The sequence below is a fragment of the Nonomuraea sp. NPDC059007 genome (assembly GCF_042740555.1).
In the GTDB taxonomy this organism is placed as follows: domain Bacteria; phylum Actinomycetota; class Actinomycetes; order Streptosporangiales; family Streptosporangiaceae; genus Nonomuraea.
Window position 1 is genome coordinate 279,306 of record NZ_JBHYJD010000006.1, and the last position, 53,444, is coordinate 332,749.

Here is a 53,444-nt window from a genome sequence, read left to right on the forward strand (position 1 = left end):
ATCCGTAGTATCCTTCTTGTCGGAATTTGTTGGCCGGTTTGCTACCACTCGCAGTTCGCGTTTGCGCATCCGTCAAACCCCGCCTCGACCTCCCTGTATGCGCCTATGCAGTTCCGAGATGCGCACATCAACCATCAATTGTTGAGATGGGCTGGTCAAGGCTGTCAAAGATGAAATCTTGGAGCGCGGGAATTGCGCCGAATATTCGGGCCATAGCGCCATTTATCCCTTTTAGGGAGGCGCCCTGGATCGCGAAGTTGCTGGGCACCAGGCCCTCTCGGAGGCCGAGGGATCGAGTCGGCCGCCCCGGAGCGCGTCCCCGACACCGTTGCGGTCCCGCCGGCCTCGTTCCCCGAGATTGCTTGAAATGCTGTGTGCAGTACTGGCTTTGCTGCGTATGCTCTGCGCAGAGAGGAGAGCCTGATGGCGCTCATCGAGGTATCGCAGGACACCAAGGACAAGGTGGCGTTCGCCGCGCGTATGGCGGGCACCACCGAAGGGGAGATCGTGCGGCGCTTGATCCTCGACCCCTCGGCGGGTGGGGATGCCGTCTCCCCCAAGACGACAGGAGACGGCATCCCCATCTATGCCGACTACGCAGGACATCGAACCCGTGCGCAGTTCATTGCTCCGGCCCGGGTCGAGATCGTTGACGGGCCGCTGGCAGGGACGTCCTACAAGTCCCCCACGGGGGCGGCTCGGGCTGTCGTCGGGCACTACCAGCCGGAGGTGAACGACAACCGCAACGGCTGGATGTTCTGGGCGATCGAGAACGGTGGCGGGCCTCGCGTCTGGCTCCAGACGATTCGTCCGGAGTAGGCACCTCAAGCAGGTGGTTCGTCGCGGCACCGCACTGCGGTTCGCTCTGCATCCCCGAAGGGCACGAGTGCCCCTCGCGACACGTCCGAGCAGGGGAGCGATGAAAGTGCTGCTCAACCCCCAAATGTTTCCGACATCGTCCACTGCGCCACGCTGTACGGCGGAGCGGAAAGTCAAGACGACCTCAGCGGGTTTCTGCGGTATCGCACGCGGGATCCGCACTTCATCCGCGTCGAGATCCCCGGCGGCCCTGAGCACCTCGATATCGCCAGATCCGTAGTGTCAGACGGGCTGAATCGGTCCATGAAGTCGCGGGATGTCCGGGTGGCCCGTTCGGGGACTCTGTCCGCTTGTCCATCGAGATGCCCGCAGACTCGGATCTGACGTTCCTGATCGCCCGCGAGTCGCTCGGCGCGTTCCTGGCGGAGCACGACCTTCTGACCGAGCGGACCGAGTCGTCCTGAGGGTGTCAGAAGCCGCCGGTGGTGCCGTCGTTGTAGAAGTCCGCGCCGCGGATCACGTCTCCCGTATCGTTCTGGCCGCCGGTCGGGGAGGACGGGGTGTTGAGGTCCTGCCGGCGCGCCCTCCGGCGGCGGAATCGTCGCTTGGCGAGGATCTGGCGGATGCGGCGGCGTAACCATCTCATGGACCGCAAGGCTAGGGGCAATGCGTCCAGGCGCGGCCGCGTCCCCAGGAGCAGGTGTCGATCTTCTTGAGGTCGGATGACCGGTGGATGCTCGCGGTGTCGCCGTCGTTGTTCCATACGTACTGGCCGCGGTTCCAGTACACGGTGGAGGTGCCGTCGTCGCCGGTGCCGGTGCGGACCGTCACCGTCTTGCCGGGCTTGAGGACTAACGCGAGGAAGCGGTACTTGTAGCCGGTCTTGTCGCGCAGGATCCACTTCTCCATCTGGATCGGCTTGCGGGTGGTGTTCTTGAGGACGACGTACTCGGCGTTCAGGCTGGTGCTGGAGCGGGTGTCCTTGCCCGGGCTGTCGTAGTACACCTTGATGATCTGTACGGCGGGCGCCGCGGCCTGGGCGGGCATGCCGGTGAGGGCGGCGGCGGTCAGGGTGGCGGCGGCTGTCCGAAGGAGGAGGCGCATCGTCGGATCCTCTGCGTCCGAAGGGAACGGGAACGCTCCATGGGACGGGTGGTCCATGACGGTGGTTGTCGGCCTGGCCGCATCCGGTCAGCAGGGGTCGGGTACGGAAGCGGGCTCCCCGACGGACAGAGCCCGCACACCGAGAATGCCCGGCCTACAGGTGGCGGGCGGCTATGTAGCCGAAGGTCATCGCCGGGCCCAAGGTTGAGCCGGCTCCGGCGTAGCTGCGGCCCATGACCGGGGAGGAGGCGTTGCCCGCCGCGTACAGGCCGGGGATGACGGTGCCGGTGGTGGTCAGGACTCGGGCGTGGACGTCGGTCTTCAGGCCGCCCTTGGTGCCCAGGTCGCCGGGGACGATTTTGAGGGCGTAGAACGGCGGGAGGAGCAGGGGCGCCAGGCAGGAGTTGGGGATGACGGCGGGGTCGGTGAAGTAGTGGTCGTAGACGCTGTCTCCGCGGCGGAAGTCCAGGTCGCGGCCGGTCCACGCGAAGCCGTTGAAGCGGGTCAGCGTCGAACTCAGGGCGGAGGCGGGGACGCCCATCTTGGCGGCCAGGCCGTTCCATGACCATGACTTCACGACCGCGCCCGCGCTGTACCAGGAGCTGGGGAAGTCCAGCGTCGGGGCGATGTCCTTGAACAGGTAGCGGTTGCGGTAGTTCTGGTCGATGACCAGCCACGCCGGGATCGCGTCCCGTTCGTACATGACGTGCACGACGTCGCTGTACGGCGCCGCCTCGTTGACGAACCGCCGCCCGGCCCGGTTGACGATCAGGCTGCCGGGCAGGGTGCGTTCGGCCAGGCAGAAGTACGGCTCGCCGGGCAGCGGGATGGACGGTCCCCACCAGGCGTCGTCCATGAACTCGACGGCGGCGCCCACCTGGAGTCCCGCCCGGTGACCGTCGCCGGTGTTGGCCGCGGCGCCGACGGTCCAGTCGGTGCCGATGGGCTGTTCCTGGTACTGGTCGCGCATGGCGTCGTTGTGCTCGAAGCCGCCGGAGGCCAGGATGACCGCGCGGCGGGCGCGTACCAGCGTCTGGGTTCCGTCGCGCGTGACGAGGACGCCGGCCACGCGGCCGTTCTCCACACGCAGGTCGGTCAGGGGCGTGTTGAGCCAGACGGGGACCCCGGCCTGGGCCAGCCCGGCGCGTAGCGCGCCGGCCAGCGCCTGTCCCATGGTCAGGGGTTCGATGCCGCGGGCCTTGGCGGCCAGCCAGCGGGCCGCGCCCTCCAGTGCGACGGCGGCGCCGCGGGCGTTGACGAGGGCGAGGTTGAGCCACTTGTAGTCGGCGCTGAAGATGACCTCGCCGGCGGGGACGGGGATGTAGGCGGGGTTCAGGTTGGCCAGTTCGGCGCCGAGGAGGTTGCCGTCGAACAGGTCCGGCTCGATGGAGCGTCCGTTGGGCTGGCCGCCGGGGAGTTCGGGGTAGTAGTCGGAGTAGCCCTCCATCCAGCGGAAGCGCAGCGGGCTGTTGCGGGTGACGAACGAGATCATCGCCGGCCCGTTGGCGAGGAACGCCGCCTGCTTGTCCGCCGGCACCCCGCTGGGCCCGACCACGGCTCCCAGGTACGCCGCCGCCTTGGCCGGTGTGTCCGGTACGCCAGCCGCCAGGATCGTCTCGTTGTTGGGAACCCAGATCCCCGCCCCCGACCTGGCCGCCGAGCCGCCGAACGTCGCGGCCTTCTCCACGACGAGCGTGCTCAGCCCGCGCTTGGCGGCCGTGAGCGCGGCCGTCATCCCGGCGGCTCCCGCTCCGACCACGACGACGTCGAACTCCTCGGTGACGGCGGCGTCGGCGTGGGCGGCGTTGGCCCCGAGGATCAGCAGCCCGGCTCCGGCCGCGGTGCCGCGTAAGACGGTCCGGCGGGTGGGGTGGGGGTGTGCAGGCATGGCGGAACCCTTCGCAACGGAGTGAAGTACGGCCTCGCGCCAAGGGCCACAGCCACCCAAGCATGCGTTTGGTTCGATCACCTGTCAACCGTCAGCGGTACCTCCAGCCGGGCGGGAAGATGAGGGCCCGCATGCCGTGGCCCTCCAGCTTGCCGATCCATTCGTCGCCCGTCGGCAGGATGGTGCCGTCGCCGTCCAGCGCGCTCTTCACGGGCGTGTAGCCGAACCCGGAACCGAACAACCGGGCGGCCAGCTCGCCACCGCGCGTCGCCGGGCCGGGCAGGGCGAGCTTGGCGGCGTCGTAGCCCAGGATGTAGCCGGTGTTGGCGGTCACGATCTTGCCGAACTCGGTGGCCGACGGGTTCACGTCCCTGCCGTGGGCCACGTCCACGGCGGCGTCGGCGGCCATCGAGCCCGCGGCATAGGCCGCGCCGTCCACCGCGGCGTAGTTCAGGGTGGTCAGCACGTACTTCGGGAAGGTCAGCCGCAGAATCCTGGCCACGTTGTGGAGGAAGACGGACTTCAGGACCTGGGCCAGCTTGACCAGGCGGGCGAGCTGGACGGCGGCCATCGCCTGGGCCACGCCGTACAGGGCGGTGGTGAGGGGTTGGAAGGCGACCAGCCACAGCAGCTGCATGATGGCCTTCTCCAGCTCGACGAACCGCTCGCGCACGTCCTCCACCATGCGCGCGTACGCCTCGCAGCCCACCGCGATCACCCGGCAGTCGTTGGCGAAGGCGTAGGGGAAGAACCTGAGGTTGGTCAGGTAGAGCTTCGAGAAGGCGTCCACGCCGTCGCCGGAGTTGTTGAGCCAGACCGTGGAGGCGGCGGCGTTCGCCCTGGTGGCGATGGCCCCGTCGCCGCGGTCCAGGTCGTCGGCCAGCTCGCGGAAGGCCTTGGCGGCCTTGCGCAGCTCGCCGGGCGGGATCTCCGGCGCGGTCACTCCCGCGTAGACGCGCAGGGCGACCATCGAGCCCGTGCCACCGGCCATGAGGGCCAGCAGCAGCGCGTTCACGGCCATCGGTACACCGGGACGTCGGCGATGCGCAGGTCGTCGGCGACGCCCCAGTCGACGGTGGCGACGTTGCGCCGCATCATCAGCAGGCCCTCGGCGAGGTCGCGGTAGGCCTCGGCGAAGTCCTCGATCATCTCCGGCATCTCCCGCCGTTTGGGGCCGTACCAGGCGACGAACGCCTCGTCCGCCTCCTCGCCCACGGGCCAGGAGCCCAGGCGTCCCAGGATGTCCTCGGCTCTGCGCACCGATCTGGCCAGGTCGTCGGCCAGGTCCGTGAAGGCGGGCGCGGCCTGCTTCGTGAGCTGGTCGTGCGCGATCGACGTGTCTCGCATGCCGGACATGCTGCGGGCCGGATGTTACGGCTACCGCCTCACGTACGTAACGATCACGTGTGCGGGCGTAGACAGAGCTCGAAGACGGCGGTGATCCGGTCGACGTCGGCCGGGGTGGGCACCTCGGGGCCGAGCAGGCGGCGCATGGTCCCGATTCCCAGGAAGACCGCGATCGCCAGCCGCGCCCGCGCCTGCGCGTCCTGCCCTTCGAGCCCGGCGGTCATCGGGGCGATGATCGCGTTGCGGAGCCGTTCGCGGACGAGTTCCTGGATCTCGGGGTCGCCGGCCGAGCGTTCCAGGGAGCGCAGGATCGGGCTTTCCGGGTCGGAGTACATACGTTCCGCCGCGTACTCCCCCAGCCGTCTGGCCAGGCCCTCCCGGTCGCCTTCGATGACCCGGGCGACCGTGGGCTCGCCGGCCAGCACCTCGCCGAACAGTCCCGCCTTGGAACCGAAGTAGCGCCCCACCAGCGCGATGTTGGCGTCGGCCGCCGCCGCGATCATGCGGACGGTCACCTGCTCGTAGCCGTGCTCGGCGAACAGTGTGCGCGCGGCGCGCAGCAGGCGCTGCCGGGTGGCCTCGCGATCACGCGGCTTGGTCTCCGTGGCCGCCTCGGCGTTCATGCCCGAACTCTACCCGCGCGGGGGCCACTTGCCGCGCGGCTAGTAAACGGGCGTATACTCGCGTGGTATTCGAATGTCAAAGGGGGTGGGGCGCTTGGTGGCCCAGGCCGAACGGCGGCAGTATTCGCATCGCGAGATCCTCGAGGTGATGGCCGGGCTCATGCTCGCGATGCTCACCTCGATGATCTCGACCTCCGTCGTGGGCACCGCCCTGCCGACGATCGTCGGCGAGCTCGGCGGCCAGGACCAGTACTCGTGGGTGGCCTCGGCCACCATGCTCACGATGACGGTCTCGACCCCGCTCTGGGGCAAGCTGTCCGACCTGTTCGGCAGGAAGCTGCTCTTCCAGACGTCGCTGGCGTTGTTCGTCGCCGCGTCGCTGGCCGCCGGGCTCTCCCAGGACATGGGCCAGCTCATCGCGGCGCGAGCCGTACAGGGGCTCGGTGTGGGTGGTCTTTCGGCGCTGTCGCAGGTGATCCTCGGCGACATCGTCTCCCCGCGCGAGCGCGGGCGCTACTCCGGCTACATGGGCGCGGTCTTCGGGCTGTCCACGGTGGCGGGGCCGCTGCTCGGCGGCTTCATCGTCGACACCGACTGGCTCGGCTGGCGCTGGTGCTTCTACGTCGTGGTGCCGTTCGCCGCCGTCGCGTTCTTCGTGATCCAGAAGTTCCTGAAGATCGAGCACGTCCGGCGTGACACCACAGTCGACATCTGGGGCGCCTTCACGATCACCGCGAGCGCGAGCGCGCTCATGCTGCTGCTGACGCTGGGCGGCCAGGAGTTCGAGTGGAACTCCTTCTGGACCTACGCGCTGGCCGCGATCAGCCTGCTGATGCTGGCGCTGGCCGTACTGGCCGAGCAGAAGTCGCGCGACCCGATCCTGCCGCCACGGCTCTTCCGCAACCCCACGTTCGTCCTCACCAGCATCGCCTCACTGCTGGTCGGCATGGCGATGTTCGGGGCGATGATCTACCTGCCGCAGTACCTGCAGATCGTGAAGGGACTCAGCCCGACCAACTCGGGGCTGATGACGCTGCCCATGGTGGTCGCGCTGTTCCTGGCCGGCGTGATCTCCGGGAAGATCGTCACCAAGACCGGCAAGTGGAAGATCTTCCCGGTCTCGGGACTGCTGATCGTGGCGATCGGGCTGTTCCTGCTGTCCCGGCTGCACGTCGACTCCAGCGAGTGGCTGATCGGCTTCGACGTGGCGGTGCTGGGCATCGGGCTGGGCCTGTCCATGCAGATGCTCATCCTCGCCGCGCAGAACGCCTCCGAACCGCGCGACATGGCCTCGACGACCTCGGGCGTCTCGTTCTTCCGCTCGCTCGGCGGCGCCGTGGGCGTGGCCGCGTTCGGCGCGATCCTCACCAACCGCCTCAAGGACGAGATGGCGGGGATGCTCCAGGCGGCCGGGATCAACCTGCCCGCCGGTGGCACGCCGAAGCTGGGCAGCCCCGAGGCCATCCAGCACCTGGCAGAGCCGGTCAAGGGCATCGTGCTGGAGTCGTTCACGCGCGGGCTGGAGACCGTGTTCCTGGTCGGCGTGCCGATCGCGGTGCTCGGCTTCGTGGCCACGCTGTTCCTCAAGGAACTTCCGCTGCGCACCAACCAGCCCGTCGCCGCGCCCCAGACGCTCACCAAGGACGACATGGTCCTGGCCGGCCTCCTGCTCGAACTCATCGCCCAGCGCGTCGAGAACACCAACGGCCACCCCTCCGCCCTGCTGAGCGCCGTCGCCAGAATGGCGCCGCCGGACGAGCGCCCGGAACGCGAGCGCGCCAGATCCGTGGCCCACGACGTGCTCCGCCCGACCTCGCGGGCGCTCATCGCACAGGCGGCGCCACCCGAGAAAGAGAGAGTCACCCTATGATCCGCAAGTTCGTGGGCGCGGTCACGGCCGCCCTGGCGCTGCTCGCCGGGCTGTGGCTGATGATCGCCCCGTTCGCCCTGGGCACCCAGCCCGAGGGCGCCGACTGGACAGCCGCCACCAACTCGGAGTTCTTCACCGGCCTCGGCGTGGCCGTCGTCGCGCTCGCCGGCGCGGGCGCGTTCATCGCCGCGATCCATGAGGAGCTCGTCGCGCGCGGTCTGGTGACGGTACGGCAGCGCCCCGCCGAACCCGAGCCCGCCCCCGCCGCCCCGGCCGGCACGTCCTCCGCGGAACTGGCCACCATGCTGGCCCCGCTGGTCGAGGCGCTGCGCGAGGACATGAGAACCCGGCAGAACGGCTCCCTGGTGGAGGATAAGCGATGAAGGCGAAGCTGGGCGTGAGCGCCCTGGTGTTGTTGTTCCTCGGTGGCCTCTGGCTGGTCGCCGCCCCGTTCGCGGTCGGTTACCAGCCGCGCGGCGCCGCGTACACCGACGCGACCGTCAACGACCTGTGGCTCGGCGGCATCCTGGCCGGCCTGTCGTTCGCCGCGCTGGTGGCCTACGCGGCCGACGCCCTGCGCGAACTGGCCCGCCGCGGCCGCCACGTGGCCGAGAAGCGCTGACCAGGGACGTGCCGTGTATCCCCAAGGGGAGCCGCTGGCCGACCCCGGGTTCGAGATCGGCAAGGACGGAGCCGGCCTGATCGTGGTCGGCTACGACGGCTCGGGCCCGAGCCGCAACGCGCTCGCGTACGCGGCCGGGCTCGCCCGCCGGGACAACGCCGGGCTGCTGGTGGCGTTCGTGGAGTCGCTGAACAGCGCCACGCTCTGGTTCTTCGCCGGTGCGCCGATCGTCCCCGATCCGGCCGGCGACCTGGCCGAGGACCTGCGGGACGAGATGCGCGGCGTCGGCGTGCCCTGGCAGTTCATCGCCATGCGCGGCGACGCCACCCGCGCGCTGGAGTCGCTGGCCGACGCGAGCATGGCCGACGCGATCGTGGTCGGCCGTTCCCGCTCGGTCTGGCGCGGCTTCACCGGCTCCGTCTCGGTGGGACTCGCCCGGCGCTCCCGGCGCACCGTCCTCATCGTGCCATAGCCGAAAGCACGTATCGTGGCTGGATGAAGCGTGTATCAGCCCTGGTCATGGTGCTTGCGGCGGCAGCGTGCGCCGGGCAGCAGAAACCGGTCGCCTCAGCCGCGCAGGCCCCGGCTCCGCCTACGACCGCACCGCCGACGGAGACCCCCAGCACGCCGGCCGGCCCGCCGGAGTTCACCGCCAAGATCTCCAAGGTCTCCCGCGACCGGGTCCCGTACTCGTGGCGGCCCGGCTGCCCGGTGCCGCTCGGCGACCTGCGGCTGATCACGATGACCTACTGGGGCTTCGACGACAGGGCGCACACCGGCGAGCTGATCGTGCGGGAGACGGTCACCGACGACATCGTCACGGTCTTCAGGAAGTTGTACGCCGAGCGCTGGCCGATCAAGAAGATGGAGCTGGTCGACGCCTACAAGGGCGACGACTACGACTCGATCGACGCCGACAACACCTCGGCCTTCAACTGCCGTCCTGCCACCGGGTCCAGCAACTGGTCGAAACACGCCTATGGCCAAGCAATCGACATCAATCCCCGCGAAAACCCGTACGTCACTGCAGACGGCGGCACAGCCCACCAAAACGCGAAGAAATTCACCGAGCGGCCAATGGACGGTAAAGGCGTCATAAATCCCCGCGACAAGGTGGTGAAGGCTTTCGCCGCCGTCGGATGGGAGTGGGGCGGCTACTGGTCGGGCACGAAGGACTACCAGCATTTCAGCAAGGGCGGGGGCTGACAGACTATTCGCATGGCGGCGAAAGACGGTGACGGATGGGCCCAATGCGCGCGTGGACACCGGCATTGGGGGGTGCACGGGGCATCGGGGCTGCTGGCCGTACACCATGACGAACAGGGCACCCCGCACGTCCTCATGCAGAAACGCGCCTGGTGGAGCCATCACGGCGGGACGTGGGGCCTGCCCGGCGGCGCCCGCGACAGCCACGAGGACGCGATCGTCAGCGCGCTGCGCGAGGCTCACGAGGAGGCGGCGCTCGGCGCCGACGGCCTGCGGGTGCGCGGCGTCTACCTCGACGACCACGGCGGATGGACGTTCGAGACGGTGATCGCCGAGGCCGGCGCCCTGCTGGACGCGGCGCCCGCGAACTCCGAGAGCTCGGAACTCCTCTGGCTGCCCCTGCCCGAGATCGCCGCCAGGAAGCTGCACCCGGGCTTCGCCGAGACGTGGGACGAGGTCCAGGGCGTGCTCGTCCCCGAGACCGTCGTGCTGGATGTGGCCAACATCGTCGGCGCCCGCGCAGAGCACGGCTGGTGGAACGACCGCCTCGGCGCCGCCACCCGCCTGGTGCGCGACGTGGCCGCCCGCAGCGGCCTCACGCACCCGCTGCTCGCGCAGTGGTACCCGAGGATCGTGGCGGTCGTGGAGGGCGCGGCCAGGCAGACGCCGCCCGCGGGCGAGGTCGAGGTCGTCGCGGCCGCGGGCAGCGGCGACGACACCATCGTCGAGCTGGTACGGCAGGCCAGGCCGTGGGAACGCTACCGCGTGGTCACCGCCGACCGGGGCCTCAAGGAACGGGTGGCCGGACTGGGCGCCGAAACGTCGGGACCCCGATGGCTGCTCTCACAGCTGCGCTCCTAGCTGGACGGCCCCACGCTCCTCCTCCCGTACGGCGGAGGCCACCAGCTCACCGATGCGCGGGTAGGACTCCCCGGCCCGCGCCGCACTCACCACATCCGCCCAAATTTCCCCCGAAGCCCGATAAATCCGGGAAGCGGGGTCCTCCCCCGCCTCGGCCAGGAACTCCGCGAACAGCGGCCGCGACGCCGCCGGAGCCGTGTACTCCACGTCCAGGCACGTCGCCAGCCGCTCAAGCGCGACCCCGGCATCGGTGAACCGGCGCGTCCACCCCTGCTTGGTCGAGGTGTCGCCGAGCTGCTCGGCCAGCTTGCGCATTCCCGACAGCCCGAAGTTGACGTCGAAGTTGTTGCCCAGCACCGGCCCGGTCAGCCTGGCCGCGGTCTCCTTGATCGCTCCCGCGACGTCCGGCCGCCCGCCGCCGGTCCCGGTGATCTCGATGAGCTGGTGGCGCTCCTTCTTGGCCGCCGACCACGCGCCGAGGAACGCTTCCAGCGACATCTCGCCGTCGCCGAGCCGTACCCGATCGCCGTCGAGGTCGAGCACGTCCACGTCGACGGGTTCGGGGAAAGGAAAGTCTGGCCGCCAGGGCAGCCGATGCCGGTCCACCCGGCAGACCACCCGGTGCCCCGCGCCGAGCGCGGCGCGCAGGTTCCGCTCCGCCACCTTGGCCGAGCCGGTGTGGCGGATCTCATGCCGGACTCCCGCCCGGTCCAGGGCCCGCGCGACCATCGGCTCCGGGTGCGCCTGGGCGATGATCGACAGGTGCGGCGGCTCACCGGAGTACTCGAAGACGAAGTACATGAAGCCGATCCCGCCGCCCAGGCCGAACCACATGGCCTCGGACAGTTCCTCGCCGAGCACGCGGCGCAGCAGCGCCGACTCGTAGTGGGTCATGGCGCCCTCACCGGGTAGAAGACGGCCCTGAGGCCGGTGATGTCGAGAACGCGCTGCAGGATGCCGTGCACGCCGCTCAGCCGCATGGTCCCGCCGAGCGCGGTCAGGCGCCGGTGATGCTCGACCAGCACCCACAGCCCGCTGGAGTCGCAGAAGTCGAGCAGCGCCGCGTCCAGCACGATCGTGTGGCAGCCGTCCTCGGACAGCTCCACCAGCCGCTGCTTCAGCCGGGGAGCCGACAGCTTGTCGAGATCCCCCTCAAGACGCACGAGGGCGTCCCCACCGGCGCGTTCGACCTCGACCCTGAGATCCACCCACCGAACTTACCGCGAGCGTCAGGAGCGGAACAGCCGCTAAGGTGGTGTGCGCACTGGAGGGTTCGCATAGTGGACGAGTGCAGCCGCCTTGAAAGCGGCCAGGCCAGCGATGGTCTCGTGGGTTCGAATCCCACACCCTCCGCTCACTCCCGGCCGGCGAAGCCGTCCCCCACGCTGGCGGCGAGCTGGAGGTAGGACTCTCTGGTCGCCTCCTGCAGCCGGTCCAGGTCGATCTCCGCGCCCTCCTCCAGATGCGGGTCGTACGGCACGCGGACCACCGCCCGGCACCGCGCCGCGAAGTGGGCCTCCAGCTTCTTGATGTCCACGGCCGACTTCGAGCGCGGCCGTACGCTGCAGAGCACCACGGTGGCGTCCCTGACCAGGTCGCCGTAGTGGTGCGCCTCCAGCCAGTCGAGCGTCGCCGAGGCGGCCCTGGCGCCGTCCACGGAGGGCGAGCTGACCAGCACGATCTGGTCGGCCAGGCCCAGGACGCCGCCCATGGCCGAGTGGAGCAGGCCGGTGCCGCAGTCGGTGATGCAGATCGAGTAGAAGTTCTCCAGCACCTGCGCGGCGGCCTGGTAGTCGGCGCCGCTGAACGCCTCGGAGACCGACGGGTCGCGGTCGGAGGCGAGCACCTCCAGCCGGGAGGGCGCCTGCGAGGTGAAGGCCCTGATGTCCACGTAGCGCTTGACCTGGTCGCGCTCGTTCAGCAGGTCCCGCACGGTCGCGGAGGTCTCCAGCTCCAGCTTGTCCGACAGGGTGCCGCGGTCGGGGTTGGCGTCCACGGCGATCACCCGGTCGCCGCGCACCTGCGCCAGCGTCGCGCCCAGCCCGACCGTGGTCGTGGTCTTGCCGACCCCTCCCTTCAGGCTCAGTACGGCGACGCGGTGGTGACCGGTGGCCACCGGCGTGCGGGCCCGGTTGAGCAGCTCTCGGCGGCGGCGCACCTCGGCCGGCTCGCCGGGCTTGATCCAGCCGCCGGAGGCCTTGTACACCAGCCTGCGCCAGCCCTTGGACGGCGCGTTACGGCGCCCGCGCAGCAGCGACTCGGGGTCGAGGCTGTCGGCGGTGGGCCGGCCGGTGACCGGCGGGCGCGGCGGCGAGGTGAACACCGGCACGGGCGCGGCCCGGCGTCGCGTCGCGGGCCGCTCGGCGGCGGGGCGCTCGGCGGGCTCGGGGCGGACGGCTGGTTCAGGGCGAACGGCCGGCTCAGGACGGGCGGACTCGGAATGGGCGGACTCGGAACGGGCGGGCTCGGGGCGATCGAAGCCCCGGTCCGCGGGCTGCGGCCGGTCGGTGAAGGACTGCTCGGTGAAGGACCGCTCGTTGAAGGGCTGCCGCGGCTCGGCGGGCTGCTGTGGCGGCTCCGGGGCGGGGCGGTCGGCAGCGGGGCGGTCGGCCGGCTGACCGAACGGGTCGTTACGCGGTGACCAGTCCGGCTTGAACGCCTCGAAGCGCTTCTGCAGCCGCTCCTCTTCCGCGGCGTCCTCCGAGAGCTCCGGCGCGTCCGGCTCGGGCAGGTCCACGGCCGCGCGGGAACGTTCGAAGTCGAGGGGAAGGTCCTGCGTGAAGGGACTGTCGAAGTCCTTCTCGAAGCCGGCCTTCGGCTCGTCGAACGCGGGCTTGGGCAGGTCGAAGGCGGGCCTGGACCACTCGGGCGGCTTCGGCCACGGGTTGTCCGGCTGGGTCTCGGCCTCGGTGTACTCCGCCTTGGGCGGCGTCTCCTCCTCCGCCGGCGCGGGAGTGGGAGAGAGCGTGTAGCTGTCGGTGTCGTCCGGCCTCGGCAGCGGCTTCAGCGGCGCCAGGAAGCTCTCGGCCTCCTCGTCGACCGACCCGGCCGGCTCCTTGCCGGGCGCGGCCTCGTCACCCAGCCACTCGGCGGCCTCGCTCTCGGTGGCGGGCAGTTCCTCCGCGGCGGCGGAGCCGTACACGGAGTCGACGGCGGCACGGAACAGCGGCGGGGTCGGCGTCTCCTGCGCGGACGGCACCGACAGCCATGGGTCCTTCGGGTACGGCGAAGCCGCGGCCTCGGCGGTGGCGCTCACAGCCACCGGCGCCTCTTCCGTCTCCTTGATGGCGTCGAGCCAGGCCAGCTGCTCTTCGAGAGATTCTTCGCGATCGTGCCTTGCCACCGTGTTCCCCCTCGGGTGGGTCTAAAGGGGCAGCAAATACATTGCAGGTTAACGTCAAGCGTCGCGCCGGACGGCGGCAACCCTCAACTTCTTTGCCCGGCACCCCCGCTCCGGGGCTCGGCGGGGCGCCACGCGCCTATCTTGGTCAGCATGCGAGCGATTGTGATCTCCAAGATCGGCGCGCCTGAGGTTCTGGAGTGGCGCGAGGTGCCGGATCTCCGCCCCGGGCGGGGAGAAGTGCTCATCGACGTGGCCGCCTCGGCGTTGAACAGGGCGGACGTCCTCCAGCGGCTCGGCTTCTACAACCCGCCTCCCGGCGACTCGGAGTATCCGGGCCTGGAGTGCTCGGGGGTCGTGGCCGAGGTCGGCGCGGACGTGGAGCACTTCCAGGTCGGCGATCGAGTCTGCGCGCTGCTGGGCGGCGGCGGATATGCCGAACAGGTGACAGTGCCGTGGCAGCAGGTGATGCCGGTGCCGGACAACGTCTCCCTGACCGAAGCGGCGGCGCTGCCCGAAGTGGTCTGCACGGTGTGGTCGAACGTGTTCATGACCGCGCGGCTGCGGCGTTCGGACACCCTGCTGGTGCACGGCGGGGCCAGCGGCGTGGGGACGATGGCGATCCAGCTGGCGAAGGCGTTCGGCTCGCGGGTGATCGCGACCGCGGGCACCGCGGAGAAGCTGGAGCGGCTCAGGGAGCTGGGCGCCGACGAGGTGATCAACTACCGGGAGGAGGACTTCGCCGAGAAGGCGGAGGCCGACGTGATTCTGGACATCATGGGCGCAAAGTATCTGTCCCGAAATATCAAAGCTTTGCGGACGGGTGGGCGGCTCGTGATCATCGGTCTGCAGGGCGGCACCTCGGCCGAGCTCGATCTGCGGATGCTGCTCAACAAGCGCGCGGCCGTACACGGAACCACGCTGCGCTCGCGGCCCGCCGACGAGAAGGGCGTCATCGTGCGCGGGGTCGTCGACAACGTGTGGCCGCTGGTCAGCGCGGGTGCGGTGCGGCCGGTGATCTACGCGGAGGTGCCTCTCGCCGAGGCCGCTCGGGCGCACGAAATGCTCGATTCCGGGGAACACGTCGGCAAGATCCTGCTAGTACGGTGAGACGTATGAATGCTGAGGAGAACAACACCCCCCACATCGTGGTGGTCGGGCCTGACTTCCAGGGGCAGCAGGGCGACGGCGGCGAGGAAGAGCGCTCGGTGGCGGGCCTGGTCGAGCAGCCCGCGAAGGTGATGCGCATCGGCAGCATGATCCGCCAGCTTCTCGAAGAGGTCCGCGCGGCTCCTCTCGACGAGGCCAGCCGCAAGCGGTTGAAGGAGATCCACGAGTCCTCCATAAAGGAGCTTGAGGACGGCCTCGCCCCCGAGCTGGTCAACGAGCTGGAGCGGTTGTCGCTGCCGTTCACCGACGACAACGGCGCCCCGCCCAGCGAGGCCGAGCTGCGGATCGCCCACGCCCAGCTGGTCGGCTGGCTGGAAGGGCTCTTCCACGGCATCCAGACGACGCTGTTCGCCCAGCAGATGGCGGCCAGGGCCCAGCTGGAGCAGATGCGCAGGGCGCTGCCCGGAGTGCCGCAGGAGGGCCAGCAGCAGCCCGGCGGCTCCGGCCCCTACCTGTAGAGCTCTTCGAGCACGCGGGCGACGCCGTCCTCGTCGTTGGCCTCGATCGTCTGACCGACCACGGCCAGCACGTCGCGATGCGCGTTGGCCACCGCGTACGACCTGCCCGCCCACGCGAGCATGGGCAGGTCGTTCGGCATGTCACCGAACGCCACGGCGTCCTCGGGTCCGATGCCGTGCCGCCTGGCCAGCGCCGCCAGCGCGGTGGCCTTCGTGATGCCGTGCGCGCTCATCTCGACCAGCGCGCTGCGGCTGGAGTGGGTGGCGGTCACCAGGTGCCCCACGAGCTCGTGCACGGCCCCGTGGAGCGCGTCAGGGTCCATCTCCGGGTGCAGGGCGAGCAGCTTGGCGCACGGCCGCGAGGTGAGGATCCCCGGCCCGACGCCGCCGCCGCGTCCCGCCCTTCGGTCCAGGCCGCCGAGCCTGAAATCTGACTCGTGCGCAAAACCACCTTCGTACTCGACCGAAAATGCCAGTCCGGGGATGTTCGCTCTTAGCTGATCCACGACCTCCACGAGCACGTCGGCCTGGATCAGGTGAGATTCAAGAATCTGTTCGGTGTGGAGATCGTAGACAAGCGCCCCGTTCGCGCAGATCGCCACCCCGCGGTGCCCGACCACCTCGGCCACCTCCCTCATCCACCGAGGCGGGCGGCCGGTGACGAGTACCAGCACAGCCCCGGATTCCTCTACCCTGGCGAAGGCAGCAGCCGTTCGGGAAGAGACCGTTCCATCGGAGCGCAGGGCGGTTCCGTCGAGGTCGGTGGCCACAAGGCGAGGGGTGTTCATAACGGGTTCCAGTTTGCCCGGTGATGCCGTCCAACAGAAATCTTCCTAGCGAGGGGAACACCAAGGCGGTGGAATGGTGTTAGATGTGATGGCGTTGTATTAGCTGATCCCGTAGTGAAAACCAGCATGACTTTGTCTGAGCCACCCCGGGTTGCTGCTGTACGACACACCGGGACCCATGAGGTGTGGGTCCCATAGATTCACATCCTGAGGGAGAGCTTTTATGGCTCAGGGAACCGTCAAGTGGTTCAACGCTGAAAAGGGCTTCGGCTTCATCGCTCCGGACGGCGGTGCACCGGACGTGTTCGTGCACTTCTCCGAGATCCAGGGCAACGGCTACCGCAGCCTCGAAGACGGCCAGCGGGTCGAGTTCGAGATCACGCAGGGACAGAAGGGGCCGCAGGCCTCTGCCGTCCGCGCCATCTGATCTGAAGTAAGCGAGGTAGGGCGGGGTTCGCTTCCAGCGGACCTCGCCCTTTCCGCTGTCCAGGCCGCGGTTCACCGGTAGACCAGCCCCGACAGCCGCCAGGCCAGCGCCCGGCGGAAGGGGGGCAGGGTGGCCAGCAGCCGCAGCACCACGTTCCTGACCGGCCGCAGCGCCCGGCTCATCGTCGCCAGGCGGGTCAGCCGGCCGGCGAAGGCCACGACCTCCCGGGCGACCGGGCGGCGGGCCGCCGCGTAGGCGTCCAGGGGCGCCTCGTGCCCGGTCTTGAGCGTCTCCGCCAGGGCCTCACCCAGCGCCACGGCGTCCTGGACGCCGGTGTTCATCCCCTGGCCGCCCGCCGGGCTGTGCACGTGCGCCGCGTCGCCCGCCAGCACGACCCTGCCGCTTCTGTACGCGTCCGCCACCCTGTGGTGGACCCTGAAGCGCGAACCCCACACGACCTCGCTCACCACGGCCCTCTGGCGCCGCGGGCCGCGCTCGTCCAGCAGGCGCTGCACGTAGGCCACGTCGGGCTCGTGGGGCGCCTCGTCGACCGTGGCCACGATCCTGAACGTCCCGTCGGGCAACGGGGCCACCACGACCAGCCCGGCCGGCGAGAAGTACAGCACGACCTCCTCGCTGGGCACGCCGCCGCTGAGCCGTACATCCGCCAGCGAGAACGACTCCGGGTAGGAGGCGCCGCTGAACCCGATGCCGGCCTGCTCCCGCACCGTGCTGTGCATGCCGTCAGCGCCGACGACATAGCGGGCGCGCACGCTGCTTCCGTCGGCGAAGGCCGCCGTCGCGCCCCCGCCGTCCTGGGTGAGCCCGGTCAGCGTGTACGGCCGCGCCACCCGCCCGCCCAGCGCGACGAGCCGGTCCAGCAGGATCCGCTCGGTCTCCGCCTGGGAGATCATCAGCGTGTACGGGTAGTCCGTCGGCAGGTTCCCGAACGGAACCGGCACCAGCACGCGGTCCCCGTCCCTGATCGTGAAGCGCTTGGCGTGGATGCCCCGCTCGACCATGGGACCGGTGACGCCGAGCGGCTCGAGCTGCTCCAGGGTGCGGGCGTGCACGACGGCGGCGCGGGAGGTGTTGTCGCCCTCGGCCTGGTTGTCCACGACGGTGACGTCGAGGCCCTTGAGCGTGAGCGAGATCGCCAGGGTGAGGCCGGTGGGGCCGGCGCCGATGACCAGAACGTCGGTGGCGGTGGGAAGCATCTTCGTTCTCCTTTTGGTCAACGCTTGTTGGCATCAGTCTGCGCCTGGCGTGCTGGCCATGTCAACACTTGTTGGCCTACAATCGTTGACATGAGAAGGAGCTCCGCGGACACCAAGGCCGTCATCCTGGCCGCGGCCAGGGAACGCTTCGCCGCAGACGGCTACGAGAAGGCCACGATCCGGTCAATCGCCGGTGACGCCGGGATCGATCCGGCGATGGTGATGCGCTACTTCGGTAACAAGGAGAAGTTGTTCGCCGCCGCCGCCCGCATCGACCTGAAATTTCCGGACTTCTCGGCACTGCCGCGAGACCAGCTCGGCGCCGGGCTCGTCGGCCACTTCCTCAGCCTGTGGGAGCACAACGAGGCGCTGCAGGTGCTCCTGCGCACCGGCGTCACGAACGAGGCGGCCGCCGAACGCATGCGTGAGATCTTCGCCACCCAGCTGGCTCCCGTCATAGCCACCCTGACCGGCCCGGACGAGGCCCCCGTACGCGCCGGCCTGGCCGCCTCCCAGATCCTGGGGCTGGCGCTCGCCCGATACATCCTGAAATTTCCGCCCATCGTGGCGATCCCCCGCGACGACCTCATCCGCTGGGCAGCCCCCACCATCCAGCGCTACCTCTGCGACTGACCCGACCCACTACGAGAGGCGTGCACGCCCCACAGCCTCGGCCTGATGCGCCCAGGGTGCGCGTGGGGATCGCCAACCGGCCGAGGGGTCCAGAGGTCGGCGCACAGGACACCGGACGGGTGAGGAGGGGCGGAGGGGACCGAGTGTGCCGATGGCGGCTGGCAGCGGCCCGGAGACGGCGCGGCCCAAGCGCGACGGACGGTGCGGGAGACCTGGAGGGGGTGGGGTGGGGCGTTACGGGGGGATCACGAGTGTGACTCGAAGCTCGTTTCGGCCGAACGACCGCATTTCCGGAGCCGTCGATGAGTGCATGAGGTACGCGTGGCTGTGCCATCCCGCGACGCTCGTCGCGGCGTTGCTGTTGCTCGTCAACGACCACCTGCTCAAACAGGCCTGGCCGGGGTTCGTCACCGGCAAGCTGAGCGATGTCGCCGGACTGGTCGTCGCCGCTCCCCTGCTGTCCCTCCTCCTGCTGCGCAAGGCCGACCTGGCCGCCACCCTGCTCACCGGGGCGCTGTTCACCCTCGTGAAAACCACCGAGACGGGCGCGGAGGCCGCCTCCCTTGCCTGGACCTTCGTCGCGGGCCCTTCGCACGTCCTGGCCGATCCCAGCGACCTCCTGGCGCTTCCCGCGCTCGGGCTGGCGTGGTGGGTCAGGAAGCACAAGGCGCCCCGGAGGTGGCTGGCGGTGGTGGGGGTGCCGGTGGCCGTACTGGCCGTGGCGGCCACGGGCGCGGCGGGGAGTCCACCCGCGGCGGACGCGGTGCGGGTCGACGGCGGGCGGATCACGGTGACGGGGACCTGGGCCTCCGGCAACGTCTCCACGGACGGCGGGCGCACCTGGAGGCTCGCCCCCGACAGCGATCCGAGCGCGCAGGGACAGAAGTCGATGTGCGTGCCACGGGAGCCGCGGCGCTGCTACTGGGTACGCGGCGACGGCATCAGGGTCATGCAGTCGGACGACGCCAGCGTGACCTGGCAACCGTCGTGGGAGCTCTCCCCGGGGCGGCTCGAACTACTCGAACGGTCCTATGGCGAGCGGGTGTCCTCGGTGTCGCTGGCGGTTCAGGCGACGGCGCGGGGTCATGTGGTCGTCGTGGCGAACGGGCGCGACGGCGTGGCCGTACGGGATGAGAGCGGGCGGTGGACGCGGCTGGGGTACGACCCGTCGGGACGGCTGACCGCGGGCGCCGCCACGGCGGTGGACGGCGGCCAGGAGGTCTCCGGCGAGCTGGCCGTCGCGCTGCTGGCCGGGGTGTGGGCGATCGTGGCGGGACTCATGATCGCGGCCAGGGGCAGGCGCAGGATCGCCACCCACTGGATCGCGCCCGCGCTGGCGACCGTGGGCGTGCTGCCGTACCTACTGCTCGATCCGGAGGCGGGCGGCGTCCCCGCCCTGCTGTGGCTGGCCGGCGCCCCGCTCCTGCTGGCCGCGGTCGTGCTCGCGATCGTGGAGTCGGTCCTCGCGAAGATCCCCTCCACCGCCCTCTGGTGGGCGCTGGGCACGGGGGTGCTGGTCGCGCTGGGCATCGCGGCGCCGTTCCGTGGTTGGGCGTTCGGGTGGCCAGACTCCTATGACGTGGCGCTCGCCATGGCCGCCTTCTTCTCCGTCGCCATCGGCGCCCTCGGGCTGGCCCTGGTACGGCGGACCGCCCGCAACCCAGCCGACCAGACATGAGGCGCGCCTGGTTATGCCATCCGGCGACGCTCGCCGCGGCACTGGTCCTGCTGATCAACGACCACGTGCTCAAGGCGGCCTGGCCCGGCCTCGTGACCGGGAAGCTGAGCGACGTCGCCGGGCTGGTGGTGGCGGCGCCGCTGGTGTCCCTGCTGTTCGCGCGCCGGGCGGATCTGGCCGCGACGGTGCTCACCGGGGTGGTGTTCACCCTGGTGAAGACGACCGGGGCGGGCGCTGAGCTGGCGTCGGCGGCCTGGACGCTGGTCGCCGGACCATCGCGGGTGCTCGCCGACCCCACCGACCTGCTGGCCCTGCCCGCGCTCGGGCTGGCGTGGTGGATCAGGAAACACGAGGCGCCCCGGAGGTGGTCGGCCGTGGTGGGGGTGCCGCTGGCCGTACTGGCGGTGGGGGCCACCGGGCCGGCGGGCGGGCCGCCTGTCGCCGAGAACGTCCACCTGGACGGCGGCCACATCGTCGTCACGGGTCGCTGGAGCGCCGGCACGGTCTCCTCGGACGGCGGGCGGACCTGGCGTGCGCTGACCGGGAACGGGCCGGCGCCCACGCCCCAGAGCCCCGCGCCGCGGACCTCCGTCTGCGGCGCGGAGTTCTGCTACCGGATCGTCCCCGGCCGGCTCAAGGTCGAGCGGTCGGCCGACGGGGAAAGGACGTGGACGTCCGCGTGGGAGCTGTCACCCGGGCGTACGGAGTGGCTGAAGCGGGGTCACATCGGCGACGGGCGTCCCCGGGACCCGCGCTCGCTCGCCATCGCCCTCCAGGAACGCCCGGACGGCCACGTGGTCGTCGTCGCCAACGGCCGGGACGGCATCGTGGTCCGCGACACCGGCGGCGCCTGGCGACGCCACGGCTATGGCGCCGACGGCGGCCTGAGCACCGGCGCGGCCGTCCCGCTGACACGGCCGGGCGAGCGGGTGGACGGCGAGATGCGCGTGGCCGTCGTGGCCGGGCTGTGGATGTTGCTCGCGGGCCTGGTGGCCGTGACGCCGGCGGTGGTCCGCTCCGGCCGGGTGACCCTGGGCTACGGGCTGATCGGGGTGCTGCTCCTGCTGCCGTGGCGGTATGAGGAGTTCTTCGGCTACTACTCGCTGATCAACCTGCCGGGCGTCGTGGGCGCGGCGGCGGGGGTGAGCGGCGCGGTCCTGTTGCTCATCGCGCTGGCCGGTGCGGCGCTGGCCGCGTGGAGAGAGGATGCCGCAGGCGACTCGGTGAGGGAGGCGCTGTGCCTGGCCGTGCTGGTCGCGGCCGGGGTGGCGCTGCCGTTCCGTGGCTGGAGCGCGGGCTGGCCGGATGGCTACACGGCGGCGCTCGCCCTCGCGGGGCTCTTCGGCCTCGGCATCGGCACGGCGGGGCTGGTGATCCTGCGACGGAACGCGGTCCGGCGTTCCGCCGCGATCGGTTACTTGGCCGGCTCCAGCACGTCCAGCCCCAGGTAGGGGCGGAGCGCCTTGGGGACCACCACGGAGCCGTCGGCCTGCTGGTGGTTCTCCAGGATGGCCACGATCCAGCGGGTCGTGGCCAGCGTGCCGTTGAGCGTCGCGACGTGCTGCGGCTTGCCGTCCTTGTCACGGAAGCGGACCGCCAGGCGGCGCGACTGGAACTCGGTGCAGTTGGAGGTCGAGGTCAGCTCGCGGTAGCGGCCCTGGGACGGGATCCAGGCCTCGCAGTCGAACTTGCGCGCCGCCGACATGCCGAGGTCGCCAGCGGCGGTGTCGATGATGCGGTACGGCACCTCGATCTTGGCCAGCATCTCCTTCTCCCAGGCCAGCAGGCGCTGGTGCTCGGCAGCGGCGTCCTCCGGGCGGACATAGGTGAACATCTCCACCTTGTCGAACTGGTGGACGCGGATGATGCCCCTGGTGTCCTTGCCGTAGGAGCCCGCCTCGCGCCGGAAGCACGACGACCAGCCCGCATAACGCAGCGGCAGTTCGGCGCCGTCGAGGATCTCGTTGGCGTGGTAGCCGGCGAGCGCGACCTCAGAGGTGCCGACGAGGTAGAGGTCGTCGTCGGGCAGGCGGTAGATCTCCTTGTCGTGGGCGACGTGGAAACCGGTGCCCGCCATCGTCTCCGGCCGCACCAGGACCGGGGTGATCATCGCGGTGAACCCGGCCTCGATCGCGTGCTGCATGCCCATGTTGAGCAGGGCCAGTTGCAGGCGGGCGCCGACGCCCTTCAGGAAGAAGAACCGCGAACCCGACACCTTGGCGCCGCGCTCCATGTCGATGGCGTCGAGCGCCTCGCCGAGCTCCAGGTGGTCCTTGGGCTCGAAGTCGAACGCGCGCGGCTCGCCGATCGTCTCCAGCACGACGAAGTCGTCCTCGCCGCCGTGGGGAGCCGCCTCCTCCACGATGTTGGGTACGGCGTGGGCCATCTCGTCGAGCTCGGCACCCAGCTGCTCGGCTTCGACCTCGGCGGCCTTGACCTGCGCGGCGAGCTCCTTGGCCCGCTGCAGCAGCGCCTGCTTCTCCTCGCCCTGCGCCTTGGACACGGACTTGCCCATGGACTTCTGCTCGGCGCGCATGGTCTCGAACGAGGTCAGCGCGGATCGCCGGCGCTCGTCGAGGGCCAGCAGCTTGTCGACGATCGAGTCGTCCTCACCCCGCGCGCGCTGCGACGCTCGCAGCCGCTCAGGGTCCTCCCGAAGTGTCCGCAGGTCAATCACAGGCCAAGCGTACTCGGTCCCCCGCTGACGGCAGGACCAATTAAAACCACCGCAGCGGCGACCTCACCACCGCCCCGGCTCACGTGGGCCGTGGCGGTGGGCAGCCCGTCCGACGTGAGAAGCGACCCCCACGATCGGCGGTCACCCACGTCGGCGGGTGGCGGTGGTGCGGCTTGCCGTAACGGATAAATGGCCCGTAACGGAGGCCCGCAACGGGAAAGCAGCTACGGCTGGCCCTGGCGGATACGGGTGAGCCAGCTATCGGCCTCGGTGAAGGCGGCGTCGGTGGTGGCGGGTTTGATCTGGGGGGTGATGCCGTCCGCGCGCGGGTAGCTGCCCAGGAAGCGGACCTCGCCGCAGATCCGGTGCAGGCCCGAGATGGCCTCGCCGACCCGGGCGTCGGCCACGTGCCCCTCGAAGTCGAAGTGGAAGAAGTAGCGGCCGATGCCGTCGCCGGTGGGCCGCGATTCGATCCGGGTCAGGTTGACCCCGCGCACCGAGAACTCGGTCAGCATCTCCAGCAGCGCGCCCGGGTGGTCGTCGGCCAGGAAGACCACGAGCGTGGTGCGGTCGGAGCCGGTGGGCTCCGGCAGCGCGCCGGGACGGGCGACGCGGACGAACCTGGTCACCGTGTCGGTCCGGTCGCCGATGTTGGCGGCGATTTCGACCAGGCCGTAGTGCTCGCCGGCGATGCGGGCGGCGATCGCCGCGTCGTACGGCGAGCCGGGCAGCGACACCTCCTGGGCCGCGGCGGCCGTGGAAGGGGCGGAGACCACGACGGCGTCGGGCAGTTCGCGGTTGATGTAGCCGCGGCACTGCGTGATGGCGGCCGGGTGGGTGTAGACACGCTTGATGTGCACCAGCTCGGTGTCGGGCCGGGCCAGCAGCGAGAACCGCACGGGCAGCAGCAACTCGGCGGTGATCAGCAGCGGTTCGCCCCACGCGAACTCGTCGAGGGTGGTGGTGATGCCGCCCTCCAGCGAGTTCTCCAGCGGGACGACCGCGCCGTCGGCCTCACCGGACCGTACGGCGTTGAGCGCGGCACCGACGGTGGCGCAGGGCATGCGGTCGGCGTCGGGCTCCATGAGCCGCAGGGCTTCCTCGGTGAAGGTGCCCTCGGGTCCGAGATAGGCGATTCTGGGCATGACACCAGAGTAACCAGCTCAGCGGCGTGCCATCTGTGGTTCTATCTCCGGGCCGAGTCCGAGTCTGGCCGCGCGCACCGCCTCCTCCTCTTCCGGGGCCAGTGGCGTCTTGCCCTTTCCGCCCACGACCGGCCGCACGTACGTGCGGGTCTCCGAGCGGCCGTTGATCGAGGTGAGGACGATGCCGTCGCCCAAGCCGTTGATCATCGCGATCGAGAACGACAGCCTTCCGGTCATCTCCTCAAGGGCGTCGTAGCGATAGACGGCGACGTCGCGGATCGCTTTGAGGTCGCCGCCCATGGTGCTGACGGTGGACTGCCTGGCCAGCATCTGCTGGCAGTCCTGCACGGCCAGCCTGGCCTGCTTGAGGGCGACGTAGCCGATGACGACGCCGCTGACGCCCGCGAGGACGCCGATCATGACCCATACGGTAACGAGCACAACACACAGGGTAATCAGTTGGTCAAGATCCCGCGGCGTTTGGGCAACCAGGCGGCCAGGAGCCAGACGAGGGCGATCGCGCCCAGCCCGTAGCCGTTCTGCACGATCTTGCCGAGGACCGGGCTGAGGACGGGGATCTCCAGCGCCTTGAGCGAGACGCCCCACCAGGGGACCGGGACGACGTAGTAGACCCAGACCCCGGCCGCCACCCACAGCCTGACCCGGTCGCGCCCGTCGCCGACGATCGCGCCGAGCACGACGACGACCCAGGCCAGGTGGTGGATCCAGGCGACCGGCGACAGCAGCACCGCCATCAGGCCGGTGAGGGCGACCGCGGTGACCATGTCCTTCGCCTGGTACGCCCGGTAGGCCCCGCGGAAGCCGTACCAGCCGATGAAGGCGATGACCGCCACCCAGATCGCGGACGTCAGCAGGTCGGGCAGGTACAGCCGGATGAGCATGCCGCGCACGGACTGGTTGGTGGTGGCGGCGTTGGAGCCCAGGCGTTCGGGGTCGAGCAGCGCGGAGAACCAGAACTGGGCCGCGTCCTGCGGGATGACGGCGAAGGGCAGCAGCGTGAGCAGCGCGGCGACGAAGCAGGCCATCCAGAACGTCCGCCACTGCCGGGTGACCAGCAGGTAGATCAGGAAGACGCCGGGCGTGAGCTTGACCGCGGTGGCCAGGCCGATGAGGAAGCCGCGCGGCCACTTCGGCCGGACCGCCAGCAGGTCGGCCACGCACAACGCGACCAGCAGGATGTCCACCTGCCCGAAACGCACCTGGTCGCGGATGGGCATCAGGTAGGTGCAGCAGACCATGGCCAGCGCGAACAGCAGCGGCTTCCTGTCCACCTGCGCCTGCCTGAAGGAGAACCAGACGGTGACGGCGAGGGCGGCGAAGACGCCGATCGTCCACACCCACTGCGCGGTGGTCCACGACATCATCGCCAGCGGTACGGCCAGCAGCGCCGCGACCGGCGGGTAGGTGAACGGCAGCAGTTGCGGCGCGGGCGTGAAGAACTCGTAGACCGGCCGCCCCTCCCGGATCATCTCGCCGCCGGTGCGGTAGACGTCGAGGTCGACCAGCCGCTGGTCGTCGGGGTTGGTCAGCCAGTACTCGACCAGCGGCCACGCCGCCAGCACGACCAGCGCCGCCGCCGGCAACCACGTCCACCACTGCCGCTTGCCACCTGTCACGGTCTGGCACGTTACCGTGGCTCCAGTCGATCGAGGACGCACACTGCGGGGGTTGCGCTCATGGCACGTCGGTTCCTGGCGGCTCTGGTGCTGGGCGCCGTCCTGGCGGGCGTCCTCGGCGCCGGTACGGCTTCCGCCGCCCCCCGAGGCCGGGTCGTGCTGCTGGGAGTGCCCGGTCTGGAATGGGGCGATCTCCACCCGTCACGCACCCCCAACCTGTGGAAACTGGTGGCCGCGGGCGGCTCGGCCTCGATGTCGACCCGTGCCGTGCCACCGCCGGACCGTGGCGTGACCTGTCCGGTCGCTGGCTGGCTGACGGTCTCGGCCGGGCAGCGCTCCGGCACCGCGGGCAAGGGCTGCGCCCCGGTGCCGAGGCCGGAGCCGGACGGCGCGGGCGCCCGGGTCCCCGGATGGGAGTCGCTGGCCGCCTACCAGTCCGGCACCGGGTACAACGCGGTGCTCGGGACGCTGGGCCAGCTCGTGGCCGATTCGGGCGGCGTCGTGGGGGCGGTGGGTCCCGGTGCGGCGCTGGCCGCCGCCGACAAGAGCGGCCGGATCACGAAATATGCGGACAACGTGGAGGGGCTGGGCGACCTGACCGGCTACGCCCTGGTCGTCTTCGAGGCCGACGCGCTCGCCGCCGCCTGGGCCCGCATGCCCCAGGACGAGGCCGGGGTGCCCGCCGGACTCCCCGCCGAGCAGCGCGCGGCCGCCGTGGCCGAGGCCGACAGGCGGGTCGGCACGCTGATGGCCCGGGTTCCCGAGGGGAGCACGGTCCTGGTGGGCGGCATCTCCGACACCTCATCCGCCGCCCATCTCCACGTGGCCATGGCCGCCGGGCCCTCTCCCGGCGGCCCGCCGTACCGTCGTGGGTTCCTCACCGCGGCCTCGACGCGGCAGGACGCGCTCGTCACCATCACCGACCTGACCGCCACCGCGATCGGCGCGCTGGGGCTCGAGCCGCCCCGCGCGGTCGTCGGGCGGGCCTGGAGCGACGGCGGCGACGCCCCCGCGACCACCGAGGAGACCGTCGCCCAGCTGGCCGACGCCGATCTGGCCAGCCAGGTGCTGCGGGAGGTGCGCGGGCCGTTCTTCGCGGTGTTCGTCGTGGTCCAGTTGCTCTTCTATCTGTTCGCCGCCCTCGCCCTGCGCCGTCGTCGCGCGCAGCCCGCCGCGCCGCGGGACGGCGAGGCGGCGGCGTCGCGGCTGCTCGTGGTCGTTCAGGTGGTGTCGGTGCTGGCCGGCTCCATCGCGGTGGCGACGTTCCTGGCCCAGCTCGTGCCCTGGTGGAGCCTGCCCGCGCCGATGGCCGCGCTGATCGTCACGATCGTGGCGGCGGCCGGGCTGATCACCGGGCTGGCCTTCGCCGGGCCGTGGCGGGCGGCGGTGCTCGGGCCGCTCACGGTGGTGGCGGGCGTGACGTCGCTGGCCCTGCTCATCGACGTGATGACCGGCTCCAGGCTGCAGGTCAACGCGGTCAGCGGCTACGAGCCGGTCACCGGCGGCCGCTTCTACGGGTTCAGCAACATCGCCTTCGCGATCCAGTCCACCGGCACGATCCTGGCCCTGGCGGGTGTCGCCTGGGTGCTCAGGGCGCGTACCTGGCTGGCTTTGGGGGTGTGCGCGGCGTATGGGATGTTCGCGGTGTTCGCGGATGGCTGGCCGGCGTGGGGGGCGGACTTCGGCGGCGTGCCGGCGTTCGTGATCGGGCTGGCGGTCTTCCTGATCCTGCTGTCGGGCCGCCGGGTCTCGGTGGGCAAGCTGCTGGTCGTGGGGGTCGTCGGGGCGTTGCTGATCGGTTCGATCATGGTCTTCGACTTCATGCGGCCGGCGGCGCAGCGTACCCACTTGGGGAACTTCGTCCAGCAGATCCTGGACGGGCAGGCCTGGACGGTGATCGGCAGGAAGTTCAGCGCGATGATCGGCGTGACCGTCGGCAACTGGTCGCTGACGCTGTTGTCGCTGGTGGCGCTGGCCTTCCTGTTCCTGGTGCTCAACCGGCCCTCCCGATGGGGCGCCTCCGCGCTCGGCCAGGCCTACAAGCTGGCGCCGCCGTTGCGTGCGGGCCTGTTCGGCGCGCTGACCTGCGCTTTCGTCGGCTTCCTGATCAACGACTCGGGCATCGCGATCCCGGCCATGGCGCTCACTGTGGCGGTGCCGCTGGCTGTGGCCGCGTCCGTGCGCGCGCTGCAGTTGTCCACGCCCATCCCGCCAGAGCCAGCGTCAGAGCCAGCAGCGCCCACGGCGCCACCTGCTGCCTGACGACGGTCCGCAGCCACTCCAGGTCGACGGGCTGCATCTCGACCCGGGCGGGCAGGTACGCCAGCGACAGGATCACCAGGTGCCCCGCCAGGAACCGGTCCACCAGCGAGGCCCCAGCCATCGCCACCATCGCGAAGGCCAGCCCGTCATACCAGGGCAGAATGTACGGCGTGGCGAACACATAGGCCACCGACAGCACCGCCGCCACGGCCAGGGCGTCCCGGCCCGGCAACGCCCGGACCAGCGCCCAGGCCACCAGCGCCAGCACGAGCAGCGACGCCACCTGGATCTCGCCCCGGTACGCGCTGCCCTCCCCCACCACGGCCTGCAACATCCCCTGGAACGTCTTCCAGTAGGAGGCGTGCGAGATCGCCTTGCTGGTCCTGCTCACCGGCTCCAGCGCGGCGAGCCCGGCCAGCGAATATCCGGCCACCACGACGGCCAGCGCCACCCCCGCCATCACCGCCAGCCGTCGGGGCCGCCGCCGCAGCTCCCACGCGGGGCCGAGCGCCACGATCCCGGCATTGAGCTTGATCGCGACCCCGAGACCCAGGAGCAGCCCCGACGCCGCCGGCCTCGACCTGGCCAGCAGGGCGGCGACCATGCAGGCGATGGCCAGCGTGTCCACGTGCATGCCGGCGACGAGCTGGTAGAGCAGCAGCGGGTTGGCCGTCCACAGCAGCGCGGCCCGCAGGCGGCGGGCGGGGTCGTCGCGGGTGAAGCGGTCGAGCAGCAGCCCGGTGGCGATGAACGCGGCGGCGTTGACCAGCGCGAGCACCAGGACGGTCAGCCACAGCGAGCCGCCGCCCACCCAGCCGGCCAGCGCCTGGACGACGGTCGCGACCGGCCCGTAGACGCTGGCCTCCTCACGCCACGGCGCCTCGACGGCCCCGGCGATCGGGTCGCCGGGCAGGTCGGCGGCGCCGTTGGTGTAGGGGTCGACGCCGAGCGCTACCATCCGGCCGTAGGCGGCGTAGTTGAGGTGGTCGGCCGAGCCGGAGGGCGGGAGGAAGGCCAGCACGGCGGCGGCCGTACAGCCGAGGACGACCAGGAGCCCGGCGGGCAGGCGCGAGCCGTACGCGAGCCCGCCGAGCAGGCCGAGACCGCCCAGCACGATCGCCGCGGCGGCCAGCCCGATCACGAGGTGGGGACCGGGGTCCAGGCCGAGCGAGGGCCCGCCCAGATCGGGAACGACCGCCGACGGCCCGAGCAGCCCGATGACGATCGTGAGCAGGACGCTCGCCGCGGTGCACAAGGACGCGCTCAGGGCCCTGCTCTCGGAAGTCACCCGGAGATTCCAGCACACCTGACGAAAGTCGGGGGACACCGCTGCCGATCGGGCGGTCCGCCGGGAGTGGTGGGATTTCTACGGTTTCCTCATGCGAACTCCGATGGTGATCACCGCCCTGACCGGCGCTTTCCTCCTTTCCGCCATGGGTACGGCCAGCGCCGACGACACCCTCGGCATCGACTCCTACGTCCGTGACTACGTCGAGCGGACCGGCCTGCCCGGGGCCATGGTCGCCGTCACCAAGGGCGACAAGGTGGTCCTCACCGCCGGCTACGGCCACACCGCCGACGGCGACGCGATCACGAAGGACAGCCCGATGCCGCTGGCCTCGGTCTCCAAGTCGTTCACCGCCCTGGCGGTCACCAAGCTGGCCGAGGAGGGCAAGGTGAAGCTCGACGCCCCGGTCAGGCAGTACCTGCCGGAGTTCACGATGGCCGACCCGCGCGCTGCGAAGATCACCGTCAGGCAGCTGCTCCACCAGACCTCCGGCATGTCCGACCGCAGCTTCCCCGAGCTCACGCTCGACGCCCCCGCGACGCTGAAGGACTCGGTGGCCATGCTGCGCACCGCCGGGCTGAGCGCGGAGCCGGGCGCCAGGATGTACTACCACAACCCCAACTACTCGCTGCTGGGCCGCCTGGTCGAGGTCGTCGCGAAGCGGCCCTTCGCCGAGCACATGGCCGCCGACGTCTTCCGCCCTCTCGGCATGAACGCCACCAAGACGGTCGACACCACCCTCGAACTGCCCGGCGCCGCCAAGGGCTACGTCCGCGCCTACGGCAGGACCGTGCCGCGCTCGCACCCCGAATGGTTCATCAACGGCAGCTACGGCGTGGTCTCCACCGCCGACGACATGGCCAGGTGGCTCATCGCCCAGAACGGCGACCGGCCCGCGATCAAGGCCACCCACCAGGGCTCCGGCGTCGGCGAGAGCACGTACGCCATGGGCTGGAACACCGGCCGCACCCCCGGCGGCGCGCCCATGCTCAAGCACACCGGCTGGCTGCTCACCCACAACTCCGCGCAGATCCTCCTGCCCGGCAGCGGGTACGGCATCGCCGTGGTCACCAACACCGGCATGATCTCGGGCGACGACGCCGCGATCATCGCCGACGGCCTGATCGACCTCACCGAAGGCCGCCCCGACCAGCGGCTCGCCCCCTTCACCAGTTCCGCCGACCCGATCCTGGCCGGAATGACCCTGCTCACGCTGGCCCTGGGCGCCCTGGGCGTCTACCGCGCCCGCACCTGGGCTCGCCGCCGTTCCGGGCGCGCGACCTGGCGTCTGGTGGTACGGCTGGCGCCGTACGCGCTGCCGGTGGCGCTGTTCGCCGGCCTGGCCGAGCTCTTCGCCCTGCTGATGAACCGCTCCGGCACCCTCGCCCAGATCTCCTACGTCTGGCCCGCCCTGTTCGTCTGGACGGCCACGGCCGCGCTGACCGCCCTGGCCGTGGCCGGAACCCGGATCTTCCACACGGTCCGCGCCCGCCGCCAGAGGGTGACGTTCACCGGCTAGTCGCGGGGGATGGCCTCGATGCGGGCCATGTGCTCCTCCCCCCAGTCCCCGAGCGGGATGAGCGCGGCGAGCAGGGAGGAGCCGAACTCGGTCAGCGAGTACTCGACCTTGGGCGGGATCTGGTGATAGTCCTCACGGAGCACCAGGCCCGCCTTCTCCATCTCCCGCAGTTGCAGGGTGAGGATGCGTTCGCTGATCCCGGGCACCTCCCGCCTGACCTCGCCGAACCTGCGCGGGCCGTCGTACAGGCCCCACAGGATCAGCACCTTCCACTTGCCGCCCATCACGTCCATGGCGGCGTCGAGACCGCAGGTGTAGCGCGCCTTCTTCACGAACAAAATAGTAGGTACTTGATGAAATGTTCGCTAGCCCCGAGCATGGCAAGCATGAGAACACCAGTAACGATCATCGGCCTGGGCGCCATCGGCACCGCCCTGGCCAAGGCATATGTCGCCGCGGGGCACCCGACGACCGTGTGGAACCGCTCCGCCGGAAGGCCGACACCGGAAGGGGCGGTGCGGGCGGCGAGCATCGAAGAGGCCGTGGCGGCGAGCGAGCTGGTCATCGCGATCCTGACCACCTTCGAGGCCGCCCGGGAGGCGCTGGAACCCGCGGCGGGCAAGCTGTCCGGCCGTACCTTGGTCACCCTGAACACCGGAACCCCGGCGGGCGCGCGCGAGACCGCGGCGTGGGCGGCGGGGCACGGCGTGGACTTCCTGGCGGGCGCGATCAAGAACGTGCCCTCGGCGGTCGGGTTGCCGGACACCTTGCTCTACTACAGCGGCGACCGGGCGGTCTTCGACCGCTATGCGCCGACGTTGCGGGTCTTGGGCGGCGACACCGTGCATCTGGGTGAGGAGCCGGATCTGGCCGGGTTGTACGAGCTGGCCGTGGGCGGCACGCTGCTGCCGACCATCGTCGCCTTCCTCCAAGGCGCGGCGCTGGTCACCTCACGCGGGCTGGAGGCGAGCTCGCTGGTGCGCTACGAGACGAAGTGGCTGGAAATGATCATCCAGTTGCTGCCGTCCCTGGCCGAGGCCGTGGACAAGGGCGACTACGCCGACCCCGAGTCGGCGCTCGGCCTCTTCCACGAGGGCATCTCGCACGACCACGAGATCGGCCGGGAGGGCAACCTGGACGTCACCTGGCACGAGCCCATGCACGACCTGCTCAGGCGGGCGGTCGCGGAAGGACGCGCCGACCAGAGCATCGCCTCCCTGGTCGAGCTCCTGCGCAAGCAGCCGTAACGGACCGTCCTGGCGGCCGAAACCGCCGAGACACGTCCGCAACGCCCTCAATTGAGGGCCGGAACCGCGTTAACGGGCGGGCCGCTTGCCGAGCGCGCCGCGGACCGCCGGCTCCCTGACCGCCAGCGCCAGCGCCACGTCCCGCAACTGCTTCGCGCGGTGCAACTGGGCGCGCCAGTCGTTGCCCGTGGCCCGGTGAGCCATCTCGACCTCGACCTCGGCCACCCGGTAGCCCTTGCGCACCAGGTCGATCGTCAGCCCCGTCTCCACGCCGAAGCCGTGGGCCAACGGCCTGGCCGCCTCGAACGCCGCCCTGGTCAGGCAGCGCTGGCCGTTGAGCGGCTGCGTCGCCTCGAACCCGCCGGTGGCCCGCCGGATGCCGTCGCGGGACAGGCGGACGACGATGCCGTGGCCGCCGAGCCGTACCCGGGTGGCGAAGACCGCGATCGACATGTCCGCCTTGCCGGCGCGTACCGGCTCGATCAGGGCGGCCGCCGTACGCGCGGACTCGCCCAGATCGGCGTCCAGGAACAGCAGGTGCCGCGGCGTGTCGCCGTCGAGCAGACGGACCGCTTCCGAGCCCGTCTCCATGGCGGCGGCCTTGCCGCGGTTGCGGCTGTGGCGCACCACCCTGGCGCCCGCCGCCCGCGCCACCCGGCCGGTCTGGTCGAGCGAGCCGTCGTCGACGACCACGACGAGATCGACCCCGGGCAGTTCCAGGGCCGCCCGTACGGTCGCGCCGATGCGGTCGGCCTCGTTCTTGGCCGGGATGACGACCGCCGTGTCCGGCGTCATGACCCCTCGGAGATCAGGAACTCCTCGGGCACCTCATCGTGCACGGTGAACACCGAATCGAGTCCCGTGACCTGAAGGATCTTGCGCACCGCGGGGCGTGGGGCGGCCACGTCGAGCTCACCCCCCTGCTCCTTCATGCGTTTGAGTGCTGACAGCAGCACGTTCATCCCCGTGGAGTCACAGAACTCCACCAGGGACATGTCGATGACCACGCGATTGGGCCCGTCCTGCAGGAGGCGAGTGAACTCCTGCTGCAGGCGGGGCGCCGTATAGAGGTCGATTTCACCGGCGATCGCAACTAGTGCATGGCCGGCATGTGATCGAGTCGAGACCTTGAGCTCCACATGGGCAGGCTAGCGGGGTGGAGGCGTCTGGTCACGTTCTCACGCCGATAGTGGAACGCCAGGTTTTTGTCCCGCGTTTGGGCTCCATGAAAACGGAGAGTACGCGAAGCTTGACACTGTGACACCGGCAAGTGCCGGAAAGGGGGGTTGCACGGGCCCTCCTGGTCAATACCATCGCATCACGGAAGCCAGGGGCCCGAGCGTACACATGACCACAGAGCATTCCGAAGATCCCCAGCGCCAGCGCCTGCGCGAACAGCTGGAGGCCATCCACATCCGCACCGAGAAGGCCACCTCGTGGCACGACGAAGCAGGGCGCCTGCGGGGGCTGCTCAACAACGACGGGTACGTCCCCGTCCGCACCAGGCTGGCCGGCGAGGACCTCGACTTCCTCGGCGACGCCAGAGACACCCTGCTGACCTTCGCCGAGCTCGGCCTGCGCCTGCTCGACCTGCACCAGCCTCGTGACGCCGGGGGGATCACGAGCGACACGGCCCATCCGATCCTGCGGTGCCGGAGCTGCATGTGGCGCTGGCCCTGCCCCACATTTCGGGCAATGTCCGAATCATTCGGTACGCCTCGCGTGCCTTCGCCCGCCTAAGGGCATGCTCCTCGCGGATGGCGCGCTTCGCGCGATCAACCAGGGTCAAGCGCTCCTTCCACGCCCGGGGCTGTCTTCATGCGGGCCAGGCGCGCGAATGTAACCACGTGCCATGCCGGTGCACGCGACGGCTAACGATCCTGGGGGAAGGGCACGCGGGCCTGGCCGCAGAGGAAGGTGCGGTCGGCCAGGAGTTCGGGGGTGACGCGGATGCCGGTGAGGCGTTCGGCCAGGGCGAAGGAGGCGGCGATGAGCGGGAAGGTGAAGTCGATGTCCTCCACCGAGGCGTCGTCGCGCAGGTCGTAGCCGATCTCGACCATGTCGTCGAGCAGGGCGTCCGGGGTGCTGCCGCGCCGGTCGTTGGCGTACAACGGGTCGAAGTCGAGGCGGACGTCGCCGTCCTCGGCCCAGAAGAACCGGTAGCGGCCGTTTCCGCCCTCGTAGTGGGAGACGACCCGGGTGCCGATCGACACCGGGATCATCGCCTCCGCGGTGATGCCGAGGTGGCCGTTGCTCTCGTAGGCGAGCGTCCAGTTCTCGCCGGGTACGGCCGCGGCGCCGATGAAGAGGGCCTCACCGGCGCTTCGCAGGTCGTAGCTGACGTCGTGGAAGTCCGCGTCCAGGCGCATGGGCCGGGGGCGGGTCTCCGCGTGCACCCGTGCCATGAACTCCTCGGGCGTGAGCCCGCGTACGAGTGTCAGGCAGTAAGGGTCGTCGAGGGTGCCACTGTCGGCCCAGGCGTAGTCGGTCGTGGTCGGCATGGCGGTCATCTGACGATCTTAGGAACGGTTCGGCCGTGCGCGGTGCAGGATCGCGCCATAGTCTGCCGAGGTGGACCTCTTCTCACGTTCTTGGACGGCATTGCGTACGGCGGTCGCCGAACTCCCCGACGAGGACTTCGCGAAGCCGTCGGGCTGTTCCGGCTGGCTGGTACGGGACCTGGCCTGCCATCTCGTCATTGACGCCCAGGATGTCCTGATCACTCTCGTGACCCCGGCCGAGACGGAGCCGACCCGCGACGCGGTGACCTACTGGGAGGTCACCGGCACGCCCCCGACCGGCGACGATCCGCTCGACGCGCTGACCGTGCGGCTGGCGGCCGCCTACGGGGAGCCTTGGATGCTCAAGTTCCACCTTGACGACGTCGGCTCGGCCGCCGGGCGCGCCGCCGTACTGGCTGATCCGGGGGCTTGGGTCGGCACCAAGGACATCGTGCTCACGGCGGGTGACTACCTGTCGGCGTACGTCATCGAGTGGACGCTGCACCATCTCGACCTGATCGCGTACCTGCCCGAGGTGGCCGGGCCGCCCGCGGAGGGGCTGGCCCGGTCTCGCGAGATGCTGGAGAAGATCGCCGGGGCCGCGTTCCCGGAGTCGTTCTCCGACACGGACGCGCTGCTGGTCGGTACCGGACGGCGTGCCCCCACCGAAGCGGAACGGGCGGAGCTGGGCGATCTGGCGGCGAAGCTCCCGTTCGTCCTCGGTTGAGCGTCAGTTCCAGTTGTCTATCTTGACGTCGTGCGGATCCGGGGCGCCTGTCCCGGTTTCGACCAGGGACTTGAGGCTCATCAGGAAAAGCGCCCACTTGGTGCTGCAGTGGTGCATGAACTCCACCGGCTCCGCCCAGCCCTCATGTTTGAACAGGATGATGGTCTGGTCGTCGGCCCGGTCGAGGTCCCAGACCACGTGCGTGCCGATCCACTCCTCGGGCCCCTCGACGACCTCCCACAGCACACGCTTGTCCGGCTGGAGTTCGAGAACCTTCATGTCGAACCCACCGGCCCCGAACCGGAACGCGATCACGTCGTCGCCGACGTCCTTGGTGTCGGTCGTCCACCAGCCCGCGAGTCCGCCGGTGGTGGTCAGGGCCGCGTACACCTCGGAGGCCGGTGCCTTGATGCCCACTCGGTGAAGGATGTCCACCATGTCGAGCTCCTCTCACTGTTCGTCTCTGTTGCGCTGAATCGCCTCGGCGATCCGCTTGATGCGCTGCAGCCTGGCGTCCCACGCCGCGCCCACGGCGGACAACTGGGCGACCGCGCGCGCGAGTTGCGCCTCGTCCACCTGGTACCGCCTCTCCCTCCCGTACGGCGCCGCGTGCACCAGACCGACGCGGTCGAGCACGCCGAGATGTTTCGCGATGGCCTGCCGGGTCACGGGCAGCCGCTCGCTGAGGCTGGTGGCGGTGCCGTTGCCGTCCGCCAGAAGCAGGTCGAGGATCCGCCGACGGGTCGGGTCACCGACCGCGGACCACAGCTCGTCGTCGACGGCGGCACTCACGGAGCCGACACCAGCCGCGCGATGTACTCCCCGAGCCGGGGCACGAAGGTGTCCCACCCGACGACGTGATCGCTGTAGACCTCCTCCAGCTTGGCCGCCTCCCAGCCCATCTCCCGGAACCCGGACTCGGTGAGCCGGATCCGCGTACCGTCGCCGGACGGGGTGAGCTCGAAGGTGACCAGCAGCGAACCGACGGAGTCGTCGACCTTGCCGCCGGGATGACACCAGCGGAACGAGAACAGCCGCGGCGGTTCGGCGCTGACCACGGTGAACGGGACGACGTCCACCCGATCACCCCAGACGAGCTCGCCGACGGCGCCTGGGGTGGGTTCGATGGAGGCGTCGTCGCTCCACCACTGCGAGATGTGCTCCGGGCGGCTGACGACCTCGTAGACCACCTCGGGCGAGGCCTCGACGTGAATCTCCCGCTCGATACTCCCGTACTCCATGCTCGTCCCCACTTCGCTACGTGCAACTTTTGGTTGCACGTCACCTTAGCGGTTGGCCCGCCAACACGCAACCACTGGTTGCATGAGACAAGAAGCCAAATTCGGAGCCGAGCGGGTCGCGGCCATCGTCCTGGAACGGCATGTGAACCCCGACTACGTGCTATGGGAGCCGCTGTTAAAAGCAGTCAAAGATCGACCGTATCGCCAGGATATCTGCGCGGTACATCGCTGACCGGCTAGTGGCCAGAAGGCTGAGCCCACCCGACGCTGACGTGCGTCCTCGCGCGCGGCGCCGGCGCGCAGGTTGTGCGTACGGGGCTTCGGGTTGAGCGAGCGCCAAATGTAACCGGGGAGCGAGCAAATGTAACTGGCACGCGGTTACATTTGCGCACCTGCGGTCCGAGACAACCCCGGGTTCGGAAGGGCTGCTTGACCCTGATCGAGGTTTTCGAAGACCGGGTTTCCGTGCCGTGCCCGGCCGGCCGCCCGGGGTCCGGGGGCGGGCCCCCGGCCGGGGGGTCGTGGGGGCTCGGCCCCCCACTGAGGGGAGCCCGAGCGCGAAGCGCGCCATCCGCGAGGACCGTGCCTGTCAGGCGGGCGCCAAAGGCAGGCGGATTTCGAAGCGGCAGCCGGCCCCCTCGTTGACCACGTCGATCATCCCGTCGTGCGCCTCCACGATGCCCTGGGCGATGGCCAGCCCCAAACCCGCCCCGCCATCCGACGAAGGAGTCCGGGCGGCCTCGCCGCGGAAGGCCACGTCGAAGACCCGGGCGAGGTCCGCCGCCGGGATTCCGCCGCACGCGTCGGAGACGGCCAGGTAGGCGATGCCGTCCGACACGCCCGAGCTGAGCGTGACGGTCCCGTCCGATGGCGTGTGGCGGATGGCGTTGACGACCAGGTTGGCCAGGGCCCGTCCCAACGCCCCGGCGTCGGCCTCCACCGGCGCGGGCGCGGCCTCCGCCGCCAGCCGTACCCCCTTGGCCGCCGCCACGGCCTCGACTCCGGCCAGCGTGTCGGCCACCAGGTCGGCCAGCCCGATCCGGCTACGGCTCAGCCGCAGCGCCCCGGCATGGATCCTGGACAGCTCGAACAGGTCGTCCACCATCACCGACAGCCGTTCGACCTCGTGCCGGATCCGGGTGACGTAGCGCAGGTCAGTGACGACGCCGTCCTCCAGCGCCTCGGCCATGGCGCGCATCCCGGCCAGCGGGGTACGCAGGTCGTGGCTGACCCAGGCGACGAGTTCGCGCCGTGCGCCTTCCAGGGCCTGCTCGCGCGCGTACGCCTCCTCCAGCGTGTTGGCGATCGTCTGCAACTCCGACGGCAGGCCCTGCGGCGCGACGAACGGCGCCGAGCGCACGGCCTCGACCAGCCGCCTGCTCTCCCGTACGACCCGCCGGGCCACCACGTACGCCACGCCGAGCCCCACCAGCGCCCCCACGCCGACGACCGCGAGCACCACGTCCCTGGCCCGGCCCTCGATGACCATGTCGACGGTGATCGCCGCCACGCCGGCCAGCGTCGCCGCCACGGCCGCGACCACGACGACCGCCAGCATGGCGCCGATCGAGCGGGCGCGCCGCCAGCGCAGCACGCCGATTCCGGCCGCGGCCACCAGCAGGCCGAGCGCGGCGGCGACGATGATGGACAGGGCGGTCATGGCAAGGGTTCGTACCGGTATCCCACGCCCCAGACGGTGACGATCCGCTGGGGCGCCGTCGGGTCGGGTTCGATCTTCTCGCGCAGCCGCCGTACGTGCACGGTCACCGTGGAGGAGTCGCCGAACGACCAGCCCCACACCTGGTCGAGGAGCTGGGCGCGACTGAAGGCCTGTCGAGGGTTACGCATGAGGTAGGCGAGCAGGTCGAACTCGCGGGCGGTCAGCATGATCTCGGCGTCGCCGAGCCGTACCTCATGGGCGCCGACGTCCACGGCGAGGTCGGCGTCGCGCAGGACGCCGGTCCCGGCGGTGCCGGTCGCGCCGCGGGCGCGGCGCAGCACGGAGCGTACGCGCAGGGCCAGTTCGCGCGGGCTGAACGGTTTGGTCACGTAGTCGTCGGCGCCGGTCTCCAGGCCGACCACCCGGTCGATCTCCTCGCCGAGCGCGGTCAGCATGATCACCGGGACCGGCCAGCGCTCCCTGAGTTTCCTGCAGACCTGGAGCCCGTCGACTTTGGGCAGCATCAAGTCCAGGACCATGAGGTCGGGCGGCCTGGCAAGGGCCCGGCGCAGCGCCTCGGCCCCGTCGCCGACGCATTCGACCTGGTGACCGTCGCGCTCCAGGTATCGGGCGACGACCTCGGCCACCGTGGGGTCGTCGTCGACCACCAGGATGCGGGTGTTCACCTCTTCACGGTACGGCCCCGCGGTACACAACCGATATGGACGTCACCGAGCCGTAAGGACGCCGAAGGACGTACCTTGGTCACATGGGTCGCATTGTCGCGCTGGTGCTTGGCACGCTCGCCGCTGCCTTCGTGCTGTTCAACTTCGTCCTCCCGATGGTCGCCGTGCTGTTCAAGGTGGCTCTGATCATCGGTGTCATCGCTCTGGTCGTGTTCATCGCGGTCAGGGTGATCAGCGGGTCGCCCTCGCGGTGACCCTCCTGTTCGATCCCGCCTGGCTGGTGGCGCTGGCCACGCTGGCGAGCGTCGGCATCCTGCTGCTGGCCGCGTGGGCCGCCAGGCTGCTGCCCGCGCGTGACGGCGCCGCGCCGAGCTTTCCGCTGCGCTACGCGCGCCGGATCGCGTTCGTACGGCAGCGCGATCCCGACGCCGCCGGCCGGGCCAGACCGAGAGCCCCGTCACCGAGCCCCGCTTCACGTTAGGCGGGGCTCGTAACCGGGCGAGCCCTCATTCCCCCCGAGGAAGGGCTCATGATCGACTCTCTGGTCACGTTCGTCATCGGCACGGCCGGCGGCAACGCCGCGCTCGGCATCGTGCTGTTCACCATCGCGGTACGCGTGCTGCTGCTGCCACTCGGCGTCAAGCAGGCCAAGGCCGCCAAACTCCGCGAACGGCTGGCGCCCAAGCTGAAGGAGCTGCAGAAGCGCCACTCCCGCAACCCCGAGCGGCTGAGCAAGGAGATGACCGCGCTCTACGCCAAGGAGGGCACGTCGCCGCTGGCGGGGATCGGGCCGAGCCTGGCGCAGGCGCCGTTCCTGTGGGTGGTGTATCAGGTCGCCACGCATCCGACCGCGCTGGCCGGGCACACCCTTTTCGGCGCGCCCCTGGGGCACCAGGTCGCCGCGCTGGTCGCGAATTACGGACTGATCAGTTGGCCATTTTTGGTCTTCGCAGTCCTGATCTTTCTGATCGCTCTCGTGGCGTGGCTGACCGCCCGCAAGATGGACGGTCCGGCGTGGATCAAGGCGCTACCGTTCGCCTCGGCGCTGTTCGCGCTCGTGCTGCCGCTGGCGGCCGGGCTGTACCTGCTCGTCTCCACCGCGTGGACGGCGGGGGAACGGGCCGTGCTGGCTACCCGGCCTCTCTGAGCGCGGCCACCTGCCCGTTCGCCACGCCGTTCGGCGCGGGCAGGATCGCCCACACCGTTGTGGTGTCGCCGTCGTGCCGAACGCCCCAGCTCTCCGCGACGTATTCGACGATGCCCAGGCCACGGCCACCGAGCGACGAGAGCGTGGGGCGGCCCGCGCGCGGCTCGGTGGCCGCTCCGCCGTCGCTCACCGCGACTTCGATGTGATCATCGCTCCACAACCAGGCCACCCTGACCATGCCGGAAGGCAGCGGATGGGCGTGCCTCAGAGCGTTGCTCAGCAGCTCGCTCACGACCAGGACAGCGTCGTCGACGGCGTTCTCGAAAACGCCGCTCGCCTGCAGATCAGTGCTCAGACGCTGGCGGGCGACGGCGACGCTGGACGGTGCGTAAGGCAACAGCACCACGCTCGACACGCGCACCTCCCCGCTCCCAGTTCCCCCCGAGGGAACACTCCCCGGTACGACCGAAATGCCCCGTTACCCAGTCCCAGAAACCGCATCTCGATCACAGCTTGTACACATTGGACGATAGATCAGCGCATCCGTGACCACCTCGTTACCGCATCGGTGTGTCGGATCGGATATCAGGAGCACGACCCAGCGCCAGCCTGATGCGGGTGCCCCCGCCCGGCCGGGGATGCGCGCTCACCTCGCCGCCCTGGGCCCTGGCCAGGCTCCGCACGATGTAGAGCCCGAGCCCCACGCCGCCGAACCTGCGCCGGTCGCCGCTGTCGACCTGCACGAACCTCTCGAAGATGCGCTCGCGGTCCTGGGCGGCGATGCCGACGCCCTCGTCGTCCACCACCACGATCACCCGATCGTCCTCCGGCCACGCCTCGACCGAGATGAGACCGCCCCGGGGCGAGTACTTGAAGGCGTTCTCCAGCAACTGCCCCAGGATGATGTCGGTGGCCAGCGCGTCGCCCCGCACGAACGGCAGCCGATCGGGCACCACCACCTCGACGCTGTGCCGATCCGACAGCACCGGCAGCCCCAGCGTCGCCGCCCGCACCCGCTCGGCCAGATCGAACGTCTCCATCCGCACCGACAGCTCCTCCGCCCCCGCCCGCGAGCCGAGCAGCAGATGGTCGATGAGCTGCCCGAGCGACCTGGCCCGCTCGGCGATCGTGTGCACCGCCGAGCGCCGCTCGGCGTCGCTGAGCTTGTCCCAGCGCGCGTCGAGCGTGCTGGCGAAGCCGCCCACGATCGTGATCGGGGTACGCAGCTCGTGGCTCGTGGTCGCCAGGAACAGATCCTTGGCCTCTTCGAGCTCCTTGGCCGTGGTCACGTCGCGGAAGTCGACGACGATCTCCCCGGTCTCCTCGATCCGCGCGCTCAGCACGTCGAGCCAGCGCCCGGTCTCCATCTGGAACGTCAGCTTCTCCCCCGGCTGCGGCAGCGGGAACGGCGGCGGCCCGCCCAGTACCGCCTCGGCGCTGAAGGCGGTCATCTCGGCCGCCGCCGGGTTCCACTGCAGGACCCGGCCCTCCTCGTCGAGGACCGCGATGCCGTCGGCGCTGGCGTCGAACACCGCGCGCTCGTGCGCCCGCTGGCGCACCGCGTCCTGGTAGGCCATCGCGTTGCCGACCGCGATGCCCGCGTGCCCGGCGAGCAGCTCCAAGAGCTCAAGCTCGACGTGCCCCGGCTTGTGGTCGGCGAACAACGCGTAGAGCGCCCCGTACGGCCGGCCCCCGATCGCCGCCACCCCGAGCGCGATCGTGTGCAGTCCGGGCAGCCGCGCCCAGACCAGGTCACCGAGCCCATGCGACTCGAGCAGCACGGTCTTGCCGGTGCGTAAGAGCTTGCCGACCAGGCTGTTGCGCATGTCGGCCGTGGTGTCCTTGAGCGAGTCCGGCAGCTGGTGCACGCTCACCAGGCGCAGCCGTTCCCCCTCGATCAGCACGAAGCCGCCGGCGTCCGCGCCGGTCAGCTCGGTGAGGCTGGCGGCGATGCGGTCGAGTACGGCGGGCAGCTCCAGCTCCGAGTTGATGTCGCCGACGACGTCGTTGAGCCGGCGCACCAGCCGCTCGCGGCGCGCCACGCGCAACCTGGCGCCCTCGTCCTCCTGCGTCAGGTGGTGCACACAGACGTAGCCGGCGACGGAGCTGCCCTGGAGCAGCGCGCTGGTGTCGATCCGCACGTCCAGCAGGCTCCCGTCGCGGCGGAAACGTTTGGTGTGCAGCGAGACCTGGCCGCCGGTGCGCACGCGTTCGAGCACCGCGTTGTGCTCGGCGGTCAGCTCGGCCGGCACGATCGGGGCCCGGCGCCCGACGATCTCCGCGGCGGTCCAGCCGAACAACCGTTCGGCTGCGGGATTCCAGTGGAGCACCGTCTGATCCCGGTCGAGAGCGATGATCGCGTTGGGGGAACTGGCGAGCACGACGGCGGCGAGGTCGTCGTCACTACCTGCCCGCATGTCTCCCACATCTCCATACTGCCCGTGGCTGGGTGCTTCCGTCGGGCGATCCGTCCGATACGCTGCGGTCACGGGTTCCCAGGTGGCGAAGTGGGTGAGGGTATGTCGAGCGGTGACCTCGATGCCCTGCTCCGCGTGACCTCTTCGACCTACCGCAGCGAGGACCCGCCCGACGTCGCCTTCGGCCGCTACGACGGCGCGGTCGGCAGGCTCGTCCTCGCCGTGACCGCGCGCGGGGTCGTGACCTGCAGTTTCGACGAAGAGAACGCGGTGTTCGAGCGGGTCGCCAAGCAGTTCGGCTCCTTCATCGGGCCCGACGCCGCCCGGCTCGACCCGGTGCGCCGCGAGCTCGACGCGTTCTTCTCCGGGCGCCTGCGCACGTTCACCACGCCGGTGGACCTCACCCTCGCCACGCCGTTCGCCAAAACGGTTCTGCAGAAGATGATGGCGGTGCCGTACGGGACGACCACGACCTACGGCGAGATCGCCGAGCGCATCGGCCGGCCGCGCGCGCTGCGTGCGGTCGGGAACGCGCTCGCCCAGAATCCCGTCTGCGTGATCGTCCCGTGTCACCGGATCGTGCAGGCCGACGGCGAACTCGGCGACTACGCCGGAGGCGCCGCCGCCAAGCGCCACCTCCTGACCGTCGAGAGCCGCTGACTCACTTCACCGCCGCCCGCCCGCGCGACCGGCTGAGCAGTCCGATCAGCAGCGTCACCAGCGCCGCCACGATGGCGCCGCCGAGCGCGCCGTTCATCCACGGCTGGCGTACGGCATCGCGCAACGGCAGCCAGATCGCGTCCCATGCCGCGACCGTCGGCGTGCTCGTGGTCACCCAGTAGGCGGCGAAGCCCAGCGCCCACGGGATCAGCATCGACCAGCGGGCCGGCGCGTTCTCCGCGGTGTTCCACCGGGTGCCGCCGCCCAGCAGGAAGTAGTCGACCGCGAGCACCGCGAACATCGGCACGAAGACCGCGCCGATCACCCCGAGGAAGGCGCCGTAGGAGGTGACGTCGACGGCCAGCGCGATCGCGACCGTCAGCACGCCGATGGCGGTGGAGAAGATCCGCCGGTCCACCCTCGGCATGAGGTTCTGCAGGGAGACGGTCGTGGAGTACACGTTCGCGAACGACTGGTCGGTCTCGCGCAGCACCAGGATGGCGAAGAACAGCGCGCCCAGCGGCGCCGCCACGAACGGCGCGAACACCGCGGTGGAGTCGGCCGCGACCGCCGAGGCCCCGGCCAGCGCGACCGCGTAGACGCCCAGGCCCAGGCAGGCGATCTGGGCCAGCGTGTAGCCGCCCACGACGCCGGTGAAGGCGGCCCTGCTGGAGCGCGAGTGCCGCGCGAAGTCGGCGGCCAGCGGCACCCACGAGATCGACAGCGCGATCACGTAGTCGACGGCCGGGGCGAACGCGGTCCAGTCGCCACCGGTCTGGGGCGGCGCCTTGCCCAGGAAGTCCACGGCGAACCAGACCATCGCGATGATCACGCCGATCGTGACGTACCTGCGCAGCAGCCTGATCGCGCCCAGCGGCCAGATCGTCAGCGCCGTGGTGATCGCTCCGGCGACCAGCACCCAGACGGCGTACGGCACCGCCGTACCGAAGATGGCCATCGCGCCGTTGGAGATGACCCAGAGCTCGAACGCGCCCCAGCCGATCATCTGGACGATGTTGAGCACGGTCGGGATGTAGGACAGCTTGGCGCCGAACAGCCCGCGCAGCAGGACCATCGCCGGTTTGCCCGTCTGGGTGCCGGGGATGGCCGACAGGCCCACCATGGCGGTGCCGATCAGGCTGCCGACCGCGGTGGCGGTGAGCGCCGCCGCCAGGCTCAGCGGCGCGTCGCCGAGGGGGTTGAGCAGCAGCAGCGCGCCGGAGAAGCCCAGCAGGCTGACCGCGAGGTTGGCCCACAGCGCGCCCTGGTCGAGCACGCCGAGGGTTTTCGGCGTGGCCCCGTCCAGGGTCAGGGCCACCTCCGAGTGGTGGGGGTCATCAGAGTGGTGTGATCCATCGACGACACGCGTCATCGTGAACGCTCCCTACGCCGGCATTACCCGGTCAGGTTCATGCGGTCGGCAATGCGTGGGGATTGCCCTCTCAGCCCGGCCGTGCCCGAGCTCCCGCGCTTATGTAAGTTTCAGGCGGATTATGCCATTCGCCCGGCAGGTGGCAAGACACCGGGCGGTCCTGAGGCCTGGGAGAATGGGTACATGACGGTTCCCGAGATCGAGGCCAAGGACGTGCCCGCGGGCGCGTACCTGCTGGACGTGCGTGAGCAGGGCGAGTGGGTGGCGGGGCACGCGCCCGACGCCGTGCACATCCCCATGGGCGAGCTGCAGTCCCGTCTCGACGAGGTGCCCGCCGGGCAGCCCGTGTACGTGGTGTGCCGGGTGGGCGGTCGTTCGGCGCACGCGGCGGCCTGGCTCAACCATGTCGGCCGCGAGGCGGTCAACGTGGGCGGCGGCATGCAGTCGTGGGAGGCGGCCATGCGGCCGATGGTGAGCGAGAGCGGCCAGGAGCCGTTCGTGGCCTGACCCCCGAATGCCAGGTCCGACCGCCGCCAGCATCGGGAGGGCGGCCGGGAGAGCATCGGAGCATGGGATACGAGATCAGCGCCATCGACCCGGTGATCGTGCGCGAGCTGCTCCGGGCGGACGACGCGGGCCGGGCGCCCCGCTTCAGCATCGACGAGGAGGGCGGCGCGCCGCTGCGGTGCTGCCTGCGCAAGGCGGCGGCGGGCGAGCGGATCGCCCTGGTGTCGTACGCGCCGCTGCGCCGCTGGGCCGCCGAGACCGGCGCCGACCCCGGGCCCTATGACGAGCTGGGGCCCATTTTCGTCCACGCCGAGCCGTGCGAGGGACCCGGCACGACCGCTTGGCCCGCCGCCCACACCGCCCAGCGGGTCCTGCGTGCCTACACCGCCGACGGGCGCATCCACGGCGGCCGTCTCCTGCCCGAGGGCGCCGACCCCGAGGTGGCGCTCAAGGAGGTGTTCTCCGATCCCGAGGTGGCGTTGGTGCACGTTCGGGCGGTCGAGTACGGCTGCTTCCAGTTCGCCGCCCACCGGGCTACTTGAGCAGGCGCGACAGACGGCGGTCGGCGAGCGGCTTGCCGCCCGTCTGGCAGGTCGGGCAGTACTGCAGCGAGGAGTCGGCGAACGAGACCTCCCTGATGGTGTCGCCGCACACGTCGCAGGGCTGCCCGGCCCGGTTGTGCACGCGCAGGCCCGACTTCTTCTCCGCCTTCAGGTCCTTGGCCGCCACCCCGTGCGCCCGCTCGACCGCCTCGCGCAGCGTGGCGACGATCGCCTCGTGCAGATCGGCCACCTGCGCGTCGGTCAGCGAGGCCGCGATCTTGAACGGGGACATCTTGGCCGCGTGCAGCACCTCGTCGGAGTAGGCGTTGCCGATGCCCGCGATCACCTTCTGGTCGCGCAGAAGACCTTTGATCTGGGTACGGTTGCCACCCACGATCCCCTTCAGCACGTCCACGGTGAAGGTGTCGGCCAGCGGGTCGGGGCCGAGCGAAGCGATACCCGGCACTTCATCCGGATTTTTCGTGACATAGACGGCCAGGCGCTTCTGCGTGCCCGCCTCCGTCAGCTCGAACCCGGGGGCCAGGCCCTCGTCGTCGGGCGCCAGCCGTACCCGGACCGCCAGCGGGCCCTTGCCCGGACGGACCGGCTTCGCGCCCGAGAGGTCGTCCTTCCAGCGCAGCCACCCGGCGCGCGCCAGATGGATGATCAGGTGCAGACCGTCACAGTCGAGGTCGAGGAACTTGCCGTGCCGCGCCACGCCGGTCACGGTGAGCCCGCCGAGCGCGCTGACAGGCGGATCGAAAGTCTTGAGCGCCTGGAAGGCGACCACGTCGACGGCCAGGATCGTCCGGCCCACAGCCCGCTCACGCAGGAAATCGGTGAGCGACGCCACTTCTGGAAGTTCGGGCATGCATCCAGATTATGGTCCACAGGCTGTGGAAAACACGGCGCTAGGGTCAAGGTATGAACGTGACGATCGCCGAAGAAGTCCTCCTTCTCGCCCACAGCGAAGAAGAGGGCAAGCAGCTCATCCCCGGCACCCAGCTGGACACCGCGCTGGGCGGCGCCATCCTCGCCGAGCTGGCGATCAACGACCGGCTGGAACTCTCGGACAAGAAGGTGTCCGTCAAGAACGCCGCCCCGCTCGGCGACCCCGAACTCGACGCCGTCCTCGCCCGCATGGCCGAGGACGGCAAGGCCCGCCGCCCGGTGTGGTGGGTGCAGAAGCTGTACTCCGGCAAACTCCGCAAGCGTCTTCTGGAACGGCTGGCCGCCGCCGAAGTCCTGAGCGAGGAGCGGGCCAAGGTGCTCGGCCTGTTCCCCACGTCCCGCTGGCCCGAGGTGGACGGACGGGTCGAGGCCGAGATCCGCGCCCGGGTCGCCGCCGTGCTGGGCGGCGCCGAACCCGACGCGCGCACCGCCGTCCTGATCGCGGTCCTGCACGCCGCCAACGTGGACCGCAAGGCTTTCCCGGGGGCCGACAGGAAGCGGGTCAAGGAGATCGCCGAGGGACAGTGGGCGGGCGACGCGGTGGCCAAGACCATCGCCGCCATCAACTCGGTCATCTTGATCACGGCCACCACGGCCGCGATAACCGCCACCACAACAACCTGACCCAACCCACCCGCCCAGACCTCATGCGCCAGGAGACCCACCGGGATCCGGAAGCCCCAATCAGGGCAGGGTGTCCTGCCGAGCCGCGTGCCCACGGTGCGGTCGTTGCGGCGGGCCGCCCGCGCGCCCTGCCTGCCGTGTCCCTGGACGGAGGGCCAGGGGCTACGGCGGGTGGGGTGGGGGCGGCGGAGCCGTAACGGATAAGCGCGCCCTTTAGAGAGAAGTACGGTCAGTTGGCGTCGAGGATGTCCTTGGGGACGGGCTTGTCGGCCTTGAGGGCGTTGAAGAGGGCCAGCGCCTTCTGGGTGTCCCACTTGACGGCCGTGCCGCCGCCGGCGATCTCGTTGCCGCCGAACGGCACCACCGTGGTCACCGGGCTGTCGCCCATCGCCAGCCCCAGCGACAACATGTCGAACGCCCCCGTCGAGCCGTCCACCACGACCGCGTCCGTCGCGCTGGCCGCCAGCGGGATCGAGGTGAACGGGTTGATCAGCACCCCGGGGCTCGCGGCCTTCTTCACCACCGCGCCCAGGAACTGCCGCTGCCTCTTGGTCCGCTCGAAGTCCGGCAGCGCGCCGCCCTTGCGGGTGCGGACGTAGCCGAGCGCCTCGCCGCCGGTCAGCTCCTGCTTGCCCTTCTTGAGGTTGAGCCCGGCCTTGGGGTCGTTGATGTCGGCCCGCACGTTGATCTCGACACCGCCGATGGCGTCCACGATGTCCACGAACCCGGCGAAGCCGATCTCCATGTAGTTGTCGATGCGCAGGCCGGTGACGTTCTCGAGGGTTCTGACGAGCAGCTTCGGCCCGCCGATGGTGTAGGCGGCGTTGAGCTTGTTGCGGCCCTTGCCGGGGATGGTGACCGCCGAGTCGCGCGGCAGGCTCACCAGCGTCGCCTTGTCGCTGCCCTCGGGGACGTGCAGCAGCATCATGGAGTCGGTGCGCTGCCCGGCGGCGCGGCCGGTGGCGAGCTTCTTGCGCTGGGCGGCGGACAGGCCCTTGCGGCTGTCGGAGCCGACCAGCAGCCAGTTGGTGCCGGGGGTGTCGGCGGGACGGCCCTCGTAGTCGTCGAGTACGCCCGGAATGCCGGTGAGCCGGGAATTGACCCAGAAGAACATGCCGATGGCCGCCACCAGCAGCAACACCAGCAGGCCCGCCACGCTCAGCGCGATGATCTTGCCGATGGGGCGGCGCCGCCCGGTGCGGGGCGGCTTGGCCGGTGGACGGTTGAACGGTCCGCCACCGCCCTGATGGACGGCCGTGGGCGGCACCTCGCCCCCGCCGCCGCCGCGTCCCTTCAGCGGCTTCACCGGGCTGTTGCCGGGGCGCTCGCGGCCGTAGACTCGCCCGGCAGAGCGCGGCGGCTCGGCCGGCGATGGCGGGAACTGCTGCGCCGGAGCTCCGGCCGACCGCATGCCGTCATCAGGCCGGCTCGGCAACGGGCGACCCTCGCCCGGCGAGCGCAGCGGGCGCGTGCGATCTTCCTCTGCCACGTCTTCCCTCTCCCATCGGTTGCCATAACGCTACGTCGAGCCCCCCACCAGTGGATGCGTCCCGCCAAGGATTTCCCACGGAAAAGTACGCGGAACACACTCTGGGTCACTCCGGAAACATCTGATGCCACCAGCGTCGTTACGGTTTATGGACGACCTCTATCGAAGGGAAGATTGTGTCCGCTTCGGACCCATGGAGTAGCTGCCCGTGCACGAGCACGGGTTCCGCTGAAGGCGGCTCACTGCGGTGAGCGCCTATCTGGGCCTGCTGGCCCTCCTCCTCCTCACCGTCGCGACCGGTTACTTCGTCGCGCAGGAGTTCGCTTTCGTCGCCGCTGACCGGGGAATCCTGCGCGAGCAGGCCGCGGCCGGCGACAAGTCCGCCGAGAAGGCTCTCCAGGTGACCTCCCGGCTCTCCTTCATGCTGTCGGGCGCCCAGCTGGGCATCACCGTCACCGCGCTGCTCGTCGGCTTCCTCGCGGAGCCGGCCATCGCGACGCTGGTGCGGCCCTGGCTGACCGACCAGGGCCTGCCGCCCGCCGTGATCACCGGCCTTTCCGTCACCGCTGGCGTGTTCGTCGCCACGGTCGTGCAGATGGTCCTCGGCGAGCTGGCCCCCAAGAACCTCGGCATCGCCAGGCCCGAGGCCGTCGCCAAGTTCCTCGCCCGTTCCACGCTTGTCTACCTGGCCGTGGTCGGCCCCCTCGTGCGGCTGTTCGACTCCGCCGCGACGGGCCTGCTGCGCAAGGTGGGCGTCGAGCCGGTCGAGGAGGTGGAGCACGGCGCGACCCCCGAGGAGCTCTCGCGGATCATCGCCGAGTCCACCCAGGCGGGCGAGTTGCCCCCGCGCCTGTCGGAGCTGCTGGAGCGCGCGCTGGAGTTCGGCGACCGCAACGCCGAGGAGATCATGGTGCCGCGCCCGCGCGTCGTCGTGCTCCGGTCCGACCGGCCGCTGTCCGACCTCGTCGACGCGATCAGGGAGCACGGCCACTCCCGCTACCCCGTTCTGGGCGCCGACGGTGACGTCGCCGGTGTCACCGGGGTACGCGAGCTGCTGGCCTCCGGCCGGGAGGACGGCGTGATCGCCGAGATCACCCGCCCCGCGCTCCTGGTGCCGGACTCCCTTCCCCTGCCGCTGGTGCTGGAGCGTATGCGCCAGGCCAAGGACGACATCGCCTGCGTCATCGACGAGTACGGCGGGCTGGCCGGCGTCGTCGCGGTCGAGGACCTGGCGGAGGAGCTGGTCGGCGAGCTCGTCGACGAGAACGACCCCGAGCCAGAAGGCGCCACCGAGCACCCCGACGGCACCTGGGAGGTGCCCGCTTCCTTCCGCCTCGACGAGGTCGAGCGCGCGACGGGCATCGCCCTGCCGGAGAGCGACGACTACGACACGCTGGCCGGGCTCGTGCTGGCCCGGCTCGGCCGCATGGCCGAGCCCGGCGACGCGGTGACGGTCGAGTGCACGCCGGAGACCGACCCGTTCTCCGAAGACCCCGATGAACACCTCGCCGAACTCACGGTTCTGTCGCTCAGCCGCAGAGTCCCCGAGTGGGTACGGCTGGCGCCGGTACAGCACCACGCGAGGGCCGCCCGATGACCATGATCATCATAAGCCTCGCGCTGCTGGCCTTCAACGCCTTGTTCGTCGCGGCCGAGTTCGCCTTCGTCTCCGCCAGGCGCCACCGCCTGGAAGAGGTGGCGACCGGCGGCAACCGCATGGTCAGGTTCGCCGCCAAGTCCGCCGTGGGCGGCAGCAGGCAGCTGTCGCTCATGCTGGCCGGCGCCCAGCTCGGCATCACGCTGTGCACGCTGGGCCTCGGCCAGGTGACGGAACCGGCCATCGAGCACTTCCTGGAGCCGGTCTTCGCCGCGATCGGCGTACCGGAGTCGCTGCGGATGCCGATCGCGCTGACGATCGCGCTGGCCCTGGTCACGTTCCTGCACATGGTCATCGGCGAGATGGCGCCGAAGTCCTGGGCGCTGACGCACCCGGAGCGGGCGGCGTTGCTGCTGACGGTGCCGTTCAGGGCGTTCACGTCGCTGATGAAGCCGCTGCTGTGGTCGCTGAACGGAGTGAGCAATCTCATCCTGCGCCTGTTCGGCGTCGAGGCCCGCGACGAGCTGGCCACGACCAGGACGCCGCGCCAGCTCGCCATGCTGGTGGGCGAGTCGGCCAGGATGGGCCTGCTGGACCGCGAGGAGCACGACCTGCTGACCCGGGCCCTGCGCCTGCAGGCCGAGGGCATCGAACGCCTGATGGTCCCCATCGCCGAGGCCGTCTGCGTACCGCCGGAGGCGACGGCGGGTCAGATCAAGGAGGTCGCGGCCAGAACCGGACACCTGAGGCTCCTGGTGGGCTCGGACGTCAACGTCCAGGGCGTCCTGCACGCCCGGGACGCGCTGCTCCACAAGGAGGCGACCGCGGGCGTCCTGGCGCGGCCACTGCCCCGGCTGGCCTGCGTCACGCAGGTTCCCGAGGCGGTCACGGCCCTCCAGGAGGCACGGGCCCACCTGGGCCTCGTGACCAGCGCGGACGGCAGCGTCATCGGCCTGGTGAGCCTGACCGACCTTCTGGGCGAACTCCTCGACATGCGGGCGATCGCCGCCTGATAGGTCAAATCTTGTCCGCTCATGGCGAAACCCGCGAAAGCGGTTAGAAAGCGAGTTGCAAGCGCCCGCGTCTAGGTTCTCCGGACGCGGGCGCTCGCTGCGCGCATGGCAAAAAAGAAGAGCCCCGGCTCTTGCGAACCAGGGCTCGTTTCGTCACTGTGGGTCTGCCACCAGCAAGGCCAAAGCATCAGAGCCCGGGAACAACACCCCGGGAAACAGGAAGGACCTGGCAATCACGATGACCGGGGGCGAAAGCACAAACCGGGAATCAAGATGACCGCCGCCCACCTAACGCGGGCAAAAGCCCGGCCAATCAAGGCCACCCGGGCGAAAGCCCGGCTGGGGGTCCGGGGGTTATCCCCCGGGGTAAACAACGAGGAGGCCTGCGGGAGCAACTCCGCCAGGAGTTGCGACCACAAACCTCCGCCTGCTCGTGGGCGAGGAGGGATTTGAACCCTCACGTCCTTTCGGACACACGGACCTGAACCGTGCGCGTCTGCCGTTCCGCCACCCGCCCTTGTTGGGTGCGGAGAAACAGTAGCACGGAACTGCCGCTGGTACTGAACCCGGATACGATCGCATAAGACACGGGAGCGGATGAGCTGGGCGCGACTGCCGACGAGCGCCTGGCTCACGGTCGCGTGGAACGTGCGGAAGCCCAGGAGCAGCAGCTTCTTGGCGGCCGCGATCATATGCACGGAGGAAGGGAGGTACCCGGTGGGAGTCCTTCAGCGCTTCGAGCGACGGCTCGAAGGCTTGGTTGAGGGGGCCTTTGCGCGGGCGTTCAAGTCTGACCTTCAGCCGGTCGAGGTCGCCAGCGCGGTTCAGCGTGAGATGGACGAGCGCGCGGCGATCGTCGCCCAGGGTCGGACACTCGTGCCCAACGACTTCGTGGTTGAGCTGTCCACCACGGACAGCGAACGGCTTGAGGTCTACGCCGACAGCATCAGCCACGAGCTGGCCAACCTCGCCAGGGAGTACGCCAAAGAGCAGGGCTACTCCTTTGTGGGACCGGTCCGGGTGCGTTTCGAGACGGCCAACGACCTCGCGGTCGGACTGTTCCGCATCAGGTCGGGCGTCATCCGCGGCGCCACGGTCGAACAGGACGAGATCCGCCAGCCGGCCAGCGACCTGCCGCCCTCGCGGCCGAACGCCTTCAACGGCAGGCCCCGCCTGCTCGTCTCCACGCAGGACGACCCCCAGGGCGACCGTTCCTACGAGCTCACCACGCCGGTGACCTTGCTGGGCAGGGGCACCGACTGCGATCTCCGTCTCGTCGATCCCGGCGTCTCCCGTCACCACGCGGAGCTACGCGTCGAGGGCCAGCAGGTGGCCCTCGTCGACCTGGGATCCACGAACGGCACTTTCGTCAATGGCCAGCCGGTACGCAGGATCGAGCTCCAGAACGGCACGCGAGTGACGTTGGGACGCACGACCCTGGTGTTCCGGCGCGATTAGGGGTAGACAAACGGTCCATGTCCGAGCTCACGCTGCTGCTGATCCGGCTCGCCTTCCTGGCGGTGCTGTGGTTTTTCGTCATTGCCGCAGTCGGCGTGATCCGGACTGACTTGTTCGGGTCACGCACTGCTCCCGCGGGGCCACGCAAGGGCACCAAACCCGCCAAACCCGTGGCAAAGCCAAAGCCCAAGAAGGGCGAGCCACGCCAACTGGTTGTGACGGGTGGCCCCCTGCAAGGCACCACCATTAACCTCACGGAGACGCCCATCACCATCGGCCGGGCCAACGACGCCACGCTGGTAGTCAGCGACGACTACGCTTCCAGCCGGCATGCCCGGCTCTTCCCTCAGGACGGTCAGTGGATCGTGGAAGATCTCGGTTCGACCAACGGCACGTATCTCGACCGCTCAAAAGTCACCCGTCCGACCCCGGTGCCGCTCGGTGTTCCGATCCGCGTCGGCAAGACAGTCATTGAATTGCGCAAATGACCATCGCACTCCGCTACGCCGCCCGCTCGGACGTCGGCCTCCTCCGCGAAGGAAACGAGGACTCGGCGTACGCTAGCGGCCGCCTGCTCGCCGTCGCGGACGGTATGGGCGGGCACGCACACGGCGAGGTGGCGAGCTCTGTCGCCATCGCCGCAATGGCCTCACTCGAAGAGGCCCAGCAGGGGGGTGACCTGCTCAACGCCATCGAGGCGGCGGTACGCGACGCCAACCGCAAGCTGCACGAGATGGTGGGCAGGGATCCGAGCCTCAAGGGGATGGGCACCACCCTGACCGCCATGCTCTGGAACGGCACCCAGGTCGCCCTGGTGCACGTCGGCGACTCGCGCGCCTACCTGCTCAGGCGCGGGGAGCTTTACCAGATCACCCACGATCACACGCTGGTGCAGCAACTGGTCGACGACGGCCGGATCACCCCCGAGGAGGCGGCGACGCATCCTCAGCGGTCGATCCTGCTCAGGGCGCTCGACGGCAGCGGCGAGGTCGATCCCGACCTCACGCTGCGCGAGGCGCAGATCGG

At 70.3% G+C, this 53,444-nt stretch carries 61 protein-coding genes, 2 tRNA genes and 1 riboswitch (2 of these 64 cut by a window edge); of the genes, 31 read left to right on the forward strand and 32 right to left on the reverse strand.

From position 1 onward, the window contains the following. Nucleotides 1–2 carry a 2-nt sliver of a hypothetical protein gene (locus tag ACFWY5_RS12530; RefSeq protein ID WP_379631800.1) on the reverse strand. 1,045 nt of this gene lie to the left of the window's left edge, so only 2 of the gene's 1,047 nt are visible here; its start codon straddles the left edge of the window (only 2 of its three bases are visible, at nt 1–2); its stop codon lies off the left edge, out of view. A gap of 421 nt (nt 3–423) precedes the next feature. Between ACFWY5_RS12530 and ACFWY5_RS12535 the strand changes: the two genes are divergently transcribed. After that, the gene (locus tag ACFWY5_RS12535; protein ID WP_379615562.1) at nt 424–819 is read left to right on the forward strand and encodes a hypothetical protein; all 396 of its coding nucleotides are present in this window, start codon (nt 424–426) and stop codon (nt 817–819) included. A 469-nt stretch (nt 820–1,288) separates the two neighbouring features. On the opposite strand, the gene ACFWY5_RS12540 is transcribed toward ACFWY5_RS12535, so the two are convergent. From ACFWY5_RS12540 to ACFWY5_RS12565, 6 genes are all read right to left on the reverse strand, one after another. Next, the gene (locus tag ACFWY5_RS12540; RefSeq protein ID WP_379615567.1) at nt 1,289–1,465 is read right to left on the reverse strand and encodes a hypothetical protein; all 177 of its coding nucleotides are present in this window, start codon (nt 1,463–1,465) and stop codon (nt 1,289–1,291) included. Between the two features lie 11 nt (nt 1,466–1,476). Continuing rightward, nucleotides 1,477–1,923, reverse strand: a complete 447-nt coding sequence (locus ACFWY5_RS12545; protein ID WP_379615569.1) for a lamin tail domain-containing protein — start codon at nt 1,921–1,923, stop codon at nt 1,477–1,479. Nucleotides 1,924–2,077: 154 nt separating this feature from the next. Next, nucleotides 2,078–3,811, reverse strand: a complete 1,734-nt coding sequence (gene kstD / locus ACFWY5_RS12550) for a 3-oxosteroid 1-dehydrogenase (protein ID WP_379631802.1) — start codon at nt 3,809–3,811, stop codon at nt 2,078–2,080. Nucleotides 3,812–3,902: 91 nt separating this feature from the next. Continuing rightward, nucleotides 3,903–4,832, reverse strand: a complete 930-nt coding sequence (locus tag ACFWY5_RS12555) for a hypothetical protein (protein WP_379615573.1) — start codon at nt 4,830–4,832, stop codon at nt 3,903–3,905. Next, nucleotides 4,823–5,158 carry a hypothetical protein gene (locus ACFWY5_RS12560; protein ID WP_379615575.1) on the reverse strand — a complete coding sequence of 112 codons (336 nt, stop codon included), beginning with the start codon at nt 5,156–5,158 and terminating at the stop codon, nt 4,823–4,825. Before ACFWY5_RS12560 ends, ACFWY5_RS12555 begins: the two co-directional genes overlap by 10 nt. A 53-nt stretch (nt 5,159–5,211) precedes the next feature. Continuing rightward, nucleotides 5,212–5,781 carry a TetR family transcriptional regulator gene (locus ACFWY5_RS12565; protein ID WP_379631804.1) on the reverse strand — a complete coding sequence of 190 codons (570 nt, stop codon included), beginning with the start codon at nt 5,779–5,781 and terminating at the stop codon, nt 5,212–5,214. An 85-nt stretch (nt 5,782–5,866) separates the two neighbouring features. Here ACFWY5_RS12565 and ACFWY5_RS12570 point away from each other — a divergent pair, with 85 nt between their 5' ends. The 6 genes from ACFWY5_RS12570 (at nt 5,867) to ACFWY5_RS12595 (ending at nt 10,340) form a co-directional block, all read left to right on the forward strand. Further along, nucleotides 5,867–7,651: an MDR family MFS transporter gene (locus ACFWY5_RS12570; protein ID WP_379631806.1), complete on the forward strand. Its 1,785-nt coding sequence runs from the start codon at nt 5,867–5,869 to the stop codon at nt 7,649–7,651. Further along, entirely contained in the window at nt 7,648–8,034 is a 387-nt protein-coding gene (locus ACFWY5_RS12575; protein WP_379615581.1) for a hypothetical protein, read from the forward strand. Before ACFWY5_RS12570 ends, ACFWY5_RS12575 begins: the two co-directional genes overlap by 4 nt. Then, the gene (locus tag ACFWY5_RS12580) at nt 8,031–8,273 is read left to right on the forward strand and encodes a hypothetical protein (RefSeq protein ID WP_379615583.1); all 243 of its coding nucleotides are present in this window, start codon (nt 8,031–8,033) and stop codon (nt 8,271–8,273) included. Before ACFWY5_RS12575 ends, ACFWY5_RS12580 begins: the two co-directional genes overlap by 4 nt. Before the next feature lie 13 nt (nt 8,274–8,286). After that, a complete protein-coding gene (locus tag ACFWY5_RS12585; protein WP_379615585.1) occupies nt 8,287–8,745 on the forward strand; it encodes a universal stress protein in 459 nt (152 codons plus the stop codon). Between the two features lie 23 nt (nt 8,746–8,768). Next, on the forward strand, nt 8,769–9,479 hold the full coding sequence (locus ACFWY5_RS12590; protein WP_379631808.1) for a M15 family metallopeptidase: 711 nt from the start codon (nt 8,769–8,771) through the stop codon (nt 9,477–9,479). Nucleotides 9,480–9,551: 72 nt separating this feature from the next. Further along, a complete protein-coding gene (locus ACFWY5_RS12595) occupies nt 9,552–10,340 on the forward strand; it encodes an NUDIX domain-containing protein (RefSeq protein WP_379615589.1) in 789 nt (262 codons plus the stop codon). Here ACFWY5_RS12595 and ACFWY5_RS12600 read toward each other — a convergent pair. Both ACFWY5_RS12600 and ACFWY5_RS12605 read right to left on the reverse strand, forming a co-directional pair. Then, the gene (locus ACFWY5_RS12600; protein ID WP_379615591.1) at nt 10,323–11,234 is read right to left on the reverse strand and encodes a BtrH N-terminal domain-containing protein; all 912 of its coding nucleotides are present in this window, start codon (nt 11,232–11,234) and stop codon (nt 10,323–10,325) included. The genes ACFWY5_RS12595 and ACFWY5_RS12600 overlap by 18 nt on opposite strands. After that, nucleotides 11,231–11,548: an STAS domain-containing protein gene (locus tag ACFWY5_RS12605; RefSeq protein ID WP_379615593.1), complete on the reverse strand. Its 318-nt coding sequence runs from the start codon at nt 11,546–11,548 to the stop codon at nt 11,231–11,233. The genes ACFWY5_RS12600 and ACFWY5_RS12605 overlap by 4 nt, the downstream gene beginning before the upstream one ends. A gap of 58 nt (nt 11,549–11,606) precedes the next feature. Between ACFWY5_RS12605 and ACFWY5_RS12610 the strand changes: the two genes are divergently transcribed. Beyond that, nucleotides 11,607–11,693 (forward strand) — tRNA-Ser (locus tag ACFWY5_RS12610). Nucleotide 11,694: 1 nt separating this feature from the next. Here the strand turns inward: ACFWY5_RS12610 and ACFWY5_RS12615 are convergent. Continuing rightward, nucleotides 11,695–13,683, reverse strand: a complete 1,989-nt coding sequence (locus tag ACFWY5_RS12615) for an AAA family ATPase (protein ID WP_379631810.1) — start codon at nt 13,681–13,683, stop codon at nt 11,695–11,697. 150 nt (nt 13,684–13,833) lie between these two features. Here ACFWY5_RS12615 and ACFWY5_RS12620 point away from each other — a divergent pair, with 150 nt between their 5' ends. Further along, complete coding sequence (locus ACFWY5_RS12620; protein ID WP_379615597.1) at nt 13,834–14,790, forward strand: NAD(P)H-quinone oxidoreductase; 957 nt, start codon at nt 13,834–13,836, stop codon at nt 14,788–14,790. Nucleotides 14,791–14,795: 5 nt separating this feature from the next. Next, nucleotides 14,796–15,308, forward strand: coding sequence for a bacterial proteasome activator family protein (locus tag ACFWY5_RS12625; RefSeq protein WP_379615599.1), 513 nt, complete (start codon nt 14,796–14,798; stop codon nt 15,306–15,308). Here the strand turns inward: ACFWY5_RS12625 and ACFWY5_RS12630 are convergent. Then, entirely contained in the window at nt 15,299–16,096 is a 798-nt protein-coding gene (locus ACFWY5_RS12630) for an HAD family hydrolase (RefSeq protein WP_379615601.1), read from the reverse strand. The two genes, ACFWY5_RS12625 and ACFWY5_RS12630, sit on opposite strands and share 10 nt — an antisense overlap. Before the next feature lie 223 nt (nt 16,097–16,319). Here ACFWY5_RS12630 and ACFWY5_RS12635 point away from each other — a divergent pair, with 223 nt between their 5' ends. Then, nucleotides 16,320–16,523, forward strand: coding sequence for a cold-shock protein (locus tag ACFWY5_RS12635; protein WP_157248489.1), 204 nt, complete (start codon nt 16,320–16,322; stop codon nt 16,521–16,523). 71 nt (nt 16,524–16,594) lie between these two features. Here ACFWY5_RS12635 and ACFWY5_RS12640 read toward each other — a convergent pair whose 3' ends face one another. Beyond that, nucleotides 16,595–17,740 carry an FAD-dependent oxidoreductase gene (locus tag ACFWY5_RS12640; protein ID WP_379631812.1) on the reverse strand — a complete coding sequence of 382 codons (1,146 nt, stop codon included), beginning with the start codon at nt 17,738–17,740 and terminating at the stop codon, nt 16,595–16,597. Between the two features lie 90 nt (nt 17,741–17,830). Here ACFWY5_RS12640 and ACFWY5_RS12645 point away from each other — a divergent pair, with 90 nt between their 5' ends. From ACFWY5_RS12645 to ACFWY5_RS12655, 3 genes are all read left to right on the forward strand, one after another. Beyond that, the gene (locus tag ACFWY5_RS12645; protein WP_379631814.1) at nt 17,831–18,373 is read left to right on the forward strand and encodes a TetR family transcriptional regulator; all 543 of its coding nucleotides are present in this window, start codon (nt 17,831–17,833) and stop codon (nt 18,371–18,373) included. 310 nt (nt 18,374–18,683) lie between these two features. Further along, nucleotides 18,684–20,051, forward strand: coding sequence for a hypothetical protein (locus ACFWY5_RS12650; RefSeq protein ID WP_379631816.1), 1,368 nt, complete (start codon nt 18,684–18,686; stop codon nt 20,049–20,051). Beyond that, entirely contained in the window at nt 20,048–21,502 is a 1,455-nt protein-coding gene (locus ACFWY5_RS12655; RefSeq protein WP_379631818.1) for a hypothetical protein, read from the forward strand. Before ACFWY5_RS12650 ends, ACFWY5_RS12655 begins: the two co-directional genes overlap by 4 nt. On the opposite strand, the gene serS is transcribed toward ACFWY5_RS12655, so the two are convergent. From serS to ACFWY5_RS12675, 4 genes are all read right to left on the reverse strand, one after another. Continuing rightward, on the reverse strand, nt 21,466–22,728 hold the full coding sequence (gene serS / locus ACFWY5_RS12660; protein WP_379631820.1) for a serine--tRNA ligase: 1,263 nt from the start codon (nt 22,726–22,728) through the stop codon (nt 21,466–21,468). The two genes, ACFWY5_RS12655 and serS, sit on opposite strands and share 37 nt — an antisense overlap. 224 nt (nt 22,729–22,952) lie before the next feature. Further along, the gene (gene pheA / locus ACFWY5_RS12665; protein ID WP_379631822.1) at nt 22,953–23,873 is read right to left on the reverse strand and encodes a prephenate dehydratase; all 921 of its coding nucleotides are present in this window, start codon (nt 23,871–23,873) and stop codon (nt 22,953–22,955) included. Between the two features lie 18 nt (nt 23,874–23,891). Further along, nucleotides 23,892–24,293, reverse strand: a complete 402-nt coding sequence (locus ACFWY5_RS12670) for a DUF4446 family protein (protein ID WP_379615617.1) — start codon at nt 24,291–24,293, stop codon at nt 23,892–23,894. 35 nt (nt 24,294–24,328) lie between these two features. Then, nucleotides 24,329–25,510, reverse strand: coding sequence for a glycosyltransferase family 87 protein (locus ACFWY5_RS12675; RefSeq protein ID WP_379615619.1), 1,182 nt, complete (start codon nt 25,508–25,510; stop codon nt 24,329–24,331). Nucleotides 25,511–25,570: 60 nt separating this feature from the next. Here ACFWY5_RS12675 and ACFWY5_RS12680 point away from each other — a divergent pair, with 60 nt between their 5' ends. Beyond that, the gene (locus tag ACFWY5_RS12680) at nt 25,571–27,772 is read left to right on the forward strand and encodes a hypothetical protein (protein WP_379631824.1); all 2,202 of its coding nucleotides are present in this window, start codon (nt 25,571–25,573) and stop codon (nt 27,770–27,772) included. On the opposite strand, the gene ACFWY5_RS12685 is transcribed toward ACFWY5_RS12680, so the two are convergent. Then, entirely contained in the window at nt 27,654–29,060 is a 1,407-nt protein-coding gene (locus ACFWY5_RS12685) for a glycosyltransferase 87 family protein (protein ID WP_379631826.1), read from the reverse strand. The genes ACFWY5_RS12680 and ACFWY5_RS12685 overlap by 119 nt on opposite strands. A gap of 91 nt (nt 29,061–29,151) precedes the next feature. Between ACFWY5_RS12685 and ACFWY5_RS12690 the strand changes: the two genes are divergently transcribed. Then, nucleotides 29,152–30,579, forward strand: a complete 1,428-nt coding sequence (locus tag ACFWY5_RS12690; protein ID WP_379631828.1) for a serine hydrolase domain-containing protein — start codon at nt 29,152–29,154, stop codon at nt 30,577–30,579. Here ACFWY5_RS12690 and ACFWY5_RS12695 read toward each other — a convergent pair. Then, on the reverse strand, nt 30,576–30,911 hold the full coding sequence (locus ACFWY5_RS12695) for a winged helix-turn-helix transcriptional regulator (RefSeq protein ID WP_379615627.1): 336 nt from the start codon (nt 30,909–30,911) through the stop codon (nt 30,576–30,578). The genes ACFWY5_RS12690 and ACFWY5_RS12695 overlap by 4 nt on opposite strands. 54 nt (nt 30,912–30,965) lie before the next feature. Between ACFWY5_RS12695 and ACFWY5_RS12700 the strand changes: the two genes are divergently transcribed. Then, entirely contained in the window at nt 30,966–31,826 is an 861-nt protein-coding gene (locus ACFWY5_RS12700) for an NAD(P)-dependent oxidoreductase (RefSeq protein WP_379615629.1), read from the forward strand. Nucleotides 31,827–31,895: 69 nt separating this feature from the next. Here ACFWY5_RS12700 and ACFWY5_RS12705 read toward each other — a convergent pair whose 3' ends face one another. After that, on the reverse strand, nt 31,896–32,621 hold the full coding sequence (locus ACFWY5_RS12705) for a glycosyltransferase family 2 protein (protein ID WP_379615631.1): 726 nt from the start codon (nt 32,619–32,621) through the stop codon (nt 31,896–31,898). Beyond that, the gene (locus tag ACFWY5_RS12710) at nt 32,618–32,965 is read right to left on the reverse strand and encodes an STAS domain-containing protein (protein ID WP_184959005.1); all 348 of its coding nucleotides are present in this window, start codon (nt 32,963–32,965) and stop codon (nt 32,618–32,620) included. The genes ACFWY5_RS12705 and ACFWY5_RS12710 overlap by 4 nt, the downstream gene beginning before the upstream one ends. A gap of 208 nt (nt 32,966–33,173) precedes the next feature. Between ACFWY5_RS12710 and ACFWY5_RS12715 the strand changes: the two genes are divergently transcribed. Next, nucleotides 33,174–33,566 carry a hypothetical protein gene (locus tag ACFWY5_RS12715; protein WP_379615634.1) on the forward strand — a complete coding sequence of 131 codons (393 nt, stop codon included), beginning with the start codon at nt 33,174–33,176 and terminating at the stop codon, nt 33,564–33,566. A 131-nt stretch (nt 33,567–33,697) separates the two neighbouring features. On the opposite strand, the gene ACFWY5_RS12720 is transcribed toward ACFWY5_RS12715, so the two are convergent. Beyond that, complete coding sequence (locus tag ACFWY5_RS12720) at nt 33,698–34,336, reverse strand: DUF6461 domain-containing protein (protein ID WP_379615636.1); 639 nt, start codon at nt 34,334–34,336, stop codon at nt 33,698–33,700. Between the two features lie 61 nt (nt 34,337–34,397). Here ACFWY5_RS12720 and ACFWY5_RS12725 point away from each other — a divergent pair, with 61 nt between their 5' ends. Further along, a complete protein-coding gene (locus ACFWY5_RS12725) occupies nt 34,398–35,054 on the forward strand; it encodes a maleylpyruvate isomerase N-terminal domain-containing protein (RefSeq protein WP_379615638.1) in 657 nt (218 codons plus the stop codon). Nucleotides 35,055–35,057: 3 nt separating this feature from the next. On the opposite strand, the gene ACFWY5_RS12730 is transcribed toward ACFWY5_RS12725, so the two are convergent. The 5 genes from ACFWY5_RS12730 to ACFWY5_RS12750 form a co-directional block, all read right to left on the reverse strand. Beyond that, nucleotides 35,058–35,492, reverse strand: a complete 435-nt coding sequence (locus tag ACFWY5_RS12730) for an SRPBCC domain-containing protein (RefSeq protein WP_379615640.1) — start codon at nt 35,490–35,492, stop codon at nt 35,058–35,060. Nucleotides 35,493–35,504: 12 nt separating this feature from the next. Further along, nucleotides 35,505–35,846: an ArsR/SmtB family transcription factor gene (locus ACFWY5_RS12735; RefSeq protein ID WP_379615643.1), complete on the reverse strand. Its 342-nt coding sequence runs from the start codon at nt 35,844–35,846 to the stop codon at nt 35,505–35,507. Next, nucleotides 35,843–36,295, reverse strand: coding sequence for an SRPBCC family protein (locus ACFWY5_RS12740; protein WP_379615645.1), 453 nt, complete (start codon nt 36,293–36,295; stop codon nt 35,843–35,845). The genes ACFWY5_RS12735 and ACFWY5_RS12740 overlap by 4 nt, the downstream gene beginning before the upstream one ends. Nucleotides 36,296–36,884: 589 nt before the next feature. Then, entirely contained in the window at nt 36,885–37,955 is a 1,071-nt protein-coding gene (locus tag ACFWY5_RS12745; RefSeq protein ID WP_379615647.1) for a sensor histidine kinase, read from the reverse strand. Next, a complete protein-coding gene (locus ACFWY5_RS12750) occupies nt 37,952–38,641 on the reverse strand; it encodes a response regulator transcription factor (protein WP_379615650.1) in 690 nt (229 codons plus the stop codon). The genes ACFWY5_RS12745 and ACFWY5_RS12750 overlap by 4 nt, the downstream gene beginning before the upstream one ends. An 83-nt stretch (nt 38,642–38,724) precedes the next feature. Between ACFWY5_RS12750 and ACFWY5_RS12755 the strand changes: the two genes are divergently transcribed. The 3 genes from ACFWY5_RS12755 to ACFWY5_RS12765 are packed head-to-tail and all read left to right on the forward strand — an operon-like array spanning nt 38,725 to nt 39,788. Further along, nucleotides 38,725–38,895, forward strand: coding sequence for a hypothetical protein (locus ACFWY5_RS12755; RefSeq protein WP_379615652.1), 171 nt, complete (start codon nt 38,725–38,727; stop codon nt 38,893–38,895). Beyond that, a complete protein-coding gene (locus tag ACFWY5_RS12760; protein ID WP_379615654.1) occupies nt 38,892–39,122 on the forward strand; it encodes a DUF6412 domain-containing protein in 231 nt (76 codons plus the stop codon). The genes ACFWY5_RS12755 and ACFWY5_RS12760 overlap by 4 nt, the downstream gene beginning before the upstream one ends. 48 nt (nt 39,123–39,170) lie before the next feature. Then, nucleotides 39,171–39,788 (forward strand): YidC/Oxa1 family membrane protein insertase, encoded by a 618-nt coding sequence (locus tag ACFWY5_RS12765; protein ID WP_379615656.1) that lies wholly within the window; start codon nt 39,171–39,173, stop codon nt 39,786–39,788. Here ACFWY5_RS12765 and ACFWY5_RS12770 read toward each other — a convergent pair. Both ACFWY5_RS12770 and ACFWY5_RS12775 read right to left on the reverse strand, forming a co-directional pair. Then, a complete protein-coding gene (locus ACFWY5_RS12770) occupies nt 39,772–40,203 on the reverse strand; it encodes an ATP-binding protein (RefSeq protein WP_312896209.1) in 432 nt (143 codons plus the stop codon). The two genes, ACFWY5_RS12765 and ACFWY5_RS12770, sit on opposite strands and share 17 nt — an antisense overlap. 142 nt (nt 40,204–40,345) lie before the next feature. Continuing rightward, nucleotides 40,346–42,205: a PAS domain S-box protein gene (locus tag ACFWY5_RS12775; RefSeq protein ID WP_379615659.1), complete on the reverse strand. Its 1,860-nt coding sequence runs from the start codon at nt 42,203–42,205 to the stop codon at nt 40,346–40,348. A 102-nt stretch (nt 42,206–42,307) separates the two neighbouring features. On the opposite strand from ACFWY5_RS12775, the gene ACFWY5_RS12780 reads away from it, so the two are divergent. Then, nucleotides 42,308–42,865 carry a methylated-DNA--[protein]-cysteine S-methyltransferase gene (locus ACFWY5_RS12780; RefSeq protein ID WP_379631830.1) on the forward strand — a complete coding sequence of 186 codons (558 nt, stop codon included), beginning with the start codon at nt 42,308–42,310 and terminating at the stop codon, nt 42,863–42,865. A gap of 1 nt (nt 42,866) precedes the next feature. Here ACFWY5_RS12780 and ACFWY5_RS12785 read toward each other — a convergent pair whose 3' ends face one another. Beyond that, nucleotides 42,867–44,237: a purine-cytosine permease family protein gene (locus tag ACFWY5_RS12785; RefSeq protein ID WP_379631832.1), complete on the reverse strand. Its 1,371-nt coding sequence runs from the start codon at nt 44,235–44,237 to the stop codon at nt 42,867–42,869. Next, nucleotides 44,230–44,344, reverse strand: a riboswitch (TPP riboswitch). Its footprint overlaps the gene before it by 8 nt. Before the next feature lie 76 nt (nt 44,345–44,420). On the opposite strand from ACFWY5_RS12785, the gene ACFWY5_RS12790 reads away from it, so the two are divergent. Continuing rightward, a complete protein-coding gene (locus ACFWY5_RS12790; protein ID WP_379631834.1) occupies nt 44,421–44,744 on the forward strand; it encodes a rhodanese-like domain-containing protein in 324 nt (107 codons plus the stop codon). Between the two features lie 62 nt (nt 44,745–44,806). After that, complete coding sequence (locus ACFWY5_RS12795; RefSeq protein WP_379631836.1) at nt 44,807–45,286, forward strand: DUF1203 domain-containing protein; 480 nt, start codon at nt 44,807–44,809, stop codon at nt 45,284–45,286. Here ACFWY5_RS12795 and ACFWY5_RS12800 read toward each other — a convergent pair. Then, the gene (locus ACFWY5_RS12800; RefSeq protein WP_379615673.1) at nt 45,279–46,157 is read right to left on the reverse strand and encodes an Fpg/Nei family DNA glycosylase; all 879 of its coding nucleotides are present in this window, start codon (nt 46,155–46,157) and stop codon (nt 45,279–45,281) included. The genes ACFWY5_RS12795 and ACFWY5_RS12800 overlap by 8 nt on opposite strands. 53 nt (nt 46,158–46,210) lie before the next feature. Here ACFWY5_RS12800 and ACFWY5_RS12805 point away from each other — a divergent pair, with 53 nt between their 5' ends. Continuing rightward, on the forward strand, nt 46,211–46,861 hold the full coding sequence (locus ACFWY5_RS12805; RefSeq protein WP_379615675.1) for a GPP34 family phosphoprotein: 651 nt from the start codon (nt 46,211–46,213) through the stop codon (nt 46,859–46,861). 229 nt (nt 46,862–47,090) lie between these two features. Here ACFWY5_RS12805 and ACFWY5_RS12810 read toward each other — a convergent pair whose 3' ends face one another. Further along, on the reverse strand, nt 47,091–48,350 hold the full coding sequence (locus tag ACFWY5_RS12810; RefSeq protein ID WP_379615677.1) for an LCP family protein: 1,260 nt from the start codon (nt 48,348–48,350) through the stop codon (nt 47,091–47,093). 247 nt (nt 48,351–48,597) lie between these two features. On the opposite strand from ACFWY5_RS12810, the gene ACFWY5_RS12815 reads away from it, so the two are divergent. Together ACFWY5_RS12815 and ACFWY5_RS12820 are read left to right on the forward strand one after the other, a co-directional pair. Continuing rightward, nucleotides 48,598–49,947 (forward strand): hemolysin family protein, encoded by a 1,350-nt coding sequence (locus ACFWY5_RS12815; protein WP_379615679.1) that lies wholly within the window; start codon nt 48,598–48,600, stop codon nt 49,945–49,947. Next, nucleotides 49,944–50,960: a hemolysin family protein gene (locus ACFWY5_RS12820; RefSeq protein WP_379615681.1), complete on the forward strand. Its 1,017-nt coding sequence runs from the start codon at nt 49,944–49,946 to the stop codon at nt 50,958–50,960. Before ACFWY5_RS12815 ends, ACFWY5_RS12820 begins: the two co-directional genes overlap by 4 nt. 434 nt (nt 50,961–51,394) lie before the next feature. Here ACFWY5_RS12820 and ACFWY5_RS12825 read toward each other — a convergent pair. Further along, a tRNA-Leu gene (locus ACFWY5_RS12825) sits at nt 51,395–51,477 on the reverse strand. Between the two features lie 200 nt (nt 51,478–51,677). Between ACFWY5_RS12825 and ACFWY5_RS12830 the strand changes: the two genes are divergently transcribed. The 3 genes in view from ACFWY5_RS12830 to ACFWY5_RS12840 are tightly spaced (at most 17 nt apart) and all read left to right on the forward strand, a layout consistent with a single transcriptional unit that may run on beyond the window. Beyond that, entirely contained in the window at nt 51,678–52,418 is a 741-nt protein-coding gene (locus ACFWY5_RS12830; RefSeq protein WP_184959026.1) for a DUF3662 and FHA domain-containing protein, read from the forward strand. 17 nt (nt 52,419–52,435) lie between these two features. Further along, nucleotides 52,436–52,906 carry an FHA domain-containing protein gene (locus tag ACFWY5_RS12835; protein WP_379615684.1) on the forward strand — a complete coding sequence of 157 codons (471 nt, stop codon included), beginning with the start codon at nt 52,436–52,438 and terminating at the stop codon, nt 52,904–52,906. Next, nucleotides 52,903–53,444 carry the start of a Stp1/IreP family PP2C-type Ser/Thr phosphatase gene (locus tag ACFWY5_RS12840; protein WP_379631838.1) on the forward strand. Its footprint extends 727 nt past the window's final position, so the window shows 542 of its 1,269 coding nt (coding positions 1–542); its start codon is at nt 52,903–52,905; its stop codon lies beyond the right edge, outside the window. Before ACFWY5_RS12835 ends, ACFWY5_RS12840 begins: the two co-directional genes overlap by 4 nt.

Coding starts and splice junctions, on each gene's coding strand:
- ACFWY5_RS12535 (WP_379615562.1), top strand. CDS start 424: ATGGCGCTCATCGAGGTATCGCAGGACACCAAGGACAAGGTGGCGTTC.
- ACFWY5_RS12540 (WP_379615567.1), bottom strand. CDS start 1,465: ATGAGATGGTTACGCCGCCGCATCCGCCAGATCCTCGCCAAGCGACGA.
- ACFWY5_RS12545 (WP_379615569.1), bottom strand. CDS start 1,923: ATGCGCCTCCTCCTTCGGACAGCCGCCGCCACCCTGACCGCCGCCGCC.
- kstD (WP_379631802.1), bottom strand. CDS start 3,811: ATGCCTGCACACCCCCACCCCACCCGCCGGACCGTCTTACGCGGCACC.
- ACFWY5_RS12555 (WP_379615573.1), bottom strand. CDS start 4,832: ATGGCCGTGAACGCGCTGCTGCTGGCCCTCATGGCCGGTGGCACGGGC.
- ACFWY5_RS12560 (WP_379615575.1), bottom strand. CDS start 5,158: ATGCGAGACACGTCGATCGCGCACGACCAGCTCACGAAGCAGGCCGCG.
- ACFWY5_RS12565 (WP_379631804.1), bottom strand. CDS start 5,781: ATGAACGCCGAGGCGGCCACGGAGACCAAGCCGCGTGATCGCGAGGCC.
- ACFWY5_RS12575 (WP_379615581.1), top strand. CDS start 7,648: ATGATCCGCAAGTTCGTGGGCGCGGTCACGGCCGCCCTGGCGCTGCTC.
- ACFWY5_RS12580 (WP_379615583.1), top strand. CDS start 8,031: ATGAAGGCGAAGCTGGGCGTGAGCGCCCTGGTGTTGTTGTTCCTCGGT.
- ACFWY5_RS12590 (WP_379631808.1), top strand. CDS start 8,769: ATGAAGCGTGTATCAGCCCTGGTCATGGTGCTTGCGGCGGCAGCGTGC.
- ACFWY5_RS12600 (WP_379615591.1), bottom strand. CDS start 11,234: ATGACCCACTACGAGTCGGCGCTGCTGCGCCGCGTGCTCGGCGAGGAA.
- ACFWY5_RS12620 (WP_379615597.1), top strand. CDS start 13,834: ATGCGAGCGATTGTGATCTCCAAGATCGGCGCGCCTGAGGTTCTGGAG.
- ACFWY5_RS12625 (WP_379615599.1), top strand. CDS start 14,796: ATGAATGCTGAGGAGAACAACACCCCCCACATCGTGGTGGTCGGGCCT.
- ACFWY5_RS12630 (WP_379615601.1), bottom strand. CDS start 16,096: ATGAACACCCCTCGCCTTGTGGCCACCGACCTCGACGGAACCGCCCTG.
- ACFWY5_RS12635 (WP_157248489.1), top strand. CDS start 16,320: ATGGCTCAGGGAACCGTCAAGTGGTTCAACGCTGAAAAGGGCTTCGGC.
- ACFWY5_RS12640 (WP_379631812.1), bottom strand. CDS start 17,740: ATGCTTCCCACCGCCACCGACGTTCTGGTCATCGGCGCCGGCCCCACC.
- ACFWY5_RS12645 (WP_379631814.1), top strand. CDS start 17,831: ATGAGAAGGAGCTCCGCGGACACCAAGGCCGTCATCCTGGCCGCGGCC.
- ACFWY5_RS12650 (WP_379631816.1), top strand. CDS start 18,684: ATGAGGTACGCGTGGCTGTGCCATCCCGCGACGCTCGTCGCGGCGTTG.
- ACFWY5_RS12655 (WP_379631818.1), top strand. CDS start 20,048: ATGAGGCGCGCCTGGTTATGCCATCCGGCGACGCTCGCCGCGGCACTG.
- pheA (WP_379631822.1), bottom strand. CDS start 23,873: ATGCCCAGAATCGCCTATCTCGGACCCGAGGGCACCTTCACCGAGGAA.
- ACFWY5_RS12670 (WP_379615617.1), bottom strand. CDS start 24,293: ATGATCGGCGTCCTCGCGGGCGTCAGCGGCGTCGTCATCGGCTACGTC.
- ACFWY5_RS12680 (WP_379631824.1), top strand. CDS start 25,571: ATGGCACGTCGGTTCCTGGCGGCTCTGGTGCTGGGCGCCGTCCTGGCG.
- ACFWY5_RS12690 (WP_379631828.1), top strand. CDS start 29,152: ATGCGAACTCCGATGGTGATCACCGCCCTGACCGGCGCTTTCCTCCTT.
- ACFWY5_RS12700 (WP_379615629.1), top strand. CDS start 30,966: ATGAGAACACCAGTAACGATCATCGGCCTGGGCGCCATCGGCACCGCC.
- ACFWY5_RS12705 (WP_379615631.1), bottom strand. CDS start 32,621: ATGACGCCGGACACGGCGGTCGTCATCCCGGCCAAGAACGAGGCCGAC.
- ACFWY5_RS12715 (WP_379615634.1), top strand. CDS start 33,174: ATGACCACAGAGCATTCCGAAGATCCCCAGCGCCAGCGCCTGCGCGAA.
- ACFWY5_RS12720 (WP_379615636.1), bottom strand. CDS start 34,336: ATGACCGCCATGCCGACCACGACCGACTACGCCTGGGCCGACAGTGGC.
- ACFWY5_RS12730 (WP_379615640.1), bottom strand. CDS start 35,492: ATGGTGGACATCCTTCACCGAGTGGGCATCAAGGCACCGGCCTCCGAG.
- ACFWY5_RS12740 (WP_379615645.1), bottom strand. CDS start 36,295: ATGGAGTACGGGAGTATCGAGCGGGAGATTCACGTCGAGGCCTCGCCC.
- ACFWY5_RS12745 (WP_379615647.1), bottom strand. CDS start 37,955: ATGACCGCCCTGTCCATCATCGTCGCCGCCGCGCTCGGCCTGCTGGTG.
- ACFWY5_RS12755 (WP_379615652.1), top strand. CDS start 38,725: ATGGGTCGCATTGTCGCGCTGGTGCTTGGCACGCTCGCCGCTGCCTTC.
- ACFWY5_RS12765 (WP_379615656.1), top strand. CDS start 39,171: ATGATCGACTCTCTGGTCACGTTCGTCATCGGCACGGCCGGCGGCAAC.
- ACFWY5_RS12775 (WP_379615659.1), bottom strand. CDS start 42,205: ATGCGGGCAGGTAGTGACGACGACCTCGCCGCCGTCGTGCTCGCCAGT.
- ACFWY5_RS12780 (WP_379631830.1), top strand. CDS start 42,308: ATGTCGAGCGGTGACCTCGATGCCCTGCTCCGCGTGACCTCTTCGACC.
- ACFWY5_RS12785 (WP_379631832.1), bottom strand. CDS start 44,237: ATGACGCGTGTCGTCGATGGATCACACCACTCTGATGACCCCCACCAC.
- ACFWY5_RS12790 (WP_379631834.1), top strand. CDS start 44,421: ATGACGGTTCCCGAGATCGAGGCCAAGGACGTGCCCGCGGGCGCGTAC.
- ACFWY5_RS12795 (WP_379631836.1), top strand. CDS start 44,807: ATGGGATACGAGATCAGCGCCATCGACCCGGTGATCGTGCGCGAGCTG.
- ACFWY5_RS12800 (WP_379615673.1), bottom strand. CDS start 46,157: ATGCCCGAACTTCCAGAAGTGGCGTCGCTCACCGATTTCCTGCGTGAG.
- ACFWY5_RS12805 (WP_379615675.1), top strand. CDS start 46,211: ATGAACGTGACGATCGCCGAAGAAGTCCTCCTTCTCGCCCACAGCGAA.
- ACFWY5_RS12820 (WP_379615681.1), top strand. CDS start 49,944: ATGACCATGATCATCATAAGCCTCGCGCTGCTGGCCTTCAACGCCTTG.
- ACFWY5_RS12835 (WP_379615684.1), top strand. CDS start 52,436: ATGTCCGAGCTCACGCTGCTGCTGATCCGGCTCGCCTTCCTGGCGGTG.